This window comes from Acidovorax facilis, assembly GCF_023913775.1.
Lineage (GTDB): Bacteria > Pseudomonadota > Gammaproteobacteria > Burkholderiales > Burkholderiaceae_C > Acidovorax > Acidovorax facilis.
Genome location: NZ_JAMXAX010000030.1, coordinates 1 through 46,903, shown reverse-complemented (window position 1 = coordinate 46,903; position 46,903 = coordinate 1). Strand labels below are relative to the sequence as shown.

General features: G+C 66.7%; 38 protein-coding genes. 13 read left to right on the top strand and 25 right to left on the bottom strand.

Features of this window, described 5'->3' with window-relative positions:
* The 3 genes from ssb to cysC form a co-directional block, all read right to left on the bottom strand.
* Positions 1–434 (bottom strand): single-stranded DNA-binding protein (gene ssb, locus NFX52_RS11375; protein ID WP_252635644.1); only part of this gene is annotated, 434 nt, incomplete at its 3' end.
* A gap of 128 nt (positions 435–562) precedes the next feature.
* Complete coding sequence (locus tag NFX52_RS11370; protein WP_207401926.1) at positions 563–1,741, bottom strand: MFS transporter; 1,179 nt, start codon at positions 1,739–1,741, stop codon at positions 563–565.
* Positions 1,742–1,934: 193 nt separating this feature from the next.
* A complete protein-coding gene (gene cysC / locus NFX52_RS11365) occupies positions 1,935–2,531 on the bottom strand; it encodes an adenylyl-sulfate kinase (RefSeq protein ID WP_055400369.1) in 597 nt (198 codons plus the stop codon).
* A gap of 113 nt (positions 2,532–2,644) precedes the next feature.
* Here cysC and uvrA point away from each other — a divergent pair, with 113 nt between their 5' ends.
* Positions 2,645–5,701 (top strand): excinuclease ABC subunit UvrA, encoded by a 3,057-nt coding sequence (gene uvrA, locus NFX52_RS11360; protein ID WP_156358800.1) that lies wholly within the window; start codon positions 2,645–2,647, stop codon positions 5,699–5,701.
* 67 nt (positions 5,702–5,768) lie between these two features.
* Here the strand turns inward: uvrA and NFX52_RS11355 are convergent, their stop codons facing one another.
* Both NFX52_RS11355 and NFX52_RS11350 read right to left on the bottom strand, forming a co-directional pair.
* Positions 5,769–6,740 carry an alpha/beta hydrolase gene (locus tag NFX52_RS11355; RefSeq protein ID WP_055400323.1) on the bottom strand — a complete coding sequence of 324 codons (972 nt, stop codon included), beginning with the start codon at positions 6,738–6,740 and terminating at the stop codon, positions 5,769–5,771.
* A 52-nt stretch (positions 6,741–6,792) separates the two neighbouring features.
* Positions 6,793–7,389 (bottom strand): hypothetical protein, encoded by a 597-nt coding sequence (locus NFX52_RS11350; RefSeq protein ID WP_055400371.1) that lies wholly within the window; start codon positions 7,387–7,389, stop codon positions 6,793–6,795.
* A 227-nt stretch (positions 7,390–7,616) separates the two neighbouring features.
* Between NFX52_RS11350 and ompR the strand changes: the two genes are divergently transcribed.
* Both ompR and NFX52_RS11340 read left to right on the top strand, forming a co-directional pair.
* The gene (gene ompR / locus NFX52_RS11345) at positions 7,617–8,381 is read left to right on the top strand and encodes an osmolarity response regulator transcription factor OmpR (protein ID WP_055400324.1); all 765 of its coding nucleotides are present in this window, start codon (positions 7,617–7,619) and stop codon (positions 8,379–8,381) included.
* Positions 8,378–9,757: an ATP-binding protein gene (locus NFX52_RS11340; RefSeq protein ID WP_207401924.1), complete on the top strand. Its 1,380-nt coding sequence runs from the start codon at positions 8,378–8,380 to the stop codon at positions 9,755–9,757. The genes ompR and NFX52_RS11340 overlap by 4 nt, the downstream gene beginning before the upstream one ends.
* 129 nt (positions 9,758–9,886) lie before the next feature.
* On the opposite strand, the gene NFX52_RS11335 is transcribed toward NFX52_RS11340, so the two are convergent.
* On the bottom strand, positions 9,887–11,869 hold the full coding sequence (locus tag NFX52_RS11335; protein WP_055400326.1) for a methyl-accepting chemotaxis protein: 1,983 nt from the start codon (positions 11,867–11,869) through the stop codon (positions 9,887–9,889).
* A gap of 259 nt (positions 11,870–12,128) precedes the next feature.
* Between NFX52_RS11335 and NFX52_RS11330 the strand changes: the two genes are divergently transcribed.
* Complete coding sequence (locus NFX52_RS11330; protein ID WP_055400328.1) at positions 12,129–12,569, top strand: acyl-CoA thioesterase; 441 nt, start codon at positions 12,129–12,131, stop codon at positions 12,567–12,569.
* Positions 12,566–13,540, top strand: coding sequence for an EamA family transporter (locus NFX52_RS11325; RefSeq protein WP_055400330.1), 975 nt, complete (start codon positions 12,566–12,568; stop codon positions 13,538–13,540). Before NFX52_RS11330 ends, NFX52_RS11325 begins: the two co-directional genes overlap by 4 nt.
* Positions 13,541–13,659: 119 nt before the next feature.
* Here NFX52_RS11325 and NFX52_RS11320 read toward each other — a convergent pair whose 3' ends face one another.
* The 12 genes from NFX52_RS11320 to def form a co-directional block, all read right to left on the bottom strand.
* Positions 13,660–14,664, bottom strand: coding sequence for a M14 family metallopeptidase (locus tag NFX52_RS11320; RefSeq protein WP_055400332.1), 1,005 nt, complete (start codon positions 14,662–14,664; stop codon positions 13,660–13,662).
* Complete coding sequence (locus NFX52_RS11315) at positions 14,661–15,635, bottom strand: Bug family tripartite tricarboxylate transporter substrate binding protein (RefSeq protein ID WP_055400334.1); 975 nt, start codon at positions 15,633–15,635, stop codon at positions 14,661–14,663. The genes NFX52_RS11320 and NFX52_RS11315 overlap by 4 nt, the downstream gene beginning before the upstream one ends.
* Positions 15,636–15,759: 124 nt before the next feature.
* Entirely contained in the window at positions 15,760–16,656 is an 897-nt protein-coding gene (locus tag NFX52_RS11310) for a LysR family transcriptional regulator (RefSeq protein ID WP_055400336.1), read from the bottom strand.
* Between the two features lie 56 nt (positions 16,657–16,712).
* On the bottom strand, positions 16,713–17,540 hold the full coding sequence (gene pyrF / locus NFX52_RS11305) for an orotidine-5'-phosphate decarboxylase (protein ID WP_055400338.1): 828 nt from the start codon (positions 17,538–17,540) through the stop codon (positions 16,713–16,715).
* A gap of 191 nt (positions 17,541–17,731) precedes the next feature.
* The gene (locus NFX52_RS11300) at positions 17,732–18,289 is read right to left on the bottom strand and encodes a FlgO family outer membrane protein (protein WP_055400340.1); all 558 of its coding nucleotides are present in this window, start codon (positions 18,287–18,289) and stop codon (positions 17,732–17,734) included.
* The gene (locus tag NFX52_RS11295) at positions 18,286–18,975 is read right to left on the bottom strand and encodes a hypothetical protein (RefSeq protein ID WP_055400342.1); all 690 of its coding nucleotides are present in this window, start codon (positions 18,973–18,975) and stop codon (positions 18,286–18,288) included. The genes NFX52_RS11300 and NFX52_RS11295 overlap by 4 nt, the downstream gene beginning before the upstream one ends.
* Before the next feature lie 209 nt (positions 18,976–19,184).
* On the bottom strand, positions 19,185–20,384 hold the full coding sequence (locus NFX52_RS11290) for a phosphoglycerate kinase (RefSeq protein WP_176887550.1): 1,200 nt from the start codon (positions 20,382–20,384) through the stop codon (positions 19,185–19,187).
* 238 nt (positions 20,385–20,622) lie between these two features.
* Complete coding sequence (locus tag NFX52_RS11285; RefSeq protein ID WP_055400377.1) at positions 20,623–20,961, bottom strand: AzlD domain-containing protein; 339 nt, start codon at positions 20,959–20,961, stop codon at positions 20,623–20,625.
* A complete protein-coding gene (locus NFX52_RS11280) occupies positions 20,961–21,785 on the bottom strand; it encodes an AzlC family ABC transporter permease (RefSeq protein WP_055400344.1) in 825 nt (274 codons plus the stop codon). The genes NFX52_RS11285 and NFX52_RS11280 overlap by 1 nt, the downstream gene beginning before the upstream one ends.
* Entirely contained in the window at positions 21,782–22,849 is a 1,068-nt protein-coding gene (locus tag NFX52_RS11275) for a methionyl-tRNA formyltransferase (protein WP_055400346.1), read from the bottom strand. The genes NFX52_RS11280 and NFX52_RS11275 overlap by 4 nt, the downstream gene beginning before the upstream one ends.
* 31 nt (positions 22,850–22,880) lie before the next feature.
* Positions 22,881–23,360, bottom strand: a complete 480-nt coding sequence (locus tag NFX52_RS11270; protein WP_055400348.1) for a hypothetical protein — start codon at positions 23,358–23,360, stop codon at positions 22,881–22,883.
* A 35-nt stretch (positions 23,361–23,395) separates the two neighbouring features.
* Positions 23,396–23,905: a peptide deformylase gene (gene def, locus NFX52_RS11265; RefSeq protein WP_055400349.1), complete on the bottom strand. Its 510-nt coding sequence runs from the start codon at positions 23,903–23,905 to the stop codon at positions 23,396–23,398.
* A gap of 199 nt (positions 23,906–24,104) precedes the next feature.
* Between def and NFX52_RS11260 the strand changes: the two genes are divergently transcribed.
* On the top strand, positions 24,105–25,322 hold the full coding sequence (locus tag NFX52_RS11260) for a LysM peptidoglycan-binding domain-containing protein (RefSeq protein WP_082437542.1): 1,218 nt from the start codon (positions 24,105–24,107) through the stop codon (positions 25,320–25,322).
* Between the two features lie 87 nt (positions 25,323–25,409).
* Positions 25,410–26,597, top strand: a complete 1,188-nt coding sequence (dprA, locus tag NFX52_RS11255; RefSeq protein ID WP_055400354.1) for a DNA-processing protein DprA — start codon at positions 25,410–25,412, stop codon at positions 26,595–26,597.
* Positions 26,598–26,660: 63 nt separating this feature from the next.
* Here dprA and NFX52_RS11250 read toward each other — a convergent pair whose 3' ends face one another.
* The 5 genes from NFX52_RS11250 to NFX52_RS11230 all read right to left on the bottom strand — a co-directional run bounded on the left by NFX52_RS11250 (position 26,661) and on the right by NFX52_RS11230 (position 36,271).
* Positions 26,661–29,033, bottom strand: a complete 2,373-nt coding sequence (locus NFX52_RS11250) for a DUF1631 domain-containing protein (protein WP_055400356.1) — start codon at positions 29,031–29,033, stop codon at positions 26,661–26,663.
* A gap of 17 nt (positions 29,034–29,050) precedes the next feature.
* A complete protein-coding gene (secF, locus tag NFX52_RS11245; protein ID WP_055400358.1) occupies positions 29,051–30,001 on the bottom strand; it encodes a protein translocase subunit SecF in 951 nt (316 codons plus the stop codon).
* A gap of 12 nt (positions 30,002–30,013) precedes the next feature.
* On the bottom strand, positions 30,014–31,897 hold the full coding sequence (gene secD, locus NFX52_RS11240; protein WP_055400360.1) for a protein translocase subunit SecD: 1,884 nt from the start codon (positions 31,895–31,897) through the stop codon (positions 30,014–30,016).
* Between the two features lie 162 nt (positions 31,898–32,059).
* The gene (yajC, locus tag NFX52_RS11235; RefSeq protein WP_055400362.1) at positions 32,060–32,395 is read right to left on the bottom strand and encodes a preprotein translocase subunit YajC; all 336 of its coding nucleotides are present in this window, start codon (positions 32,393–32,395) and stop codon (positions 32,060–32,062) included.
* 300 nt (positions 32,396–32,695) lie between these two features.
* Positions 32,696–36,271, bottom strand: coding sequence for an indolepyruvate ferredoxin oxidoreductase family protein (locus tag NFX52_RS11230; RefSeq protein WP_055400364.1), 3,576 nt, complete (start codon positions 36,269–36,271; stop codon positions 32,696–32,698).
* Between the two features lie 191 nt (positions 36,272–36,462).
* On the opposite strand from NFX52_RS11230, the gene NFX52_RS11225 reads away from it, so the two are divergent.
* The 4 genes from NFX52_RS11225 (at position 36,463) to NFX52_RS11210 (ending at position 43,471) form a co-directional block, all read left to right on the top strand.
* On the top strand, positions 36,463–36,948 hold the full coding sequence (locus NFX52_RS11225) for an Lrp/AsnC family transcriptional regulator (RefSeq protein ID WP_055400366.1): 486 nt from the start codon (positions 36,463–36,465) through the stop codon (positions 36,946–36,948).
* A gap of 595 nt (positions 36,949–37,543) precedes the next feature.
* A complete protein-coding gene (locus tag NFX52_RS11220) occupies positions 37,544–40,132 on the top strand; it encodes a DUF2339 domain-containing protein (protein WP_252635643.1) in 2,589 nt (862 codons plus the stop codon).
* Complete coding sequence (locus NFX52_RS11215) at positions 40,129–41,613, top strand: DUF3999 domain-containing protein (RefSeq protein ID WP_055402232.1); 1,485 nt, start codon at positions 40,129–40,131, stop codon at positions 41,611–41,613. Before NFX52_RS11220 ends, NFX52_RS11215 begins: the two co-directional genes overlap by 4 nt.
* Before the next feature lie 97 nt (positions 41,614–41,710).
* Positions 41,711–43,471 carry an MFS transporter gene (locus tag NFX52_RS11210; protein WP_207401925.1) on the top strand — a complete coding sequence of 587 codons (1,761 nt, stop codon included), beginning with the start codon at positions 41,711–41,713 and terminating at the stop codon, positions 43,469–43,471.
* Between the two features lie 142 nt (positions 43,472–43,613).
* On the opposite strand, the gene NFX52_RS11205 is transcribed toward NFX52_RS11210, so the two are convergent.
* A complete protein-coding gene (locus tag NFX52_RS11205; protein WP_147433274.1) occupies positions 43,614–44,168 on the bottom strand; it encodes a hypothetical protein in 555 nt (184 codons plus the stop codon).
* 882 nt (positions 44,169–45,050) lie between these two features.
* On the opposite strand from NFX52_RS11205, the gene NFX52_RS11200 reads away from it, so the two are divergent.
* Entirely contained in the window at positions 45,051–45,296 is a 246-nt protein-coding gene (locus NFX52_RS11200; RefSeq protein ID WP_055402226.1) for a hypothetical protein, read from the top strand.
* A gap of 4 nt (positions 45,297–45,300) precedes the next feature.
* Positions 45,301–45,744, top strand: a complete 444-nt coding sequence (locus NFX52_RS11195; RefSeq protein WP_055402225.1) for a hypothetical protein — start codon at positions 45,301–45,303, stop codon at positions 45,742–45,744.
* 113 nt (positions 45,745–45,857) lie between these two features.
* On the opposite strand, the gene mltA is transcribed toward NFX52_RS11195, so the two are convergent.
* The coding region (gene mltA, locus NFX52_RS11190; RefSeq protein WP_252635642.1) for a murein transglycosylase A at positions 45,858–46,903 on the bottom strand (1,046 nt) is incomplete at its 5' end.

Sequence of the window (46,903 nt, the reverse complement as noted above, 5' to 3'; positions counted from 1 at the left end):
GGGGCCTGGTCGTAGCCGCCGCCCTGGTCGCCACCGCCGTAGCCGCCATCGTCGTATCCGCCGCCTTGCTGGCCACCACCCTGGCCGCCGCCCATGCCCTGGCGGCTGCCCAGCATCTGCATCTGGTCGGCACGGATCTCGGTGCTGTACTTTTCCACGCCGCTCTGGTCAGTCCACTTGCGGGTGCGCAGGCTGCCTTCCACGTACACCTGCGAGCCCTTGCGCAGGTACTGGCCAGCGATCTCGGCGAGGCGGCCGTTGAAGACCACGCGGTGCCACTCGGTGGCTTCCTTCATTTCGCCAGACTGCTTGTCTTTCCACTTGTCGGTGGTGGCAATCGTCACGTTGGCCACCTGGTCGCCACTGGGGAAAGTGCGCATTTCAGGGTCGCGGCCCAGGTTGCCGACGATGATGACTTTGTTTACGGATGCCATGGTGCTGTTTTTGCCTTAAAGGGATGAAAGAAGCGCCGGATTTGGAGAAGGATTCCGGGCGCCAAACGCGCCATTGTGCCGCAACCGGCTCGCAATGGAAGCTCTGGCGGCATGGCTCGATCCACCACTCAGTGGCCGCCGCGCCCCACGGGCCGCAGGGGCCAGGTCAGTACCAGCCATAGGGCCGTGAGCACGGTGGTGGCGGCAAACAGGCCCGGCGCGCCGGCCCATTTCACCAAGGCGCCGCCCAGCGCGCCGCCCGCAAACAGGCCCAGCGATTGCAGCGTGTTGTAGCTGCCCAGCGCCGCGCCGCGCAGCTGCGGCGGCGCCATGCGCGACACCAGGCTGGGCTGGCTGGCCTCCAGCGCGTTGAATCCGCAGAAAAACACAAACAGCAACGGCCCCAGCACCCACAGTGTGGGTGTGCTGCCGCTGCCCGCCAGCAGGCCCAGGCCTGCCTGCACCAGCACCACCAGTGCGATGGCACCCAGCAGGGCGGCGCGCAGGCGGCCCGCGCGCTCCAGCGCAAAGAGCCCGCCCATGGCCGCAAACGAGAGCACCACCGCAGGCAGGTAGACCTGCCAGTGGTGGTCTTTGGAAAGGCCCGCCTGCACCAGCATGGCCGGCACGGCCACCCACATGGACAACTGCACGGTGTGCAGAACGAAAACCCCCAGGTTCAGGCGCAGCAGGTCGGGGTGGGCCCACACATCGGCCAGGCGGCCCCGGGGCGCATTCTGGTGCTGCGCGGTTTCTGCAGGCACCCACCAGATCACCACCGCCACGCCCGCCAGCGCCAGGGCGCAGGTCAGGCCAAACAGGCCCGTCAGCCCGATGTGGGCTGTCAGCACCGGTGCGGCCACCAGCGCGACGGCAAACATCAGTCCGATGCTGCCGCCCACCAGCGCCATGGCCTTGGTGCGCACGGCGTCGCGGGTCTGGTCGGCCAGCAGGGCGGTCACGGCGGCCGATACGGCCCCGGCGCCCTGCAGCGCGCGGCCCACCAGCAGTCCCGTGAGCGAATCGGCCAGCGCGGCCAGCAGGCTGCCCGCCGCAAACACCAGCAGGCCCAGCACGATCACGCGCTTGCGCCCAAACCGGTCGGACGCCATGCCCAGCGGCAACTGCAGCACGGCTTGCGTCAGGCCGTAGATGCCCATGGCAAGCCCCACCAGCGCGGGGTCATCCCCACCGGGGTATTTGCGGGCCTCCAGCGCAAACACGGGCAGAACCAGGAACAGGCCCAGCATGCGCAGCGCAAAGATCAGCGCCAGGCTGAGGCTGGAGCGGCGCTCCTGCGGGGTCATGGCGTTGCCGGAAGGCGATGGCGACAGGGGCGGCGGGGCAGCGCCCGCAAGTGAAGAAGGAGAATCCGGCACGGTGGTGCCCTATGGGGCAGGTAAAGCAGGGATTTTCGCCCATTGGGCAGGAGTTGTGATTCGCGTGGGCATGTGCGGGGCGTGACACGGCCAGCAAGGCATGGCTGACCGGCCCAAAGGCTCACAGCAAAGCGCAGATCCGCTGCACGCATTCCTGGGGCGTGAGCTGGGCTGTGGGCAGCACCAGCTCGGCGGCCAGCGGTGGCTCGTAGGGCGAATCAATACCGGTGAACTGGCGCAACTCGCCCGTGCGGGCCTTGCGGTACAGGCCTTTGGGGTCGCGCTCTTCGGCGAGTGCCAGGGGCACATCGACAAACACTTCCAGGAAGTCGCCCGGGGCAAACAGTTCCCGGGCCGCCTGGCGTTCTGCACGAAAGGGCGAAATGAAAGCCACCACCACGATCACGCCCGCGTCCACAAACAGGCGGGCCACTTGTGCGACACGCCGGATGTTCTCTGCCCGGTCCGCGTCCGAAAACCCCAGATCCCGGTTCAGCCCCTGGCGGATGTTGTCGCCGTCCAGGATGTAGGTGCGTTTGCCCTGGCGATTCAGTTCCCGCTCCAGTGCATTGGCAATGGTCGATTTGCCCGCACCCGACAGGCCGGTGAGCCAGACCACCCTGCCGGGGTGGCCACCCAGCTGCTCGCGCTCCGCACGGGTCACGGTCAGCGCCTGGGCATGGACATGGGGGACGTGGGGTGGTGTGGGGTCGGTCACTTTGGCGTTGGCAAATGAATGTGGCGTGCAATGGTACTGGCATGGCAGCAGCTGCAACACAGGGCATGGGGCTTGACCTATCATGGTCGGTTTCCCTGCTGTTTCCCCACTCCGTGACCGACTCCCATTCCCCCACCGATGCCCAAGCTGCCGACAGCAGCGGTCTTTACCTCGCCCGCGCCCTGCGCGAGCAGCGCATCAGCATCCGGGGGGCGCGCACGCACAACCTCAAGAACATCGACCTCGACATCCCGCGCAACCAGCTCGTGGTGATCACCGGGCTGTCGGGCTCGGGCAAGTCGAGCCTGGCGTTCGACACGCTGTATGCCGAGGGCCAGCGGCGCTATGTGGAGAGCCTGTCGGCCTATGCGCGGCAGTTTCTGGGGCGGCTGGACAAGCCCGATGTCGACCTGATCGAAGGCCTGTCGCCCGCCATCAGCATCGAGCAGAAGGCCACCAGCCACAACCCGCGCTCCACAGTGGGCACGGTGACCGAGATCCACGACTACCTGCGTCTGCTGTACGCCCGCGCTGGCACGCCGTATTGCCCCGACCACAACCTGCCGCTGGCCGCGCAAACGGTGAGTCAGATGGTGGATGCCGTGCTGGCCCTGCCCGAAGACACCAAGCTCATGCTGCTGGCCCCCGTGGCGCGCGAGAAAAAAGGCGAGTTCACCGAGCTGTTCGCGCAGATGCAGGCGCTGGGCTACGTCCGCTTTCGGGTGGATGGCCAGATCTACGAGCACGAGAACCTGCCCGCGCTCAAGAAAACCGAGAAGCACAACATCGACGTGGTGATCGACCGCATCAAGGTGCGCGCCGACCTGCAGCAGCGCCTGGCCGAGAGCATCGAGGCGGTGCTGCGCGTGGGCGGGCATGAGGGCAATGGCCGCGTGCTGGCGCTGGAGATGGACACGGGGCAAGAGCACCTGTTCAGCAGCAAGTTCGCCTGCCCCGTCTGCAGCTATTCGCTGCCGGAGCTGGAGCCGCGCCTGTTCTCGTTCAACTCGCCCATGGGCGCATGCCCGGCCTGTGACGGCATTGGCCAGCGTGATGTGTTCGACCCGGCGCGTGTGGTGGCCTTCCCCACGCTGAGCCTGGCCAGCGGCGCCATCAAGGGCTGGGACCGGCGCAACGGCTACTACTTTGCGATGCTCGAGAGCCTGGCCAAGCACTACGCGTTTGACATCGAGGCGCCGTTTGAATCGCTGCCCGCGCCGGTGCAGCACGCCATCCTGCACGGCTCGGGCGAGGAAGAAATCGCCTTCAGCTACATCATGGACAGCGGTGCCTCCAAGGGCAAGGTGTATGCCAAGAAGCACCCGTTCGAGGGCATCATCCCCAACATGTCGCGGCGCTACCGCGAGACCGATTCGGTGGTGGTGCGCGAAGACCTGGCGCGCTTTCGCAGCACCCAGCCCTGCCCCGAATGCCACGGCACCCGCCTGCGCCGCGAAGCCCGCCACGTGCGGCTGGGCGAGGGCGAGCAGGCCCGCGCCATTTACGAGGTAAGCCACGCCACGTTGAACACCGCCCATGGCTGGTTCAACGACTTGAAGCTCACGGGCGCCAAGGCCGAGATCGCCGACAAGGTGGTGCGCGAGATCGCCACACGGCTGCAGTTCCTAAACGACGTGGGCCTGAGCTATTTGAGCCTGGACCGCAGCGCTGAAACCCTGTCAGGCGGCGAGGCACAACGCATTCGCCTGGCCTCGCAAATCGGCTCGGGCCTCACGGGCGTGATGTACGTGCTCGACGAGCCCAGCATTGGCCTGCACCAGCGCGACAACGACCGGCTGATCGCCACGCTCAAACACCTGCGTGACATCGGCAACAGCGTGATCGTGGTGGAGCACGATGAGGACATGATGCGCGCCGCCGACCACGTGATCGACATGGGCCCCGGTGCGGGCGTACACGGCGGACGGGTGATGGCGCAGGGCACGTACGACGAGGTGCGTGGCAACGCGCAGTCGCTCACGGGCCAATACCTGTCGGGCGCGCGCACCATTGCCGTGCCACAGCGCCGCACGCCGTGGCTGCCGGTGCTGGAGCAGGCCGCTCCCGTGGTGGAGGCCAAGGCCAAGTCGCGCTTTCCGCAAACCGAGGCGAGCAAGCGCCGCGCCGAGCGCATGGCCGAGCACCACGCGCGCCAGGGTGCCCTGCAGGCGCTGCGTGTGGCAGGCGCCACGGGCAACAACCTGAAGGGTGTCACAGTGGACTTCCCCGTGGGGCTGCTCACCTGCGTGACGGGGGTGTCGGGCTCGGGCAAGAGCACGCTGGTCAACGACACGCTGTACGCTGCCGTGGCCCGCCAGCTGTACCGCGCGCACGAAGAGCCAGCCGCGCACGACGAGATCGTGGGCATCGAGTACTTTGACAAGGTCATCAACGTCGACCAGAGCCCCATTGGCCGCACGCCGCGCAGCAACCCGGCCACCTACACCGGCCTGTTCACCCCCATCCGCGAGCTGATGGCCGAGGTGAACACCGCCAAGGAGCGCGGCTACGGCCCCGGGCGCTTCAGCTTCAACGTGGCCGGGGGCCGCTGCGAGGCCTGCCAGGGCGACGGCGTGGTGAAGGTGGAGATGCACTTCTTGCCCGACGTGTACGTGCCCTGCGACATCTGCCACGGCCAGCGCTACAACCGCGAGACGCTGGAAGTGCTGTGGAAGGGCAAGAACATCGCGCAGATTCTGGAACTGACGGTGGAAGACGCCGCCGCCTTCTTCAAGGACGTTCCAACAATAGCGCGCAAGCTGCAGACGCTGCTGGACGTGGGCCTGTCGTACATCCGCCTGGGCCAGGCAGCCACCACGCTCTCGGGCGGCGAGGCGCAGCGCGTGAAGCTGGCGCAGGAGCTTTCCAAGCGCGACACGGGCCGCACGCTCTACATCCTGGACGAGCCCACCACGGGCCTGCACTTTGCCGACATTGACCTGCTGCTCAAGGTGTTGCACCAGCTGCGCGACGCGGGCAACACCATCGTCATCATCGAACACAACCTCGACGTGATCAAAACCGCCGATTGGCTCATCGACATGGGGCCGGAGGGTGGTGCGGGCGGTGGCACCGTGGTGGGCGTGGGCACGCCCGAGGAGCTGGCGGCCAACCCGGCCAGCCATACGGGGCGGTATCTGGCGCCCTACCTGCGGGCAAAATCTGAATAAAAATGGCTGCTAGCGCTTATCTATAAAGCGCTAGCAGCTATTGATTCAGTAGCAAATTGCCGCTGCATCACTGCAAGCGACGGGCCACCTCAGCGTCCAGCGATCCCATGAAGGCCTCCACCGCGCGGGTGTAATCGCTGTCCAGGCCCAGTTGGGCGTTGATTTCGCCATGGTCCAGGTCCTGCGGCAATACCTCGGCGCGGCCGCCCTGGTTGCGCACGTGGCGGGCCATGGCATCGGATTGCTGGCAGGGGTCGTCCGCCCGCTGTGCCGAGCACACCATCTGCATCGGCGGAGCGCCCGCCGTCCATTGGTGGAAGGGCGACATCGCTACCCAATAAGCAGGGTCAGTGCCAAAGGCGTCGTCGTACAGCGGCAAGTGCGGGGCGCGCATGCGGGCGGGCACGTTCATCATGGCGCTGTCCAGCGAGACCGTGCCCAGCCACGGCCAGGCGCCTTCGCGCAGTGCCTGCGGGGCGCGGGCATTGAGCAGGGCCACCAGGTGGGCACCGGCCGAGTGGCCCATGAGGATGAAGCGGCTCGGGTCTCCCCCCCAGGTGCCCGCGCGCTGCTGCGCGGCCATGAGGGCGGCCTGCACATCGCGCTCCTGCACGGCCACGGGCGCGTCGGGCAGCATGCGGTAATTGATGGAGATGAGGATGAAGCCCTTGGGCACCCAGCGGTTCACCTTCTCCTGCACCACGCGGCCCATGGCCTTGTCGCCATGCCGCCAGCCGCCGCCATGCACCATGAAGATGACCGGCGCGCGCACCGCGCTGGCTACCAGGCTGTTGGTGCCTGTGGTGGGGCTGGTGGGTACATACACGTCCATGCGCTGTGCCGGGTCGGTGCCGTAGGGCACATCGGCGATGCGCTGCACGCCTGCAGACAGGGCTGCCGGTGCGGCGGCTGCCTGCTTTTGTGCGATGAGAGCGCGCAGGCGGCCGCCGTTGTGCGTGGTGGTCTGGGCCTGCACGCTGGCGGTGGCCAGCGTGAGCGCGGCGAGGGTGGTCAAGGTGAGGGTGCGGCGCAGGGACATGGCAAGGCTCCTGAGGTCAGAGGGGGCAATCGATGGCTGGGTCCAGACGGTGTTAAGGCCGCGTCGGACAAGCCATGGCCGTGCCGCTCGCGTCATAGCAGGTGGCACTGCGGCTCAAGCCGCTGTCCTTGCTGTAGCTGCTCTGCGTCTGCACGCTGTTGCCGGTGGCCGCACTGGTGGCGGTGGTGCTGCGGGCCTGCTCCACGCTGCCGTCGGCATTGCGGCTTGCCCCGCCGCTGCTGTGCAGGCTGCCCTGGGCATTCTGGGCGGACACCGTGCCGCTGTGGCTGGCGCTGCCGTCAACACTGCGGGTGGTGCTGCCCTGGCGTGCGGCTACCCCGCCCTGCGCGCCCACGGTGGCGCCGCGGCGGGTCACGCTGCCATTGCCCTGCCCATCGGTGGTGGCGGTGCGGCCGCGCAGCATCGCGCCGTTCGGGCCGCTGCGCGCCACGCCGGTGTGGGCGGTGGTACTGCCATCGGCGTTGTGTTCCACGCTCCGGCGGGTGCGGGCCTGCGCTTCGGTGGGGGCGGCCAGCGCCAGCACGGCGCTCAGCCCCAGGGTGGCGAGGGCGGGTAGCACAAGCACACCCGCTGCCAGCGCGGGGCGGTGCAGCAGGTCGTTGTCAGCGGGGTGGGGCAGCAAAGGCATGGTGGTCGACTCCTTGGGGTTTGCCTTGGGGTTTGGCATGGCCGTACTGTGGGTCCCGGGTGTGAGCCATTGATGGCAGTAATCCGCCGATGTATGACAAACCATGACAAACGACCGCGGCTCCGTCATGCCTTGTCATGGCTGGGGGTGCATGGCCCGCCGTACCGTCCAAGTAGCGCCTACCATTGCCACCACGCCGCCTTCACTTGCCACGTTGCTCCCTGCCCATGACCGACCCCCTGGCCAAAATCCTGGTCGCCGATGACGAGCCCGACCTGCGTGCCCTGCTGCAGCGCTACCTCAGCGACCAGGGCTATACCGTGCGCACGGTCGATGGCGCGGGCCCGCTGGATGTGCTGCTACAGCGCGAGCGCTTTGATGTGCTGGTGCTCGACGTGATGATGCCGGGCGAGGACGGCCTGGCCATCTGCCGCCGCCTGCGTGCGCAGGGCGAGACCATTCCCATCCTGATGCTCACCGCACGCGGCGACCCGGTGGACCGCATCGTGGGCCTGGAGATGGGCGCCGACGACTACCTGCCCAAGCCCTTCAACCCGCGCGAGCTGCTGGCCCGCATCCAGGCCATGGTGCGGCGCCAGCGTGTGCTGGGCGCCCACACCGGGCCGCGCCAGGCGGGTGGGCGCATTGTGTTTGGCGCCTTCACGCTGTGGCTGGATGAGCGCCGGCTGGAGCGCAACGACGGGAACGACGGCCACGGTGCGCAGGACGTGCCCCTGACCACCGGCGAATTCGCGCTGCTGCAGGCGCTGGCCCGGCAGCCACACCGACCGCTCGGACGCGACCGGCTTATCGCGCTGGCCTATGGGCCCGACCACACCGCCACCGACCGCAGCATCGACGTGCAGGTGATGCGCCTGCGCAAGCTCATTGAGGCCGACCCGGCCCAGCCGCGCCACATCCGCACCGTGTGGGGCGTGGGCTATGTGTTCGTGCCCGATGGCACTGCGCCGGGCGGGGGGCGCCAGCCATGATGGCCTTCGCAACCAGCCGCCGCTGGGGGCTCTGGCCGCGCAGCCTGCTGGGGCGCAACCTGCTGCTGATGGCCGTGCTCATCGTGCTGGGGCAGCTGGTGGCGGCGGTGCTGGTGCGGCAGATGATCTTCAAGCCCCGCGTGGCGCAGGTGGCCGATGGCGTGGCGCGCAACGTGACTGCGCTGCGGGCCGGGCTGCAGGCGCTGCCCCCGGCGCAGCGCGTGGCGTTTGTGGAGGCGTTCAACCGGCAGGCCGCGCAGGCCACACCGCCCGCTCTGCCAGAAAGCGCAGCGCGGCGCGGTCTGCTGTCGCCCTTGGAGCGGCAGTTTGTGCAGGCGGTGTCGCGCCGCCTGGGGGCGGGCGATGCTGAAACACAACCCCCGCAACCTGTGTGGCGCCGCGACAGCACCGGGGTGCTGGCCTTGCGCATGGTGCACGAGGGCACTGACTACTGGCTCAACCTGCCCAGCGTGTTCCCCAGCCGTGAGTTCACCGGCGCCTGGCTGGCCGCCACGCTGGCCAGCATGCTGCTGGCGCTGCTGGGCGCGTGGTGGCTGCAGCGCCACATCAACCGCCCGCTGGTGCAGGTGGTGGGCGCGGCACAGCAACTGGCGCAAGGCCAGTCGCCCGCAACCCTGCCGGATGATGGGCCCGAAGAAATCGCCACCGTGGCGCGCAGCTTCAACCAGATGGCACAGAGCCTGGCCACCGCCGACCACGAGCGCGCCCTGATGCTGGCCGGTGTGTCGCACGACCTGCGCACGCCGCTGACCAAGCTGCGCCTGGGGGTGGAGATTGCGGGTCCGCAGGTCGATGCGCCGCTGGCGGCCAGCATGGCGCGCAGCATCGACGAGATGGATGGCATCGTGGGCCAATTCCTTCAGTTCGCACGCAGCGGTGATGCCGAGGCGCCCACCACCGCATCGCTCAACGACCTGGCCCAGGCCGTGGCCGAGGCGCAGGCCGACCATGGCCGCGCGCTGGTGCTGGAACTGGGGGCCCTGCCCCACGTGCCCGTGCGCCCCCAGGCCCTGCGCCGCGCGCTGGACAACCTGGTGGAAAACGCCTGGCGCCACGGTGCGCCGCCGGTGGTGTTGCGCACAGGGGCAGACGCCACCCAGGTATGGCTGGAGGTGCAGGACCAGGGCCCCGGCATCACCGCTGAAGAGATCGACCGCATGCGCCAGCCTTTTGCACGTGGCGGCGGCACGGCGCGTGCGGGCGCACCGGGGGCCGGGCTCGGGCTGGCGATTGCCGAGCGCGTGGCGCGCGCCCAGGGGGGTGCGCTGGAGTTGCACAGCGCCCCCGGCCAGGGACTGCGTGCGCGGCTGGTGCTGCCGCTGGCGGGGCCGGGTGGTGAGCCTGCGACGGCGTGAACGGATGCGCAACGGAGGCACGATCGGGCTGCCCGGTCCATCCGCCGCTCCGCGCAGCGCCGCGGAGCCACGGGGGCGCAGAATTTGAATAAAAATGGCCGCTAGCGCTTTATGGGTAAGCGCCAATAGCTATTGAATTCGTAGCGAATTTGTGGGACGTGGTGCCCTGTGCTGGCCCTGGCCTTCGTCCCCCAGACGGAACACCGACACCACATGCACCAGGTCTTCGGCCTGGTTCTGCAGGCTGCTGGCGGCGGCGGCCATTTCCTCGACCAGGGCGGCGTTTTGCTGCGTGACCTGGTCCATCTGCGTCACGGCCTCGCCCACCTGGGCCACGCCCAGCGATTGTTCGTGGCTGGCCGCGCTGATCTCGCCCACGATGTCGGTCACGCGGCGGATGGACGCCACCACCTCGGTCATGGTGCTGCCCGCCCGGTCCACCAGGGCCGTACCTTGCTCCACGCGCTCCACGCTGGCGCTGATGAGGGCCTTGATCTCGCGCGCGGCCTCGGCACTGCGTCCGGCCAGGCTGCGCACTTCGCTGGCCACCACCGCAAAGCCCCGGCCCTGCTCGCCCGCGCGGGCGGCTTCCACGGCCGCGTTGAGCGCGAGGATGTTGGTCTGGAAGGCGATGGAATCGATCACGCCGATGATGTCCGAGATCTTCTGCGACGCGGCGTTGATGCCCTGCATGGTGTTGACCACCTGGGCCACGACCTCGCCGCCCTGGGTGGCCACGGTGCTCGCGCTCGCGGCCAGTTGGCTGGCCTGCTGGGCGCTGTCGGCGTTCTGGCGCACGGTGGCGTTGAGCTGCTCCATCGAGGCGGCGGTTTCTTCGAGCGCACTGGCCTGGCTTTCGGTGCGGGCCGAGAGGTCGGTATTGCCCTGGGCAATCTGCACGCTGGCCGTGGCCACGTTTTCAGAACCGTTGCGCACCTGGCGGACCACCTGCGTGAGCTGGCTGCGCATCTGCTGCAGCGCTTGCAGCAGCTGGCCGACTTCGTTGGTGCCGTGGGCCAGCGGGGCGCCGCTCAGGTCACCCTGCGCCACGGCGCGTGACAGCGCCACGGCCTGCGACAGCGGCACCGTCATCGAGCGCACAAACACCAGCGCCATGCCGCTGGTGGCCGAGAGCGTGACGACCAGCGCCAGAGCCACCCACAGCAGCCCCCGCTGCAGGTTGGACACCCGGGCCTGCAGCGCCTGGTCCAGGCTGGCCATGGACAGGTTGTTGAGCGCGTTCAGCGCTTCGATGGTGCGGGTGAAGGCGTCGAAATAGTCCTTGGAGGGCAGCTGGAGTTCGCTGGCGTTGATCACATCGCGCTCGGCCATCTGCAGCGATTGCTGGATCTGGCCCTGCACGGCCTGCGCGCTGCTGCCCAGGGCGCGTTGGAGATCGGGATTGCCTTGCAGGGCGCGGTCCAGTCCCCGGAAGGTGTCGGCCTGCAGCTCGGCCACACGCTGCTGCAGCACCAGCAACTGGCCCTTGCCCTGGGGCGTCAGCTCGCGTTTGCCCAGGGCGCTGGCGCCTTGCGCGCGCAGCATGCCCAGCTTTTCGCCCAGCATGGGCGCCTGCACCAGCGAGGCCTGGATCAGTGCGTGCGTGTCGGCGTCGGGGTCGATCTGCAGGCCATAGGCATGCAGCAAGGATTCGTTGAGCTGCAGCAGCGACGCGATGAGCTGCGTGTGCTGCGCCGTGCTCTGGGCCTGCTCGATGCTGCGTGCGGCCACGGCCTGCTCCAGCGTGCGCCAGGTCTGCTGTGCCTGGGTCCAGGCGGCCATCTGGGTGGCGGGCACCTTGGCGGCCGCAAAGCGGGTGGTGGCATCGTCCAGCGCCGCGTTGACGGCATCGCGCGCAGCGGGGCGGCGTGCTGCCAGGGTTTCGTCGCCGCCCAGCATGCCCACCGACAGGCCCCGGTGCACCTGCATCTGCTGCACGAGGCGGGTGAGTGCCTGCGCAGGGACCATGCCCTGCGCCTCGTGGCGCGCATGGCCAATGGCGTGCAGCGCATCGCGCACCGTCAGGTAGGTGGGCAGCGCACTCATCATGAGCCCGAGGGTTCCCAGGATGAGGAATTTTTCGAGCAGGTTCAAGCGGTGAAGAAGGGACATGGCAGTAGGCGCACGGTGGGTGTGTGCGCAAAAGGGTAGACCTCAGGGGGCGGGGTGTCGGCACCCGCCGACTGGGATGCGGCCCTCCATCAGGCCGCGCGGGATGTAACGCAATGTAGGGGGCTGTTTTGAGTAGGGTTTTGACTCAGGTCAATTTTCGCCGACCTGCGGGGCGTCTTTGGAAGCATGGAGGCGGGGCGGCGGCAGAGGGCGCGCTGGAGAATAATGGCCCCAACACCCGCCCCTTGGAGCACCTGGCATGCAATCGATCACCCTGCGTTTCCTGGCGTCTCAAAGCACCCTGCCCCAGGCAGGCCGTGTGCCCGGTGGCACGGTGCTGCGCTGGGTGGACGAGGCCGGCTTTGCCTGCGCCAGCGCCTGGGCCAAGGGGCCGTGCATCACCGAGTTTGTGGGCGGCGCGCATTTTGTGCACCCCATTCGCCCGGGGGATCTGGTGGAGGTGCATGCGCGCCTGGCGTCCACCACCGACACCGCCATGCACCTGGCCGTGGAGGTGCGCAGCGGTGGCATCCATGGCGAGCCGCTGCAAGAGGTGCTGCACTGTGTGGCGGTCTACACCGCCGTGGATGCCGACGAGCAGCCCCGTGCCATCGACAAATGGAGCCCGGAAACCCCCGGCGACATGGCCCTGGCCCAGCGGGTGAAGGCGCACATCGACGCTGCGCGGGCTGCGCAGTGACGGCGCCTGTATCCGGCCCGCTAGGCCCGGTAGGTGGCCCGCTGCGTGCGCGCGACCTGCTGGCCGCCCTGGTGGTGGTGGTTCTGTGGGGCGTCAACTTCGTTGCGATGAAATGGGGGCTGCGCAGCTTCAGCCCCTTCCAGCTGGGCGCCGCGCGCTACCTGTGTGCCGCCTTGCCGCTGGTGCTGCTGGTGCGCCCGCCGCGCATGCACTGGCGCTGGGTGCTGTTGTTCGGGCTGTTCCAGGGCGTGGGGCAGTTCGGTTTTCTGTTTGTAGGGCTCAAGGTGGGCATGACGGCCGGGCTGGCCAGTGTGCTGCTGCAGACGCAGGTGTTCTTCACCGCGCTGTTCGGCTTTGCACTGCTGCGCGAGCGGCCGGGGTTGCCCTTGCGGTGGGGCATGGTGCTGGCCGCGCTGGGGCTGGTGTGTTTTGCGATGAACTACGTGGGCCCAGGCTCTGGCGTGGGTGTAGCGGCGGCCACCACGCTGGCCGGCTTGCTGCTGACGCTGTGCGGCGCTGCCATGTGGGCCTCGTCCAACATCGTGGCGCGCCTGGCGCAGCAGCAAAGCCCGGGGTTTGACCCGCTGGCGTTTGTGATCTGGAGCAGCCTGGTGCCGGTGCTGCCTTTTGTGGCGCTGTCTGCCGTGTTCGACCCTGACGCCGCACGCTGGCTGCAGTGGCAAACGCTGGCGGACGTGCCCTTGCTGTCGTGGGCGGCTGTGGCCTACCTGGGCTGGGCGGCCACCATTGTTGGCTATGCGCTGTGGACCAACCTGCTGCAGCGCTACCCTGCCAACCGCGTGGCCCCCTTCAGCCTGGCGGTGCCGGTGGTGGGGCTCACCGCAGGCTGGCTGCTGCTGGACGAGGGCGTGGCGCCCTGGCAGTGGGCGGGGATTGTGCTGGTGGTGGCAGCTCTGGCCTGTGTGGTGCTGGGGCCAAAAATACAAGCAAAAATGACATCTAGCGCTTGATGGATAAGCGCTAGCAGCTATTAAATTTATAGTATTTGAATAGGAAGAGGCGGGGGCTCCTGCCACCCACCGCCTCTGCAGTGCGCCTGTTGCGCCGCTACTGAGCTGTTACTGCGCGCTTACAGCGCCCTGCGCCGCGCGAACCGCACCACCGTCACGCCCGCGCGCGCCTGGCGCACCGACGGCATCACCAGCACGCAGTTGTCATACGGCGTGGTCACCGGCACACCGTCGTTGTCGCCGATCACGGTGCCAGCCTTTTCAAACAGCTCCAGCCCCGTGTAGGGCGCCACAAAGCGGAAGGCGCTGCTGGTGGCCACCACGGGGCCGGTCACCTCCAGCGCCCACTGGCGGGGCGCATCGGGCAGGCGCCAGCCGGGCAGTTGCTGCGCCAGGGCGTCGGCGCTCAGGGCGCCGGACTGTTCGATGAAGCGCACACACTGGTCCTGTGCCACGGCGCGGCTGGCCGGGTCGCCATGGAAGCCACATTCAATGAGCAGCGAACGGGTGCTGTTGCCGTGGTCGTCTTCCAGCGCGCCAAACCGGCCGTAGTCGCGCATGCGCACGCCGTCCTTGTGGCCCGCATCCACCACGATGTGCTCGGGCGAGCGCATGGCGCGCGCCAGTTCCAGGTTGCGCGGCTGGATGCCGGTGAGCAGCAGTGGGGCCGAGGGCTCGTGCATCGAGTGGATGTCGAGCAGCCAGTCCGCCTGCGCCACAAACGGGCGCAGCGCGGCGGCGCGGCGGCGCTCCTTGGTATCGGCTGCGTCGATGCGCTCGTCCAGCCATTGGCGGTTGAGGTCTTCGTCGGTGAAGCGCGAGGCGTCGTGGTTGCTCGCGTCAAACCGGTCGAACGCATCGAGGTTGCAGAACGCCAGCGTGAGCGTGCCCTGCTGCGGCCGCACGCCCGCTTCGAGCAGGCCCTTCAAGGCCCAGGCGCCGCACAGCTCGTTGCCATGCAGCAGCGCGCTGACCATCACGTGGCGGCCGGGCTCGCCCGAGTCGAAATGCCAGACGCCTTCGGTGCCGGTGTTGCCAACGCGCCAGGCGGTGATGTCGGGCGCGGGCAGCTCGAAGGCCAGCGGTGGAACGGCCGTGTTTTGGGGGGCGGTGCTGCTGCTCATTCTTCGATCTTGGCGAATTCCACAATCTTCTTGTACTTGGCGACTTCGGCCGCCAGGAACTGGTCGATGTTGACCGTGGTCGCAGCCACGGTGGAGCCGCTGGCTTCCATCTTCTTCTTGAAATCGGGCGACTGCAGGGTGTCGTTCAGCGCCTTCTTCACCTTGTCGAACACCGGCTTGGGCAGGTTGGCCGGGCCCATCAGCGCAAACCACACACCAATGTCCACGTTCTTGTACTGCGGGGTTTCGGCCAGGGCCGGGATGTCCGGTGTGGCGGCGGAGCGTTTGGCTTCGGTGGTGCCCAGGGCGATCACCTTGCCGCTCTTGATGTGTGGCAGGCCGCTGGAGAGCACGAACACGCCATATTCCAGGTTGTTGCCCATGAGGTCGTTGGTGAGCGGCGCGACGCCCCGGTAAGGGATGTGCGTCATGAAGAGCTTGCCCTGCTCCTTGACCATCTCGCCCGCCAGGTGCAGCGAGGTGCCCACGCCCGAACTGCCGTAGCTGAACTTGCCCGGGTTCTTGGACACCTTCTGCGTGAACTCGGCCAGGTTCTTCACGCCCGCGCCGGTGGATGCCACCAGCACCAGCGGTTGCGAGGCGATGAGGCCGATGGCGGTGAAGTCCTTCACGTCGTACTTCACCTTCTTGGTCACCAGCTTGTTGATGGCAATCTCATTGCTGGCGCCCACCAAAAAGGTGTAGCCGTCGGGTGCGCTGCTCGCCACCTTCTGTGCACCAATCGCGCCGCCTGCGCCGCCTATGTTTTCAATCACCACCGGTACGCCCAGCTTGGCACTCAGCTCCAGGGCCACGTTGCGGCCGGTCAGGTCGGTGCTGCCGCCGGGTGGGTAGCCCACCACAATGGTGATGGGTTTGGAGGGATAGGCATCCTGTGCGAACGCTGGGGCCGCCAGGAGGGCCATGCCACACAGCAAGGCGGTGCGGCGCAGGGAGGGAGTGTTTTGCATGCGGGGCTCCAGTGAAGTTCTTGTGGGTGGAGCCATTGTGAAAAGGCGGGCACACGTCTGTGGTGCTGAAATGGCACCGAGGTGTGCCAAATGGGTTCTGCCCCCTCGGGCAAACCCTGGGGTGTCAGCGCTGTGCCAGGGCTTTCCAGAGCGCTTCGGCCACGGGGCCGAGTCGGCGTTTGGGTCGGTACAGGCGCACGTCGAAACGCACTTCCATGCGCGCATCGCCCGCAGGCGCAAGCCGTTTGGCCTGGCAATCGGCGTGCACCATGGACCAGGGCAGCCACGCCACGCCCAGGCCTTTTTGTACGTATTCGTAGTGCGCGTCGGCCGAGTCGCACTCCACCACCCGCTGCAGCCGGGGCGCATTCGGGTTCTGGGACAGATGGTCTTCCACCAGCCGCCCCAGCGCGAGCTGGGGGGCATAGGCCAGGTAGGGCACGGGCAGGTGGTCCTGCCCGAAGCGGTGCAGTGCCTGCCCTTGTGCCGTCGCCCGCGAAATGGGCACCAGCCGGTCGGACGCCACCGTGACATGCATGAACTGGCGCGCATCCAGCCGTATCGCCAGCGCCGGGTGGTGGTACACGAGCGAGAAGTCGGCTTCACCCCTCTCCAGCAGCGCCACGGTGTCTGCCAGGGCGCGGGTGCGTATGCACAGCTCGGCGTTCTGCAAAATGGGCTGCAGCCGCACCAGCCAATCGGCCACCACCGTGCGTGCCAGCGTGCGGCCGGTGGCCAGCGTCACGGTGCGGGCCTGCCGCCCGGCCAGGCTCTGCAGCTCCTCATGCGACTGCGCCAAGCTGCGCGCCATGTGGCCCGCAGTTTCCAGAAAGCTCTGCCCGGCAGGCGTCAGGGTGACGGGGCCGCCACCGCGCTCCACCAGCGGCGTACCCGCCCAGGCCTCCAGCGCGCGGATGCGGCGGCCAAAGGCGGGGTGCGTGACATGCCGCAGCTCGGCTGCCCGCGTATAGCTGCGCTCCTGCGCCAGCACGATGAAGTCTTCGAGCCACTTGAGCTGCATGGGTGTGATCCGGGTGCAGCTGCGGCGCGAAGGTTGTCGGAGCTGAAAGTGGGGTGTCAGCGCGCGCGGGCCGCTTCGAGCACTGCGCGGGTGCGCTGGGCCTCGGTGCGCGCCGCCGCTGCAAAGTCGTCGCCCTTGGACGCGTACAGGATGGATCGCGACGAGTTCACGATGATCGGCCCGCCATCGCGCAGCCCGGCGCGCACGGTGGCAGCGGCGTCGCCACCCTGGGCGCCCACGCCCGGGATCAGCAGCGGCAGTGTGGGCGCAATGGCACGCACGCGCTCGATCTCCTGTGGGTAGGTGGCACCCACCACCAAGCCCAGCTGGCCGTTCTTGTTCCAGGGGCCTTGCGCCAGCCGTGCCACATGCTCATACATGAGCGGCTGGCCCTCGACGCTGGCCAGGCGCTGGGTCTGCAGGTCGTCGCCGCCCGGGTTGGAGGTGCGGCAGAGCAGAAACGCGCCCTTGCCGTGGTAGGCCAGGTAGGGCTCGATGGAGTCGAAGCCCATGAAGGGCGACAGCGTGACCGCATCGGCACCGTAGCGCTCGAAGGCCTCCTTGGCGTACTGCTCGGCCGTGGAGCCAATGTCGCCGCGCTTGGCATCCAGGATCACCGGCACATGCGGCGCGTTGGCGCGCATGTGCTGCATCAGGCGTTCGAGCTGGTCTTCGGCGCCGTGGGCGGCAAAGTAGGCGATCTGTGGCTTGAAGGCACACACCAGATCGGCCGTGGCGTCCACGATGGCGGCGCAGAAGTCATAGATCTTGTGCGCATCGCCCTGCATTCCCGCAGGAAACCGCGTGGGCTCCGGGTCCAGGCCCACGCACAGCAGGGAGTTGTTTTGCGCCGTGGCGTCGCGCAGCATGTCGGTGAAGGTCATGGGGCGTGATTTTAGGTGGGGTGACAAGCACCGCCGCACGGTTTTCTGCCCACCGCTGCGGCGCAGAGGACTCCGGGGTGTGGTCACGAGCCCGCAGTGGGCAACAAAAAAGGCCGTCGAGACGGCCTTTTTTGGGGTGGTTCGGGAGTCCCCGTACGCAGCGGGAGCACCCCTACCGAATTCGCATTCCCTCAGCGCGGTACCGCCAGCAGGCGCTGTACATCGCGGTCGTTGGGCAGTGCGTAGTCGTGGCCGCGGATGATGCGGCTGTCTTCCGTGCGCACGAGCTTCAGGCTCACGTAGGTGAAATTGGCAGCGGCCGAGTAGGTACCCACCAGCACCAGCGAGGCATTGTGGCTGCGGGCGATATCCTTGATTTCGCGGGACAGCAGCAACTCGCCAGCACCTTCGCGCACGAACACGTCGCCGCGCAGCTTGATTTCCTTCACGTTGAAACCGCTGGCCGCCATGTGCGAGGCGTATTGCTCGGACAGCGTGCGGCCCAGAGGGGCCGAGCGGCTCAGGTCGTTCACGTTGACCACGGTGGCCACCAGGACGGGGCCGCTGCCTGCAGCGCTCAGGTCGAAACCGGCGGTCAGCTTGGCCACAGCATCGCGGCTGCTGGTCAGGAACTGGTTGTTGGCGGCTTCCTGGTAGGTCGGATCGGTGCGCGTGGGCGCGCCATTGTTGGCACAGCCGGCCAGCAAAGCTGCTGCGGCCAGCGCGGTCAGAAGTGCTGCGGTTTTCATTGCGAAACTACCTTCATATTGACGTTCTTGTAGTACGACGGACGCATGAACAGCGGCGTGTCCGCGTTCTCGAGGTAGTACACATCGGTCTTGCGGGCCACATACTGGCCGCCGCGTGTGACCGTGGTGGTCAGAATCAGCTCGGTGTTGGTGGGGCCGCCCGAGTTGATGCTGGCGCCGTAGTCAGCCAGCGAGGTGGCACCCAGCGCGGCCAGCAGTTGCAGATCCAGGTGCTCGTGACGCAGGCCGTAGGCTGCCATCAGGCCCGCAGCGATCATCGTGAACTGGCCAGGAATGAAGTGGGGGCGGGGGCTGTTGTGACGAACCACCTGCGTGTTGTACGTCACGTTGAGTGCCTGGCCAGGATCCTGCAAAACAGGCGCACCGCTTTGCACGAGCTTGGTGATCAGGAAATCACGGAATGCCAGATCGAATGCGCTCGGGTTGGGGGGCAGTGCGACATGCAATTGCGTGCCAGGGGCCATGCCGGTCTTGTCGAGCGTGCTGAGGGTTTGCGCCACCACGTCGTTCGAGACCAGTTCCCAGTGGCCCGCCGAGCGGACCTTGGGTTGTACCGTCAGCTCAAAGTTCTCCGCCAGGGGAATGGGCGAACGATAAGCACATCCCGCCAAAGTAGCCACAGCGCCGGCCAATACCGCCAAGCTGACTGCCTTTGAAAATTTCATGATTCCCTCCTACGGACTTTGAGAGGCGGGGACATGAACAGATACATCCCACGCGATTGAAAAATAATTCTGGGCGCGATACTCAACAAAAACAAGAAAAAATTGAGGTAACTGCGCCCAGACACACGCAATTCGTTGTTTTTGGTCACAGATTGGCGTGCTTGCTTACGCGCGGCTGCATTTGCTTGTACCGGCGCGTGTAACAAATTTCAAACGATGGTAACGAAGCGTTTTTCGAGGATTTCGAACGCGGGCAGCGTCTTGCCTTCCAGCACTTCCAGAAAGGCGCCGCCGCCGGTGGAGATATAACCCACCTGTTTTTCGATGCCGTATTTGGCGATGGCCGCCAGGGTGTCGCCACCGCCAGCAATGCTGAACGCGGGGGATTCGGCGATGGCCTTGGCAATCTCGCGGGTGCCGTTTTCAAAGGCCGCGAATTCAAACACGCCCACCGGGCCGTTCCAGACGATGGTGCCTGCGGACTTGAGCTGGGTGGCCAGGCGGGCGGCGGTTTCGGGGCCGATGTCCAGGATCAGATCGTCCTCGGCCACGTCCTTGGCTGCCTTGACGGTCGCTGGGGCATCGGCGGCAAAGGCCTTGGCGGTGACCACATCGGTGGGGATCGGCACTTCGGCGCCGCGCGCTTTCATGGCGGCGATCACGGCGCGCGCTTCGTCCAGCAGGTCGGGTTCGGCCAGGCTTTTGCCGATGGGCAGGCCCGCAGCCAGCATGAAGGTGTTGGCAATGCCGCCGCCCACGATGAGCTGGTCCACCTTGTCGGCCAGGCTCTTCAAGATGGTGAGCTTGGTCGAGACCTTGGAGCCCGCCACGATGGCAGCCAGCGGGCGCTGGGGATGGGCAAGTGCCTTGGTCAGGGCGTCGATCTCGGCCGACAGCAGCGGGCCGGCGCAGGCAATCGGGGCAAATTGAGCGATGCCGTAGGTCGTGCCTTCGGCGCGGTGGGCGGTGCCAAAGGCATCGTTCACGAAGATGTCGCACAGCGCAGCCATCTTGCGGGCCAGGTCTTCCTTGTTCTTTTTCTCGCCCACGTTCAGGCGGCAGTTTTCCAGCAGCACGACCTGGCCAGGGGCAACGGTGACGCCGTCCACCCAGTTCGAGACCAGCGGAACATCGCGGCCCAGCAGCTCGGCCAGGCGTGCGGCCACGGGGGCCAGCGAGTCCTCGGGCTTGAATTCGCCTTCGGTCGGCCGGCCCAGGTGGCTGGTCACCATGACGGCCGCTCCGGCGTCCAGCGCCATGCGGATGCAGGGGATCGATGCGCGGATGCGGGTGTCTTCGGTGATGCGGCCAGCATCGTCCTGGGGAACGTTCAGGTCGGCACGGATGAAAACGCGCTGGCCTTGGGCCTTGCCTTGGGCGCACAGATCGGAAAAGCGGAGGATGTTCATGGCGGGAGGGGTGGATTGAATCGGGCTCTTGAGGGCTGCCATTTTAGTGAGCGAAGCCCATGCGGCTCCCGCGCCCTTGCCAGTGCAACCGCGGAACTGGCTCTGCCAGGCCCCTGGCGTCGGCCCCCTGGGGGCTGAGGGGCAGCGGCTCCAAGCCTGCCTGCGCAGGCTTGGACTGCACCGAAGAGCCACCGCCTCTGGCGGCGGCACTGACGCACACGGCTCAGGAGGTGCTTCTCTACCAATTCCAGCCGATGTGCAGCGGCAGGTACACCACCATGCCAACCACGATGGTGCCCAGGATGCCGCGCCGCCAGAAGTAGTAGGCAGTGGCGCACAGGACAGCAGGGATGCGCGCGTCCATGAACGTGCCGACGAGTTCGCCCTGGGTCATCAGGATCTCGGGCGCGATCACAGCGGTGAGGGCGGCCAGCGGTGCGTACTTGAGCCCGCGCTTGAGCCAGTCGGGCAGCGGCAGCTCGCGCTCGGGGATCATGAAGAACGAGCGCGACACCACCGTGATCACGGCCAGGCCGAAGATGGCGATGGCGGGTTCAATCCAGGACCAGTCGTTCATCATGGATGGCGCTCCTCGCGCAGTGGCACCACATCGCCCGCCTCGACCTGCTCGCGTTCTTCAGGGGGCAGCACGCTGTCGGCGGGCAGCAGGACCAGTTCGGGCTTGTGGCGGCGGCGGTCCACTGCTTCCATCAAGAGGCCCGCAGCCACCGCTGCCGCAATGGCCACCAGGATGTTGAGCTTGAGCGGCAGTGCAAACGCGGCAATCGCAGCCGTGGCGGCGACACCGGTGGCCAGCCAGGTGGCCCGGTCGAACAGCAGCGACAGCAGCACACCCAGTAGCGCCAGCACGCCCGCAAACCCCAGGCCCCAGGACAGCGGCACGGCATTGGCCAGCAGGATGCCAGCGATGGACGGCACCTGCCAGGCCAGCCAGTTGGTGCTGGCAGCACCCCAGAAATACGGCACCTGCTCGGGTTGGGGGCGCGGCTCCGGAAAGCGCTTCATGAAGGCCACGTAGATCACATCGCCGCTGAAATAGCCCACCGCCAGGCGCTGGCGCAGCGGCAGGTGCGCGAAGTAGCTGCGCCACATGCTGCTGAAGATCACAAAACGCAGGTTCACACAGCTCGCCGTGAGCCAGACCACCCACAGCGGCGCGCCCACCGCCATCAAAGGGATGACCGCCAGCTGCGCGCTGCCGGCATACACCACCAGCGACATGAAGATGGCCATCCCAACGGGCAGACCGCTCTTGACCATGACCACTCCGGTGACCAGGCCCCAGGCCCCGATGCCCACGGCCGTGCCCGCCATGTCGACGGCGGCCACGCGAAAGGAGGGGTGGCGCAGTGTGTTGCCGATGGCGGCCCGGCGGCTCATGCCGGTGTCGCGGCGGTGGTGGGCGCAGCGCCCAGCACCATGCCGGGCTGCAGGTCAAAGCCCCGCAAGAAATCGGCCGCTGCGAGCCGCTTGCCCCCCGCGCGCTGCAAGGTGGTCAGGCGCAGCGTGCCTTCGCCGCAGGCGACCATCACTCCGTCGCCATTTACCGACAAAATTTGCCCCTGGCGCTTATCCGTATTCGATTTATCGCTATCAATTTCATAACCCCACACCTTGATCGTTTCCCCGGCGCATTCGGTGCTGGCCCCGGGGAACGGGTCAAACGCCCGAATACGCTGGCCGATCACCGTGGCGGGCAGCGACCAGTCGATGGTGCTCTCGGCCTTCTCGATCTTGTGGGCGTAGGTGATGCCCTCGGCGGGCTGGGGCACAGCCTTCAGCCCTCCACAGGCGGCCAGTTCCAGAGCCTCCACGATCATGCGGCCCCCGAGCGCGGCCAGCCGGTCGTGCAGGGTGGCGGTGGTGTCTGTGGGCGCAATGGCCAGCCGCTCCATCAGCAGCATGTCGCCGGTATCCAGGCCGGCATCCATCTGCATGATGGTGACGCCGGTTTCTGCATCTCCCGCTTCAATGGCTCGGTGAATGGGCGCGGCGCCGCGCCAGCGCGGCAGCAGGCTGGCGTGGATGTTGAGGCATCCCAAACGCGCCCCCACGCTTTCCGCTGCGCGTGGTTCGCTGCCCCCCGAGGGGGCCTTCGTGCCTTCGGGCGGCCGTGCGGCGCTCATGGAATCCAGCACCCACTGCGGCAGGATGAGGCCATAGGCGGCCACCACCATCACGTCGGCCTGCGCAGCCAACAAGGCATCGCGGGCAGCGGCTGCGTCATCGGGGTACTTGCCGTCCAGGCGCAGGCTGCGTGGCTGCGCGACGGCGATGCCATGCTCCAGCGCGCATTGCTTGACGGGGGAGGCCTGCAGCTTCATGCCGCGCCCCGCGGGGCGGTCGGGCTGGGTCAGGACCAGGGGCACCGTGAACCCTGCGGCCAGCAGCCGCTCCAGCGCCACGCGGGCAAATTCGGGCGTGCCGGCAAAAATGACTCTCATGGGAAACCGTTGTCAGGAGGTAAGTACGCACTCAGTCGCGCGCGTTGTCAAAATGGGGAAGCTCGTCCGTGAACATGACCAGCCGAACCACGCCCTGGCGGTCCAGGTGGACGTGGGCAAGGCGCGGGTCGGAGTTCTGGCGGAAGCGGTAGGTCCAGATGTCGCCCTCGAACCGTGCCACACGCTCCACGCGCAAAGGCGCGCCAAAGGTGCGCTGCACATCGGCGGTGGTCCATATGCCCACGGGAAGGTTCTCAAAGCGCGCCTGCGTCAGCACCTGCTCGTTGCGCACCAGCCTGCCGCTGGCGTCGAAATCCAGGTTGTAGGCCGCAAACCCCGCGGGCAGCTCGGAGTACAGGAGCCGCTCGCCGCTTGGCAAAGGGAAGGAGGCGGTGGGCGGCCCGAGACGGGCAACCACCTCGGCGCGCAGCGCGCCGGCTTTTTCGCGGGCCGGCAGCGCACAGCCCGAAATTTGCACCGCCAGCACAAGAAGCGCCAGGCGCGCCAGCACTCCGCCACCCCTGCGGGTGCAGAGCGCCGGACCGGTCACTCGCGCGCCCCCCGCTGCTGCTTGACCATCTTGGTCTTGATGCGGTTGCGTTTGAGTGGGGAGAGGTATTCCACAAACACCTTGCCCATGAGATGGTCCATCTCGTGCTGGATGCACACGGCCAGAAGGCCATCGGCCTCAATGACGCGGGACTGGCCTTGCTCGTCCAGCGCGCGCACATGCACGGCATCGAAGCGTTCAACGCCGTCGTAGATGCCGGGTACCGAGAGGCAACCTTCTTCGTTGAGGTGTTTTTCGGCACTGGTCCAGGCCAGTTCGGGGTTGATGAGCACCAGCGGCTGGTTGCGTTCCTCAGAAACGTCGATGACCACCAGGCGCTCGTGCACGTCCACCTGGGTGGCGGCCAGGCCAATGCCATGGGCGTCGTACATGGTGGCCAGCATGTCGGAGACCAGCGTCCGGATGCGGTCGTCCACCGCCGCAATGGGGCGTGCAACCTTGTGAAGCCGGGGGTCCGGGTAACAGAGAATGGGAAGGATTGCCATGAAAGCTGCCAAGAGATGTCGCTATTTTCGCCACTTTTAAGGCCTGCTGCAGCGCCGCCAGCCAATAATCGTTGCCGAATCAAGGGCTTGAGCAGAGAATCTAAGAAGCTTTGTAACGTATTTGCCCGGCTGCGCGGTTGCTCCGTGCGTCGAGGTGCCAGCGAGGGGGCGTTTCCCAATGCATGAGAAAAGGAACAACATGACAGCATTCACCAGCGTGCGGCGGACCGCCCTGGGCGCGCTCACCATCATCGCTGGCGCTTTGCTGGTCGCACCGGCTCAGGCCCAGACCCCTCCCATCTCCAGCGGTCAGCGCGCCACGGCACAGCAAGTGTCGGAGCGTGGCATCCCCCTGTCCGAGCTGGCGCCCAACGCCCCGGACACCTACACGGTGCAGCGCGGCGACACGTTGTGGGGTATTTCGGGTCTGTACCTCAAGCGGCCCTGGCGCTGGCCCGAACTGTGGGGCATGAACCTCAAGGCCATTGCAAACCCACACCTGATTTATCCGGGCCAGACGCTTTACCTGGACAAGGATGGCAGCTACGCCCGCCTGCGGACGACACCCCCTGGCGTGTCGGATTCAGAGCCTCAGACGGTGCGCGTGTCGCCCCGCACCCGCAGCGACAGTCTGGCCAGCACGGCGCTCCCCACACTCAAGTCTCACCTGATCGAGCCCTTCCTCGTGGAGCCTCTGGTGGTGGATGCCGACGTTTTGCAACGGGCTCCCCGCATTGTGGCCACCACCGAAGATCGCGTGCTCATGGCCAGCGGCGACCGCGCCTATGTGCGCGGCGATGCATCCGCCCCCGTCCGTTCAGAACCTGGCGAGCCCCGCTTTTTCCGTGTTTTCCGCGATGCCGTGGCCATGAAGGATCCGGTGACGGGTGAAATCCTGGGGTACGAAGCACAGTACCTGGGCAAGGCCGAGCTGGTGCGTGGCGAGTCTTTTGAAGAGATTCCCAACGGCAAGGGCGGCTATGTCTCTGAATATGTGCCTGCCACTGTGGATCTGTCCGGCACCAAGGAAGAGATACGCGCAGGAGACCGCATCCTGCCAGCGCCTGCCCGGGTCTTCACCAGCTACACCCCACGAGCGCCCCACATCGATGTGGACGCGCGCATCGTCTCCATCTACGGCAGCTTCTCGGCAGCCTATGCCGCCCAGAACCAGGTGGTTGCGATCAACATGGGTTCGCAAGACGGCATTGAGCCAGGTCATGTCCTGTCGCTGCTGACCCAGGGCGACCGCATCAAGGATGTGACTGGCGAGGGGAAGACCATGATCAAGCTACCCAGCGAGAGCAACGGGACGGCCATGGTGTTCCGGACCTTCGACCGCGTCTCGTACGCGCTGCTGCTGGAAATCCGCAGCGGCGTGCGCGTGGGCGACCGCCTGATCAATCCTCAGGAATAACGGCGGACTGGCTGAAGCCGCACGGCTGCCTGTGGGTGGCGCGGCGGCGGGGCTGGCGTTGCCGTGGTTCTTCTATCAACTGCCTCCATGGACCGCGACGAGCTGGGCGCTTGGTTGCGCCTCACGCTTTCCCAGGGCGTGGGCAATGGCGCCGCGCGGCGCCTGCTGTCCCGTTTTGGGCTGCCGCAGGACATCTTCCGCCAACCCGAATCTGCCTTGCAGCACTGTGTGACCTTGGCCCAGGCCAAGGCGCTGTGCACCGTACCCAGCGGATGGGAGGCGTTGCTGGAGACCACCTGGCATTGGCTGGAGGGAGCAGATCCACAAGGACCTGCCCGTGCGGTGATCACATTGGGGGATGCCCGGTATCCCCAGTCGCTGCTGGACACCGAAGATCCCCCGCTGCTTATGTACCTGATGGGGGCGGCCCGGCTGTTGGCGCAAAACCCGTTCCCGACCGGCCGGTGCCTGGCCGTGGTCGGCAGCCGCAACCCGACGGCACAGGGCGCGGACAACGCGCGGCTCTTTTCGCGCGCGCTGCGGGGGGCGGGCTTCACCATCGTCTCGGGGCTCGCGCTGGGTGTGGATGCGGCAGCCCATGAAGGTGCGCTGGATGTGTCCTCCGACCCCTTTGCGGAGGCAACACCTGCCACCATTGCGGTCGTGGGCACCGGGTTGGATCGCGTCTACCCCCGCAAGAACCTTGACCTGGCCCACCGCATCGCAGCTCACGGGGTGTTGGTCAGCGAATACCCCCTGGGCACGCCACCGCTGGCCGCCAACTTCCCCAAGCGCAACCGCATCATCTCCGGCCTCTCTCAAGGCACTCTCGTGGTCGAGGCGGCGTTGGCGTCTGGTTCGCTGATCACCGCCCGAATGGCGGCGGAACAGGGCCGAGAGGTCTTTGCCATCCCTGGCTCCATTCACGCACCGCAATCGCGGGGTTGCCATGCGCTCATACGCCAGGGCGCCAAGCTGGTGGAGTCCGCGCAGGATGTGCTGGAAGAACTGCGCATGCCCCCTGCGGCAGGCAAGCAGAGCGCCTCTTCTGGCGCTGCCGTGCTTGACGAAGAAGGCAGCAGGGATATCGACACTCGCCAGACTGAAAGCCCCTTGTTGCAGGCGCTGGGTTTTGACCCCATGGGGGTGGATGCCCTGGTGGCCCGCACGGGCATGGATGCGGCGTCGCTGCAGGTGGAATTGCTGGAGCTGGAGTTGGATGGCCAGGTGGCGCGTCTGCCCGGCGGCCTGTACCAGCGGCTGGGCAGCGCCTGACGCTGGCGGTGACCTCTCGTTGCCCGGTGGCACAGGCATCGTCTTGATGCCCCTGAAACCGCGTCAGTCCAGCAGCCGCTCGGGGTTTGCGTCCAGCTTGGCCAGTGCATCGCGCGTGGCGCGCAAGGTCAGGCCTTCTTCGTCCTGGGCCACGAGCAAGCCCGCTTGCAAGTACGCAGCCAGCCTGCGCAGCTGGATCAGGTAGCTGCTGCCATCCACGGCTGCGAACAGGTGCAACTGCTTGCGCTGGCTTTGCCACGCGTACTGCACCTGGGCCGATGCGCCGTTGTGGTCCAGTGTGTACCAGGTGCCAGGCTGCAGTTCCTGGGCCCAGGCCACCATGGCGTCTTCCACCGGGGCGCCGTTGTCGGCGACCACGTGAATGGACGAAGCGTCGATACCCAGCATCATCTCGATGTTGTCGGCATTGAGCGGCATGTCGCCCAGCGTGGCGTCGCTAATAAAGTCCTCCAGATTGGCCAGGCGCTTGGCCATGGCGTCAATGTGGGCCTGCGGAATGGAGGCCGTCTTGGACAGGAAGGCATCGGCCAGGGTGTCGGTGAGGATCTTGATCTGGGCGTCCTGCGGCGCGCCGTTCACGCCCATGAGGGCCAGCCCCTGGCGCAGGCGCTGCAGCAGGCCAGGAAGATTCTGGATGACCTGCGCGCGGTCGCTGCGGTTGGGCTTGGCACTGGCGGCCCAGACGAGGTCGGCGGCTGTGCGCTTGAGCGAGATGGTGTCTGCGTGCTGGGGGCCGTCGCGCACGGCCGAGAGGGCCAGGACTTCGGCCCAGGTCTTGAACAGAAACTCGCGGATCTCGTCGCGCACCGGCATGTCGCGCAGCATGGTGCGCAGCTCGATGGTGTACTGGATCGCCAGCGTCTCCCTTTGTTCCACCTGTTGAGCCACCGTAACCAGGCGCGACGTAGCCTGTTTTTCGGTGAGGAACTTGGACAGGAATTTCTCGAACTCGTCGTAGACGAGCTGGAACACCCGGCGGCCGGTTTCAGGGTACTGCTCAATCACCTGTACCACGCGGCGGATTTCCGCCTCCAGTGCGCTGCCATTGATGCTGGTCGCATCAAAACCCATTACGCAGGCGCCCATGCGGTCGATCAGCTGGCGCGCTGGGTGGTTGAGGTTGCTGAAAAACTCTGGCTCGGCCAGTGCCACACGCAGCACAGGCACCTGAAGCCGCGCAAACCACACGCGCACGGCTGGCGGGATGCGGTCTTCGGCCAGGATGCTCTGGAACATCAGGGCCACCACTTCGATGATGGCTTTTTCACCGGCCGTCGAGGCTTTTTTCTTGAGTTCGGTCGAGCGTTCGCGCACGGCCCCTGCCAACTGGACCACGGCCGCAGGGCTGTAGTCTTCCATCAGGGTGGCGACACCGCTGTAGTACGTGTCGGCGTGCACACGGTGGGCGGTCAGTGCATGGGCCAGCGCCGCAGACGCTGGTGGGGCATTGACCATGTCGAAGCCGGTGGCGGGCTGTGTGAGCAGCCTGCGCAGTTGCCCCATCACACCGTGGGCGCGCTGGCGGGCGCGTGCCAGCGGAGTCATGCCGGTGGCAAACGCAGTGGGCATTCCGTGCTGCGGGTAGCCCGGTGGGGGCATGCGGGACGGATGCTGGGGCATGGGCCGACCGCCTGGGGGGGGCACCATGCCCCCGCGCGCTGCCGCCATGGCATCCCGGGTCTGGGCCAGGGCCTGGGAGGCCAGGCCTCCGGCCCCGGAGTCGTTGCTCCCACCGCTGCCGGTGATCGCCCCCCCTGCCGTGCGCCGCACGCGGGACTTCAGGTCCGCCTGTGGCGTCACACCCTGTTCCACATAGAACACGTTGACGGCCTGGTACTGTTTCTGAAGCAGGTTTGCCAACTCCCGCTGCAGCGGGTCCACCACGGTCTGCAGGTCGGTGCGGGGCAGTCCGGCCTCCACCCACTGCTCGACCAGCAGCAGGCACACGGCTTCCGGACGGAGGATATCGCTGCTGTCGAGTTCCTGGCCTTCCAGCGACTGGGTGCGCTGGCGCAGTGTGTCGAACTGCTGGCTCACCTGTTCGCTGACCGTCAGGGCCATGCGCGAAGCCAGGATCTTGTTTTCCACCACGTCGTCACTCAACAGTTCGAACTGGGGGTTTGCGCCATTGGCTGCCAGGGCACCCCGGGTGGTGCTGCTGTGGGGGGCCAACGCATCGCGCCAGGCCTTGCCGGTGCGATCTGTCCAGGCTGCGTGGTGCTGTTGGTACCGCATCCAGGCATCGCGGTGCGACTGCATTTCGCGCGCCGTGCCCGTCTGGGTCATCAGCGTTGTCAGGAGGTCCAGGACCGTCTTGTCCAGATCCGGGAGCCCCGCACAGATGCCCTCTACGAACCGCTGGCGCGCCTGGCGGGCCAGGCGGCGCTGCGGAACGGAAGAGGGCGTGGGCTGCATGGGCAGATATTAGCGGGTCAGACGGTGGCTCCGGCATGGGGATCATTCGGATCCCCATCTTTTCTGACGGGCTTGACAAGGTCCTCGCGTTTTACGCCCAGCCACATGGCGATGGCGGCTGCCACGAACACGGACGAGTAGATGCCGAACAGGATGCCGATTGTCAGCGCCAGCGCAAAGTAGTGCAGGCTGGGGCCGCCAAAGAAGAACATCGACAGCACCATGGCCTCGGTCGAAGCGTGGGTGATGATCGTGCGGCTCATCGTGCTCGTGATGGCGTGGTCGATCACCTCGTGGGTGGTCATCTTGCGGTACTTGCGGAAGGCCTCGCGGATCCGGTCGAAGATCACAACCGACTCGTTGACCGAGTATCCCAGCACGGCCAGCACAGCAGCCAGCACCGACAGTGAGAACTCCCACTGAAAGAACGCGAAGAAGCCCAGGATGATCACCACGTCATGCAGGTTGGCGATGATGGCGGCGACCCCGAACTTCCACTCGAAGCGGAAGGCCAGGTAGATCACGATGCCCACGACCACCATGGCCAGCGCCATAAGGCCGCCGTGCACCAGTTCCTCACCCACCTGCGGGCCGACGAACTCGGTGCGGCGCAGCGTGACCTCGGGGTCAGCGGCCTTGAGTGCGCCCAGCACCTGCTCGCTTTGCTGCGCGGATGTGACGCCCTTTTGCACGGGCAGCCGGATCATCACGTCGCGGGCGGTGCCGAAGTTTTGCACCTGCACGTCCGGATAGCCCAGGCCGGAAACCGTCTCGCGGACCTTGGCCAGTTCGGCGGGCTGGCTGTAGGCCACTTCCATGACCGTACCGCCGGTGAACTCCACCGACAGGTGCAGGCCGCGGGTCAGCAGGAAGAACACTGCGAGGGCAAAGGTGATGAAGGAGATCGCGTTGAAGATCAACGCGTGCTTCATGAAGGGGATATCTTTTTTGATGCGGAAGAATTCCATGGCCGTTGTCCTTTAGTTCGTCTTGGCCACGGCGGTGTCGGTATCTGGCTTCCAGACCGTACCGATCGACACGCTCTTGAGCTTCTTCTGGCGGCCGTACCACAGGTTCACCAGGCCCCGCGAGAAGAACACGGCCGAGAACATGCTGGTCAGGATGCCGATGCAATGCACCACGGCAAACCCGCGCACCGGGCCGGAGCCAAAGGCCAGCAGGGCCAGGCCTGCAATCAGCGTCGTCACGTTGGAGTCGAGAATCGTCGCCCAGGCACGCTCGTAGCCCGTATGGATGGCCGCCTGTGGCGATACACCCGAGCGCAGCTCCTCGCGGATGCGTTCATTGATCAGCACGTTCGAGTCAATGGCCACCCCAATCGCGAGGGCCATGGCGGCAATGCCCGGCAATGTGAGTGTGGCTTGCAGCATCGACAGAACCGCCACCAGCAGCAGCACGTTCACGCCCAGCGCAATGCTGGAGAACACGCCAAACAGCATGTAGTAGGCGCACATGAAGATGGCAATCGCGATCAGACCCCAGACCACGCTGTTGATGCCGCGCTCGATGTTGTCGGCGCCCAGGCTGGGGCCGATGGTGAATTCTTCGATGATTTCCATGGGCGCCGCCAGCGAACCGGCGCGCAGCAGCAGCGCGGTGTCGTTGGCTTCGGCCGTGGTCATGCGGCCCGAAATCTGCACGCGCCCACCGCCGATTTCGGTGCGGATCACTGGCGCGGTCACCACTTCGCCCTTGCCTTTTTCAAACAGCACGATGGCCATGCGCTTGCCTACGTTCTCGCGCGTGATGTCCTTGAAGATGCGCGCACCCTTGGCGTCCAGCGTGAGGTTCACAGTGGGTTCCTGCGTCTGGCCGTCAAAGCCCGGCTGGGCATCGGTCAGGTTCTCGCCGGTCAAGATCACCTGCTTCTTGACAATGACCGGCTGGCCGCTGCGTTCCAGATAGCGTTCCGAGCCGAACGGCACGGGGCCACGGCCAGTCTCGGCGGCGCGGGCTTCGGTGCCCTCGTCCACCAGGCGAACTTCCAGCGTGGCGGTGCGGCCCAGGATGTCCTTGGCCTTGGCCGTGTCCTGCACACCGGGCAGCTGCACCACGATGCGGTCCAGACCCTGCTGCTGGATCACGGGCTCGGCCACGCCCAGTTCGTTGATCCGGTTGTGAAGCGTGACCATGTTCTGCTTGAGCGCCTGCTCCTGCACCTTGCGCGTGGCTTCGGGCTTGATGGCAACGCGCAGCTTGAATTCAGTGCCCTCGGGCGTGCTGGTGACCTGGAGGTCGGGGAACTGGTCCGCAATCAGGTTGCGGGCTGCAGTCATCGTGGCTTCGTCGCGCACCTTGATGTCGATGTTCTGCCCTTCGCGGCTGATGCCGCCGTGGCGGATGCTCTTGTCGCGCAGTGCGGTGCGGATGTCGCCTGCGTACGACTCGGCTTTTTTGGTCAAGGCCGCCTGCATGTCCACCTGCAGCATGAAGTGCACGCCGCCGCGCAGGTCCAGGCCCAGGTACATGGGGTTGGCGTGCAGGGATTTGAGCCAGACGGGCGAGCGGGACACCAGGTTCAGCGCCACGATGTACGAGGGATCGTTGGCGTCGGGTACCAGGGCCTTCTGGATCGCGTCCTTGGCCTTGAGCTGCGTGTCGGGCGCATCGAAACGCGCGCGCACCGAGTTGCCTTCCAGTTCCACGAAGTCTGGCGTGACGCCAGCCGCCTTGAGCGCCTCTTCCACCCGCTGCTGCACGGCGGTGTCCACCTTGACGGTGGCTTTGGCCGACGAAACCTGCACGGCAGGTGCCTCGCCGAAGAAATTGGGCAGGGTGTACAACACCCCCACCAGCAGCACGATCACCAGGATCGCGTACTTCCAGACCGGATAACGGTTCATGATCGCGCTCTACTTCAGTTGTCCATGGCGCATCGCGCCAGCCCCCTGCCAGAGATGCCCGGGAACTGGCTTTGACCAGTCCACGGGCATCGTCCCCCTGTTCCCGCGCGCAGCGCGAGAACAGGGGGAAGCGGCGCAGCCGCTCAGGGGGATGTTCATTGATTACTTTACCGAGCCCTTGGGCAGCACCTGAACCACGGCGCTGCGCTGCAGCTGCACTTCCACGCCGCTGGCGATCTCTATGTGCAGGAAACCTTCGGACAGGCGCGTGACCTTGCCGACGATGCCGCCTGCGGTGGCCACTTCATCGCCCTTGGCAATGGCTTCGATCATGGCGCGGTGTTCCTTCTGGCGCTTCATCTGGGGGCGGATCATGACGAAGTACAGCACCACAAACATCAGCACCAGGGGCAGCATGCCCGTGAGCGTGGACATCATGTCGCCGCCGCCAGCGGCTGCTGCGGGTGCGGTTTGGGCAAAAGCGGAAGAAATAAACACGGACTGGACTCCACAACGGATGTTCAAAATTCACACAACCCGCCAGAGGCAAGCGCCATAGCGCCTGTCAGGGCAGAACAGGGCATTGTATGCGGCGCCCCGCCTGTGTCCCCAGGAGGAAGACCCAAGGCGGCAGCGGGTGTTTGCCGCGCCAGGCGGTGCTGGGGATGGATTAACAGTTATTTGGGTAAAAATGGCTGCTAGCGCTTGATGGTTATACATTTATAGCTCATCAATTAATAGCAAAAAGCCCGCGCCGGCGCGGGCTCTCCGCCCCAAACGGCCGCTGCGGGCCGTGTGTCAGGCCGCCTGGCGCCGGGGCTCGGTCGCCTTGCCGCTGCGCCACTGGGCCATCAGGCCGTCCCATTTGGGGCGTGCCGCTTTCAGGTGGCGCTCCTTCACGTGGCCATAGCCCCGGATCTCTTCGGGGATGCGGGCGATCTCCACGGCCAGGGCCAGGTTGTCCGCATTCAGCGTGGCCAGCAGTTCGTCGATGCAGGCGCGGTATTCCACGATCAGCGCGCGCTCCATGCGGCGCTCCTCGGTCTTGCCGAACACGTCCAGCGCCGTGCCGCGCAGACCCTTCATCTTGGCCAGCAGGCCAAAAGCGCTGCGCATCCAGGGGCCGAAGGGCTGCTTGACGAGTTCGCCCTTGTCGTTCTTCTTGGCCGTCATGGGTGGTGCCAGGTGGTGCACCAGCTTGTAGTCGCCTTCGAACATGTTGGCGATCTTGTCCGTGAAAGCCTGGTCGGTGTGCAGGCGCGCCACTTCGTACTCGTCCTTGTACGCCATGAGCTTGAACAGGTAGCGGGCCACGGCTTCGCTCAGGCGGGTGCCGACGTCCAGCCGCGATTCGGTCGCCTTCACCTTCTCGACAAACGCGTGGTACTCGGCCGCGTAGGCCGCGTTCTGGTAGCCAGTGAGGAATTCGACACGCTTGGCGATCATCTCGGTCAGCGAGGGCTTCTTCACAAACTGGATCACCTGAGCAGCCTGGAACAGCGCCTGCACCGACGCCAGATCGTGCGCGCAGCGGCGGCCCCATTCAAACGCAGCCTTGTTGTTGTCCACCTGCACGCCGTTGAGTTCCATGGCGCGCATCAGCGATGCCAGCGTGAGCGGCACGCGGCCCTTTTGCCAGGCGTAGCCCAGCATCAGTGGGTTGGTGTAGATGCTGTCGCCCAGCAGCTGGGTGGCCACCTGCTCAGCATCGAAGCTGCCCACACCGCCTGCGCCGACCGCCGCGGCAATCGCGCTGTCGCAATTGGCGCCGGGGAACTGCCAGTCCGGGTTGGTCACAAACGCCGCCGTGGGCGTGCCGTGCGTGTTGAGCGCGACAAAGGTACGGCCGGGCTGCATCACTGCCAGCGTGTACTTGTGGGCCGCCACGATGGAATCGCAGCCAATCACCAGGTCCGCCTTGGCCGTATCGACCTTGGTGGTGTAGATGGCTTCGGGGCGGTTGGCGATCTGGATGTGGCTCCAGGTGGCGCCACCCTTTTGCGCCAGGCCGCCAGCGTCCTGCGTGATGACGCCCTTGCCATCCAGGTGCGCCGCCATGCCCAGCAGCGAGCCGATGGTGATCACGCCCGTGCCGCCCACGCCGCCGACCACGATGCCCCAGGCCGCTTCCGCCACCGGCAGCACGGGTTCAGGAATGGACGGCAGCGCCGACAGGTCGCCTTTCTTTTCCTTCTTGGGCTTCTTGAGCTTGCCGCCCTCCACCGTGACGAAACTGGGGCAGAAGCCGTTCACGCACGAGTAGTCCTTGTTGCAGGTGCTCTGGTTGATGCGGCGCTTGCGGCCAAATTCGGTCTCCACGGGCTCGACGGAGAGGCAGTTGGACTTGGTCGAGCAGTCGCCACAGCCCTCGCACACCAGCTCGTTGATGACCACGGTCTTGTCGGGCGTGGCCAGCGTGCCGCGCTTCCTGCGGCGGCGCTTCTCCGTCGCGCAGGTCTGGTCGTAGATGATGACCGTGCAGCCCTTGATCTCGCGGAACTGGCGCTGCAGCGTGTCGAGCTCGTCGCGGTGGTGCACCGTCACGCCCTCGGCCAACGGTACGCCGTCGTACTTCTGCGGCTCGTCAGTCACGATGATGAGCTTGACCACGCCCTCGGACTTCAGGCTGTTCATGATCTGCAGCACCGAGTGGCCTTCAGGCCGCTCGCCCACCTGCTGGCCGCCGGTCATGGCCACGGCGTCGTTGTAGAGCACCTTATAGGTGATGCTGGTGCCGGCCGCAATGCTCTGGCGGATGGCCAGCAGCCCGCTGTGGAAGTAGGTACCGTCGCCCAGGTTGGCGAACACATGCTGGTCGGTGGTGAACGGCGCCTGGCCCACCCAGGTCACGCCCTCGCCGCCCATCTGCGTGAAGGTGCTGGTGTTGCGGTCGGGCATCCAGTTGGCCATGTAGTGGCAGCCAATGCCGGCCACGGCGCGCGAGCCCTCGGGCACGCGGGTGCTGGTGTTGTGCGGGCAGCCGCTGCAGAACCACGGGGCGCGTTCGCCCGTGTCCACCTTCAGCTCCGTCATCGCGCGCTCGCTGGCCTCGATGACGGCAATGCGCGAATCCATGCGCGCGATGATGTCGCTCGACACGCCCAGCTTCTTCAGGCGCTTGGCAATCGCCTTGGCGATGATGGCGGGGGTCAGGTCGGCCTTGGCGCGCAGCAGCCAGTTCTGACTGGGGTTGGGCATGGACCATTCGCCGCCCGTCGCATCGCCCTCGGGCTCGTCGAACTTGCCCAGCACATTGGGGCGCACGTCGGCGCGCCAGTTGTACAGTTCTTCTTTTAGCTGGTATTCGATGACCTGGCGTTTTTCTTCCACCACCAGGATCTCCTGCAGGCCCTGCGCAAAGTCGCGCGTGATGGTCGCTTCGAGCGGCCACACCACGTTGACCTTGTGCACGCGGATGCCCAGCTGGCGGCAGGTGTCGTCATCGAGGCCCAGGTCCACCAGCGCCTGGCGCGTGTCGTTGTAGGCCTTGCCGCTGGCGATGATGCCGAAGCGGTCGTTCTTGCCTTCGATGACGTTGTAGTTGAGCTTGTTGGCGCGGATGTACGCCAGGGCCGCGTACCACTTGTAGTCCATGAGACGCGCTTCCTGCTCCAGCGGTGCGTCGGGCCAGCGGATGTGCAGGCCGCCGGGCGGCATCACGAAGTCCTCGGGCATCACGATCTTCACGCGGTCCGGGTCGATGTTGATGCTGCTCGAAGACTCCACCACCTCCTGGATGGTCTTCATGCCCGACCACACGCCCGAGAAACGGCTCATGGCAAAGGCGTGCAGGCCCATGTCCAGGATTTCCTGCACGCTGCTCGGGAAAAACACCGGCGTGCCGCAGGCCTTGAAGATGTGGTCGCTCTGGTGCGCGGCCGTGCTGCTCTTGCTGATGTGGTCGTCGCCCGCAATGGCGATCACGCCGCCATGCTTGGCGGTGCCGGCCATGTTGGCATGCTTGAACACGTCCGAGCAGCGGTCCACGCCCGGGCCCTTGCCGTACCAGATGCCGAAGACGCCGTCGAACTTCTTGCTCTGCGGGTACAGGTCCAGCTGCTGCGTGCCCCACACGGCCGTGGCGCCCAGTTCTTCGTTCACACCGGGCTGGAAGACGATGTTGTTGGCCGCCAGGTGCTTCTTGGCCGCCCACAGCGCCTGGTCATACGTGCCCAGCGGGGAGCCCCGGTAGCCGCTGATGAAACCCGCCGTATTCAGCCCCGCCACCGCATCGCGCTGGCGCTGCAGCATGGGCAGGCGCACCAGGGCCTGCACCCCGCTCATGAAGGCCCGGCCGTGGTCCAGGGAATACTTGTCGTCAAGCGTGACGGTTTCCAGCGCCTTGCGGACGGATTCTGGGAGTGGGGCATTCATGGCTATGTCTCCAATGGCTTTTTTGTGGGGTCCGCGCCTTGTGGGCCGGTGGGGGGCAGAGTCCATCCGCCCGTTTAGGGCCGCGACTCCAGTGTGGAGAGAAGTGTATGTCTGCGCCGCTGATATGTCTTTGCGTTCTGTGCCGTGTTTAGGCTATTCTGAGAAAGGATCTTTCTCATTGCAGTCATTTTGTGAACACTCTCGACAAATTCGATATCGCCATCCTCAACGAACTGCAGGCTGACGCCCGCCTGACGAACGCCGAGCTGGCCCAGCGCGTGGGCCTGTCGGCCGCGCCCTGCTGGCGCCGCGTGCGGGCGCTGGAAGAGCAAGGCTTCATCAAGGGCTACCGCGCCGAGATCGACCGGCACAAGATTGGCCTGGGGGTGCTGGCCTTTGTGCGGCTCGATGCCGACCGCAGCACGGGCAACCTCACGCGCAAGATGGAAGAGGCCATCCGCCAGATCCCCGAGGTCGTGTCGTGTCACTACATCAGCGGCACCGGCACCTTCGAGCTGCAGGTGGTGGCGCGTGACCTGGACAGCTTTTCGCAGTTTGCGCGCGATGTGCTGCTGAACCTGCCCAATGTGAAAGACATGCACACCAGCTTCTCGCTGGGCGAGGTGAAGGCCAGCGGGGCGCTGCCGCTCACGCACCTGGCGCGGGCCAAAGGGTGATTGCTGTTGAATTAATAGCTGACAGGGCTTAATGGACGGGCGGAGAGGCCTGGTTTTTGCCTCAAATCCGGGCAGCACAAGCCCCCGCCCCGGGGCGAGGGGCTCGATGTGGCTGGGCGCCCTGCAAGGTAACAAGGCGTTAGGGCGTGGTTCCTGCGCAGGGTGTGCTGTATAAGCCTGCGGAACCACAGCGGGGCTGCCAAGCTGCCGCACGCACCCTCTCCGTCACCCGCCTGCAAGGCCCCGCACTTTGTGTCTCTGACCTGGGTGTGTGTCCGCGAGCTGGGGGCGCGAGCGGTTGCCGGTGGGTCTACCAATACGACGGCTCCTTTCGCGCACAGCCCCATGGCCTGTCGACCGGAGCCCAAAAAAGAGGGCGAGGGCGGCATGATCATCTGGGGCATTTTCTGGGGCGCGGTGCTGGGCTCGTGGTTCGGCGGCTACGGCGACTTCGGGCCGTTTGTGGGCGGCATTCTGGGCTTTTTCGCCGGGCTGTCGCTGCGCTGGGCGATCCGCTCTGCCATCCGCACCGAGCTGCAGGCGCACGCCACCAAGGCCACTGCCCAGCCCACGCGGGCACCGCAGGCGGCGGCGGTTGCCGAAGACCAGCCTGTGGCGGCAGCGCCCGTGCCGCAACGGCCTGTGCCACACGCACCCCCTCGAGCTGGCCGTGCTCGCGGCCAAGAGCTGGCTCCTGGGCGGCAACACCATCGTGCGTGTGGGCCTGGTGATCCTTTTCATCGGCCTGTCTTTCCTCGCACGCTACGCCGCCTCGGCCGGGCTGCTGCCTGTTGAATTCCGCCTGGCGGCGGTTGCCGCGGTAGGCATTGCGCTGCTGGGGGTGGGGTTCCGCAAGCGCACCGACAAGCCCGGTTTTGCGCTGGCCCTGCAGGGCGGCGGCGTGGCGGTTATGCACCTCACCGTGTTTGCGGCTTTCCGGCTCTATGGGCTGCTGCCGCCGCTCTGGGCCTTCGGGCTGATGATCGCGGTCTGCGCGGCCAGCTGTGCGCTGGCGCTGCTGCAGGATTCGCGCGCGCTCGCGGTGGCGGCGTTCGCCGGCGGCTTCGCTGCGCCCATCCTGCTGTCCACAGGCCAGGGCAGCCACGTGGGCCTGTTCAGCTACTACACCCTGCTCAACCTGGCGATTCTCTTCATCGCCCACAAGCGCTCCTGGCGCGTGCTCAACGTGGTGGGTTTTGTCGCCACCTTTGGCGTGGCCACGGCCTGGGGGGCGCTCAAATATGTACCCGATCACTACGCCAGCACGCAGCCCTTCCTCGCGGGTTTTGTGCTGATCTACCTCGCCACGGCCATCCTCTATGCGCGCAACACGCCCACGAAATTGGGCAAGACGGTGGACAGCATGCTGGTCTTCGGCACGCCGCTGGTGGGCTTTGGGCTGCAGGCCGGGCTGGTGCAGCCGTTTGAGCTGGGCGCGGCCTTCTCGGCGCTGGCCTTTGCGGCGGTCTACCTGCTGACCGCGACCATGCTGGCGCGCCGCGCGCAAGCCAGCTGGCGCCTGCTCACCGAGTGTTTTATCGCCATCGGCGTGGGTTTTGCCACGCTGGCCGTGCCGCTGGCGCTGGATGCGCAGTGGACCTCGGCAGTGTGGGCGCTCGAAGGCGCGGGCGCCTTCTGGGTCGGCATGCGCCAGGCGCGCTGGATGCCGCGTGCCTTTGGCCTGGTGCTGCAGGTCGTGGCCATGCTGGCGTTCATGGGTGGCGTGGACAGCGGGGGCCTGCAGGTCTCGCCCCTGCCGCTGGCCAACCCGGCCTTCCTGGGCGCGATGCTGATTGCGTTGCCCGCGCTGCTGCTGGCCTGGTGGCTGCGCCAGCCGCTGCCCCACAGCGGTTCGGCCTGGGCCCAGGGCTATGCCAGGGTGGAGGTGCTGTTGCCCAACCCGGCCTACCTCTACGGCTTTGTCTTCTGGTGCCTGGCCTGGTGGCTGGAGATCACGCGCAGCGTGCCCGCCACCGAGGCGAATCAGTGGCCCGTCCCGGTGTTCTCGGACCGCGTTGCCGAACTGCTGGGCATGCTGGCCGTGGTGCTCAGTGCAGCTCTGTCGATGCTGCTGGGCCTGCGCACACACTGGGCCGTGGCCACCTGGCCTGCGCGCGCCACCATCGGCGTGCTGGCGCTGGGGTGGGTGGCGCAGGTGGTGGACGGCCACCGCGTGTTGACCACGCCCGCCTGGGCCGTGTGGCCCATCGTGCTGGCGCTGCATGGGTGGATGCTGTGGCAGACCGATCGCTTGCAGGCGGCGGACGCTGGGGGTCCGTCCGCCCAAAGCGCGCCGCGCTTCGGCTGGTTCCACGCCGCCACGGCCTGGTTGGTGACGTTGCTGCTGGCCGACTGCCTCTGGTCCGGCATCGGCAAGGCCGAGCTGTGGCGAACCTCGTGGGCCGGTGTGGTCCTGCTGGTCAGCGCGATTGCGGTGCTGATGCTGCTCGCGCTGTGGGCGGGCCGTGGCAACCAGCCAGCGGCACGCGCGGCGCTGCCCTGGCCGCTGAACCCCCATGCCGAGGCTTACTACTGGTTGGCGGCCCTGCCCCTTGCGGTGCTGGTGTTCGGGGGCGCGCTGCTGGCCGCCGTGCATTCGTCCGGCCACACCGCGCCGCTGCCTTACATCCCTTTGCTCAACCCCACCGACCTCACGCTTGCGCTCGCGCTGGGCAGCCTGGTGTTCTGGCGGCGGGTGCTGCTCGCAGCACTGCCGCCCCCGGCCCGCTCGGGCGGGGTCACCGGGCGCCATGCGCTGGTGGCCTTGGCGCTGCTCGCCTTCATCGTGATCAACACCGTGTGGCTGCGCGTGGCCCACCACTTCTTTGGCGTGCGCTGGGATGCGTCGGCGCTGTTCAACAGCTTTGTGGTGCAGACGGGCTACGCCATCCTGTGGACGCTGCTGGCGCTCAGCATGATGGTGCTGGCGCACCGCCGCGCGCAGCGGCCGCTGTGGCTGGTGGGCGCGGGCCTGCTGGGCGTGGTGGTGGTCAAGCTGCTGGTGATCGATTTGTCCAACGCGGGTGGTGCCGAACGCATCATTGCCTTCATCGCCGTGGGTGTGCTGATGCTGGTGGTGGGCTACTTTGCGCCTCTACCTCCGAAGTCGCCACCCAAGGCGGCCGCCCCTGCGGAGCCTGCCGCGCCACCGCTGGCGCCATCGCAACCAGAAGCACTGCCATGAAAAAGCCTGTCGCCCTGAACCTGCCTCTGGTGCTGGCCGCTGCTGCCCTGTCCCTGTGCGCCGGTGTGGCCCAGGCTGCGGCGGATGCCAACAGCCCTGCGGCCTACGCCATCCGCATTCCCGTGACGCTCGCGGCCGATGCGCCGCTGCAGCGTGTGATGCTGCCTGCCGAGGCGCTGGTGCGCCTGCAAAGCCCGGGCTATGCCGATGTGCGCCTCTTCAGCGGCGCGGGCCAGCCCGTGCCCATGGCGCTGGCCGGTGTGGTGGCGGCCAGCGCGCCCGAGGAGTCGGTGAGCTTGCCCGCCTATCCCATCCTGGGCGCCGCCAGCACGGGTACCGCGGGGCTGGAAGGCCTGTCGCTGCGCATCGAGGAGCGCCAGGGCCAGCGTGTGGTGCAGATCGACACTGCCGCCACGACCACCACGGCAGGCCCTGCCACTCCGCAAGCCGTGCTTGGCGCGTTGCTCGACGCGCGCAATGTGCAGTTGCCCGTGGCCCGCATGGCCCTGGACGTGGATCTGCCAGCGGGTCAGCCCGTGACGTTCCGGGTGCAGGCCAGCAAGGACCTCAAACATTGGCAGCCACTGGCCGAGACCGTGCTCTACCGTGCCGACGCGGCAGCGGCGCCCACGGCACCAGGCCGCCTGGGCAACGAGCAGATCGACCTGCAGCGCGCCGACCTGAAGGGCCACTACCTGCGCGTGACCTGGGGCGACGCCGCCGTGACCCTGCGCGGCGCCACGCTGGCCACCTCGCGCAGCACGGGCCCGCGCGAGCGCGTCAGCGCCAGCATGGCCACGCCCGCCCTGTCCAACCCGCGCGAGCTGGTGTTTGCGCTGCCGTTTGCCACACCGGTCGCCGCGCTCGCCATCACGCCGCCCGGCAGCAATGTGCTGATTCCCGTGCGCGTGCTGGGCCGCAACCACCGCGAGCAGCCCTGGTCGCCACTGGCCAGTGCCGTGGTCTACAAGATGGCCACCGGCGGCAAGGAACAGGCCAGCGGGCCCGTGGAGCTGGGCGGCGCCTCGGTGCGCGAGATCAAGATCGAAGCCGACCCCAAGACCCCCGGTTTTGCTGCCGCGCCCGCTTTGGCGCTGCAGTTCGAGCCTGCGCAGCTGGTGTTCCTGGCCAGCGGGCAGGGGCCCTTCACGCTGGCGGCCGGGCTGCCCGGGGCCACGGCGGCGGCCAGCGCCTTCCTGCCCCTGGCCAGCCTGGTGCCGGGCTACCAGCCCGCGCAGGAGAACACCCTGCCCGTGGCGCTGGCCGATGTAGCCCGGGCCGACATCACCGGCGGCAAGCCCGCAGACGGCGCGCTGGTGCCCGCTGCGGCGACCAGCGGCGGCATCTCCACGCGCAGCGCCGTGTTGTCGGGCGTGCTGCTGGCGGGCGTGGCGGCACTTGGGCTCATGGCCTGGCTGTTGCTGCGGCAAACCAAACAGGCGGGCCACCAGGCCCCTGCTGCGCCGACCGATGCGGCGTGACGAGACGTGAAAAGGCGCGAAGTTTGGCGCAGGCCCGCAGTGGGCTATTTGGCGCTGAGCCACCACAGCCACGCCAACCGTCGCACAATGCGCAGACATGCCGCCATTGCCGTCCCACGAAAGCACGCGCAGCGTTGCGCCCTCGCCCTCCCCTGATGCCTCGGACCTGAGCCCGGGCGCCCCGCCGCAAAGCGATGCGGCTGCAGACCGTGCCGCGCGTGCGGATCTGGCGCATGGCACCGAAGAGTCCGTCGCCGCCCAGTTGGGGGACAGCGCGGCGCTGAACCAGGTGGCTTCGCTCTCACCGTTTGCGCCCTTGTCGGTGCCCGTGTTCCGCATGCTGTGGCTCACCTGGGTGGCGGCCAACACCTGCATGTGGATGAACGACGTGGCGGCCGCCTGGCTCATGACCACGCTCACCACCTCGCCCGTGCTGGTGGCGCTGGTGCAGACCGCTTCCACGCTGCCGGTATTCCTGCTCGGCCTGCCCAGCGGCGCGCTGGCCGACATCCTGGACCGGCGCCGCTACTTCATCGCCACGCAGTTCTGGGTGGCGGCCGTGGCGCTGGTGCTGTGCGTGGCCATCCTGGCCGGGGGCATGACGGCGCCGCTGCTGCTGGCGCTCACCTTTGCCAACGGCATTGGCCTGGCCATGCGCTGGCCGGTGTTTGCGGCCATCGTGCCCGAGCTGGTCAGCCGCCCGCAGCTGCCCGCCGCGCTGGCGCTCAACGGCGTGGCCATGAACGCCTCGCGCATCATCGGCCCGCTGCTGGCGGGCGCCATCATCGCCAGCGCCGGTAGTGCCTGGGTGTTTGTGCTCAATGCTGTGCTGTCCATCCTCTCGGGCCTGGTCATCATGCGCTGGAAGCGGGTGCATACGCCTAGCCCGCTGGGCCGCGAGCGTCTGACCAGCGCCATGCGCGTGGGCCTGCAGTTCGTGCGCCAGTCGCCGCGCATGCGGGCCGTGCTGTGGCGCATCTCCATCTTCTTTCTGCACGCCACCGCGCTGCTGGCCCTGCTGCCGCTGCTGGCCAAAGGGCTCGAAGGCGGCGGCGCGGGCACCTTCACGCTGCTGCTGGCCAGCATGGGCGCGGGCGCCATCACGGCGGCCATGTTCTTGCCGCGCCTGCGCCAGGCCATGGCGCGCGATGTGCTGGTGATACGCGGCACGGCGCTGCAGGCCGCCGCCACGGGCGTGATGGCCGTGGCGCCCAATGTGTACGTGGCCGTGCCCGCGATGTTCGTGGCGGGCATGGCGTGGATCACCACGGCCAACTCGCTGTCGGTGTCGGCCCAGCTCGCGCTGCCCAACTGGGTGCGCGCGCGCGGCATGTCCATCTACCAGATGTCCATCATGGGCTCCACCGCGCTGGGCGCCGCCGTGTGGGGCCAGGTGGCCACGGTTACCGATGTGCATGTGAGCCTGGGCATTGCCGCCGCCACCGGCGTGGTGGCCATGCTGCTGGTGCAGCGCCTGGTGGCCGACCGCAGCATGGAGGAGGACCTGAGCCCCTCGCGCGCCTTCAAGGCGCCCGTGGCCGACACACCGCCCGGATCGGGGCACCTGGTGGTCACCATCGAATACTTCGTCGACCCGGCCCGTGCCGTCGAATTCCGCGCCGTGATGCAGGAAAGCCGCCGCAGCCGCTTGCGCCAGGGCGCCCTGGGCTGGCAACTGCTGCACGACATCAGCCAGCCCGCGCGCTATGTGGAGCGCATCGAGGACGAGTCGTGGACGGAGCACCTGCGCCGCTTTGACCGCGTGACGGCCTCGGACGTGGCGCTGCGCGACCGCAAGCTGGCGTTTCATGTGGGCGATGCGCCGCCCCGGGTGACGCGCTGGGCGGTGGAGCAATGAGGGGCCTCCCCGGGTAGCTATAAATCACCCGCGCATGCCGCTGGTGCAGACAATGCGGTAGCCCGAAAAAAAGGGAACACACGATGGTGTTCCCTTTCAATAGGAGCGTGCAACGCCCCGAAGCCAATGAGCGGCTGTTGGATCAGTCGGGCGAACCGGCCCAGATATCGGAACGCAAGCCCGCATCTGCGCCCACGGCTGCAGACTTCGCGCTCGCCGCCTTTGCCGTGACGTCGGTCACGGAGATCGCCACCGGACGAAGCGCATCGCCGCCGGAAACTTCACGCGAAGTCACACAAAACCATTCGCCTGGAATCGCCGCGACCACTGTGCCAGCATCACTTTCGCGCCCTGGGTTGCGGCCCAGCCATCCTGCAGTATTCGTCCGGATGGGTTTGCCGCTAGCGTCGATAGATGTGGAATTCCAGTCGTCGTTACTCCCGGTGGAGTTGTCGCTGAATCGGATCACCAGCGTGGGGTTGGAATCGGCAGCCATGCCTTCTGCTAGGACGACGAACACTTTGCTGCCGTCCGGCAACGTTTTCCCACCTGCGCCCACAATCGTGCACGCCGCTGTCAGCGTGTTCTGCGATTGCACCGCAATCGTGCTGATGTTGAGCAGCTCTGCATGCACACCCGTGGCCATCGCCAGGCCCAAGCTCATTCCCAAAACACTCTTCAAAATACCTTGTCGCATGGTGCGATCCTCTCTTTGTGAACAACAAACACGATCTGCGCCAAGGCACAGACCTTCCTCCCTGTCTTCGGCTCCAGAACAGAACATCTGCCCTTGCCATGCCGACACATGGCCTGGCAGGTTCCGCGCCCTTGCACGCCATGTGTTGGCCTGCACGCAGGGCGTTGGACTGTGCAGCGTTTTGGTCCGTACGTACCTTCACGCCGCTGTCAAAAGCGGCGGCTTTGTGCCATCCGTGCGCTTCGCGCACTGCTTGGCCGGCTGAAGGGTTACCGCGGCGATAGGCCTTTGGTCGCCCAGAGAGCCACTACCTGCCGAAGACGAGCGCAGATTCTCAAGGGCCAATCTGGTATTGGTGCCGTTGACTTTGTAGTCATCTGTAAATGCACTTGGCCCGCAGGTATGGCCATTCACAGGAGGGTTTGCAACCTCCGCACGCGCGTCGATGCGGGGGCGGCGTTCCTTCGCTCCGCGAGTGCCTCTTACAACGCGTCACAAAAACCCCATCGGTTTCACCATCCTCCTCCGGGGCACGGGGGGCTGGCGATTGCTGCATGCATCAGCCAGTCCGCGCGGTTTGTGGAACGCATCCGGGACGGAGCCTGGACGGAACACCTGCTGCGCTTTGATCGGGTGATGGCGGTTTGACGTGGCGCAGCGGGGCCGTACGCTGGGGCTTTATGGGGGATGCGCCGCCGAGGGGGACAAGGTGGGCGTTGGCACCCTGGGCTGGGTTTTCGTGCGATTTGAGATGTTTTTGGTCGCTAGCGCCTGTGGTGTAAGTGCTATAAGCTATAAATTTTGTAGCATTGTGGCTCGTATCACCCCGCCCCTCGGGCTGAACGCTCCCGGCCAGTGCGACTCGGTTGAAAATCCCGGCCCATGACCTTCATTTTTCAGATGCTCTACCAAGTGCATCCGCTGCTTCCACTCGCGTATTTGATCGTGCTGGGGAACGGGGTTCTCGCCCCCGCTATCTATTGCGCCGCGCGCGGTATCCCGTATGACATCACGAAGATCTGGTCGTTGGCCAAGCACGGCCAGATCGGCGCGAGATATACCGTGATCTCGTGGGCCGCATTTGCCGCAGCGTCGGTCTTGGTTCTTGTTCTGTATGGGGTGAGATGAACCTATGAAACTCCTCGCGCGCTTCCGCCTGCTGCTTTCTTTCCTGTGTATCGTCCCCTGCGTCCACGCTGCCCCCGACCCAGCCCTGCTTGGCTGCTGGCGCGCCGCCAAAATCGTGTTGACCACCCCCGATGGCGAAAAGGCCGAAGACACCTCCGGCCGCTGCACCCTGCAGTTCAAAGAGGATCAGTTCGAATCGACCTGCAAGACCGCCAGCGGGACGGCCACTACCAAGTACCGTTACCAGGTCGTCCGCCCCCAGGTGTATGCGGCCACCATGGCGGGCAGCACTTTCAGGACGGAGATGGTGGGCTCGACGCGCGAGTACGAGTACCACATCACGGGCGATCAACTGCGCACTGTGACCGTGCCCCCGGCCATGGCGTTCGCGGCGGCGGCTGCGGCCCAGCGGGTGGAAACCGAAGCGGCAAGGGCGCCGTGCCCGTGAACCCGGCGGCCAACCACTGGGCGTAGGTTCGCAGAGGGGTTGAGAGTTTGCTATCAATTTAATAGCAATTAGCGCTTGCTGAATAAGCGCTGGCGGCCAAAATCATCCAACAATCATCGGGGCCACAACGCCCACAGCCGCAGGTTCTGCTTCAGGCGCCCGGCGATGTCGCCCGCTTCCGGGCCCCAGCCTGTGAAGAAGTCTGCACGCACCGCGCCCAGGATGGCGCTGCCCGTGTCCTGCGCCAGCACCATGCGGTTGAGCTGTACCTGCGGGCCGCTGGAGGCCAGCCAGACGGGCGTGCCGTACGGGATGCTCTGGCGGTCGACGGCAATCGATCGGCCGGGCGTGAGCGGCACGCCCTGGGCGCCGCGCGGGCCGAAGCCTGCGTCCAGCGGGTTCAGGGGCTCCTCGCGGAAGAACACGTAGCGTGGGTTGGTCCACATCAGCTCGTTGGTGCGCTGGGGGTTGGCGGCCAGCCAGGCTCGGATGCCGGGCCAGGTGGCGTCGCGGGTGTAGCCCTGGTCGAGCAGCCAGCGGCCGATGCTATGGTAGGGCTGGTCGTTGGTGCCCGCGTAAGCCACGCGGACCAGCGACACCGTGCCGTCTGCCTCGGCGATGCGCAGGCGGCCCGAGCCTTGGATGTGCAGCACCATCGATTCCACCGGGTCGCGCAGCCAGGCAATGGCGCGGCCTTGCAGGGCGGCCTGCGCTTCCGGCAGGGTCTCGATCTGCTGGCGCGTGTACCAGGGCTTGCGGGCCCCAAGGCTGGTCGGTACGCGGTAAATGGGCACGGTAAACCCATTGCCTGGCTGGCGGGTTGCCTCCATCATCGGCTCGTAGTACGCGGTGAGCAGGCCTTCGGGATTGCCGTCGGTTGCTTCAACGCGGTAGGGCTGCAGGCGGGCGATGAGCCAGGCGCGTTGCTCGTCGGCGGTGGCAATGCTCAGCTGGCGCACTTCGCTGCACAGCGCGGTGAAGGGGGGCTGGGGGCGTTCGCAGCTCTTGATCCAGGCGTTCCAGGCCTCGTGCAACGCATCGTCGGCAAAGCCCGGCAGCTCGGCCCAGCGCACGGGAATCCAGCGACTTTTGGGCTGTGACATCGGTGGCGGCAGCGGGCCGATGTCGCCGGGCAGCACCACGGTGCTGGGCGGTGGTG

Excerpts from the sequence above, each read along its gene's own strand:
- secF (WP_055400358.1), bottom strand. The coding sequence starts at position 30,001 with ATGGAATTCTTCCGCATCAAAAAAGATATCCCCTTCATGAAGCACGCG.
- NFX52_RS11320 (WP_055400332.1), bottom strand. The coding sequence starts at position 14,664 with ATGAGCAGCAGCACCGCCCCCCAAAACACGGCCGTTCCACCGCTGGCC.
- NFX52_RS11310 (WP_055400336.1), bottom strand. The coding sequence starts at position 16,656 with ATGCAGCTCAAGTGGCTCGAAGACTTCATCGTGCTGGCGCAGGAGCGC.
- NFX52_RS11335 (WP_055400326.1), bottom strand. The coding sequence starts at position 11,869 with ATGTCCCTTCTTCACCGCTTGAACCTGCTCGAAAAATTCCTCATCCTG.
- NFX52_RS11315 (WP_055400334.1), bottom strand. The coding sequence starts at position 15,635 with ATGCAAAACACTCCCTCCCTGCGCCGCACCGCCTTGCTGTGTGGCATG.
- NFX52_RS11260 (WP_082437542.1), top strand. The coding sequence starts at position 24,105 with ATGACAGCATTCACCAGCGTGCGGCGGACCGCCCTGGGCGCGCTCACC.
- NFX52_RS11350 (WP_055400371.1), bottom strand. The coding sequence starts at position 7,389 with ATGCCTTTGCTGCCCCACCCCGCTGACAACGACCTGCTGCACCGCCCC.
- NFX52_RS11215 (WP_055402232.1), top strand. The coding sequence starts at position 40,129 with ATGAAAAAGCCTGTCGCCCTGAACCTGCCTCTGGTGCTGGCCGCTGCT.
- NFX52_RS11295 (WP_055400342.1), bottom strand. The coding sequence starts at position 18,975 with ATGAAATTTTCAAAGGCAGTCAGCTTGGCGGTATTGGCCGGCGCTGTG.
- dprA (WP_055400354.1), top strand. The coding sequence starts at position 25,410 with ATGGACCGCGACGAGCTGGGCGCTTGGTTGCGCCTCACGCTTTCCCAG.
- NFX52_RS11370 (WP_207401926.1), bottom strand. The coding sequence starts at position 1,741 with ATGACCCCGCAGGAGCGCCGCTCCAGCCTCAGCCTGGCGCTGATCTTT.
- NFX52_RS11355 (WP_055400323.1), bottom strand. The coding sequence starts at position 6,740 with ATGTCCCTGCGCCGCACCCTCACCTTGACCACCCTCGCCGCGCTCACG.
- NFX52_RS11205 (WP_147433274.1), bottom strand. The coding sequence starts at position 44,168 with ATGCGACAAGGTATTTTGAAGAGTGTTTTGGGAATGAGCTTGGGCCTG.
- pyrF (WP_055400338.1), bottom strand. The coding sequence starts at position 17,540 with ATGACCTTCACCGACATGCTGCGCGACGCCACGGCGCAAAACAACTCC.
- NFX52_RS11285 (WP_055400377.1), bottom strand. The coding sequence starts at position 20,961 with ATGAACGACTGGTCCTGGATTGAACCCGCCATCGCCATCTTCGGCCTG.
- def (WP_055400349.1), bottom strand. The coding sequence starts at position 23,905 with ATGGCAATCCTTCCCATTCTCTGTTACCCGGACCCCCGGCTTCACAAG.
- NFX52_RS11275 (WP_055400346.1), bottom strand. The coding sequence starts at position 22,849 with ATGAGAGTCATTTTTGCCGGCACGCCCGAATTTGCCCGCGTGGCGCTG.
- NFX52_RS11330 (WP_055400328.1), top strand. The coding sequence starts at position 12,129 with ATGCAATCGATCACCCTGCGTTTCCTGGCGTCTCAAAGCACCCTGCCC.
- NFX52_RS11200 (WP_055402226.1), top strand. The coding sequence starts at position 45,051 with ATGACCTTCATTTTTCAGATGCTCTACCAAGTGCATCCGCTGCTTCCA.
- NFX52_RS11300 (WP_055400340.1), bottom strand. The coding sequence starts at position 18,289 with ATGAAAACCGCAGCACTTCTGACCGCGCTGGCCGCAGCAGCTTTGCTG.
- ompR (WP_055400324.1), top strand. The coding sequence starts at position 7,617 with ATGACCGACCCCCTGGCCAAAATCCTGGTCGCCGATGACGAGCCCGAC.
- NFX52_RS11230 (WP_055400364.1), bottom strand. The coding sequence starts at position 36,271 with ATGAATGCCCCACTCCCAGAATCCGTCCGCAAGGCGCTGGAAACCGTC.
- NFX52_RS11195 (WP_055402225.1), top strand. The coding sequence starts at position 45,301 with ATGAAACTCCTCGCGCGCTTCCGCCTGCTGCTTTCTTTCCTGTGTATC.
- NFX52_RS11290 (WP_176887550.1), bottom strand. The coding sequence starts at position 20,384 with ATGAACATCCTCCGCTTTTCCGATCTGTGCGCCCAAGGCAAGGCCCAA.
- NFX52_RS11250 (WP_055400356.1), bottom strand. The coding sequence starts at position 29,033 with ATGCAGCCCACGCCCTCTTCCGTTCCGCAGCGCCGCCTGGCCCGCCAG.
- NFX52_RS11210 (WP_207401925.1), top strand. The coding sequence starts at position 41,711 with ATGCCGCCATTGCCGTCCCACGAAAGCACGCGCAGCGTTGCGCCCTCG.
- NFX52_RS11280 (WP_055400344.1), bottom strand. The coding sequence starts at position 21,785 with ATGAGCCGCCGGGCCGCCATCGGCAACACACTGCGCCACCCCTCCTTT.
- NFX52_RS11340 (WP_207401924.1), top strand. The coding sequence starts at position 8,378 with ATGATGGCCTTCGCAACCAGCCGCCGCTGGGGGCTCTGGCCGCGCAGC.
- secD (WP_055400360.1), bottom strand. The coding sequence starts at position 31,897 with ATGAACCGTTATCCGGTCTGGAAGTACGCGATCCTGGTGATCGTGCTG.